The 51,277-nt window shown below is 40.4% G+C and carries 42 protein-coding genes, 3 pseudogenes and 1 riboswitch (1 of these 46 running past the window's edge); of the genes and pseudogenes, 24 read left to right on the top strand and 21 right to left on the bottom strand.

The features are described from left to right. Positions 1 to 20 precede the first annotated feature (20 nt). Positions 21 to 725 (bottom strand): DUF6920 family protein, encoded by a 705-nt coding sequence (locus ACM0OS_RS02040; RefSeq protein WP_414541481.1) that lies wholly within the window; start codon positions 723 to 725, stop codon positions 21 to 23. 896 nt (positions 726 to 1,621) lie between these two features. On the opposite strand from ACM0OS_RS02040, the gene ACM0OS_RS02035 reads away from it, so the two are divergent. Continuing rightward, positions 1,622 to 3,574 carry an ATP-binding cassette domain-containing protein gene (locus ACM0OS_RS02035; RefSeq protein WP_414541480.1) on the top strand — a complete coding sequence of 651 codons (1,953 nt, stop codon included), beginning with the start codon at positions 1,622 to 1,624 and terminating at the stop codon, positions 3,572 to 3,574. Next, entirely contained in the window at positions 3,571 to 4,806 is a 1,236-nt protein-coding gene (locus ACM0OS_RS02030; protein ID WP_414541479.1) for an ABC transporter permease, read from the top strand. Before ACM0OS_RS02035 ends, ACM0OS_RS02030 begins: the two co-directional genes overlap by 4 nt. Here the strand turns inward: ACM0OS_RS02030 and ACM0OS_RS02025 are convergent. Further along, positions 4,756 to 5,088 carry a XisI protein gene (locus ACM0OS_RS02025; RefSeq protein WP_414541478.1) on the bottom strand — a complete coding sequence of 111 codons (333 nt, stop codon included), beginning with the start codon at positions 5,086 to 5,088 and terminating at the stop codon, positions 4,756 to 4,758. The two genes, ACM0OS_RS02030 and ACM0OS_RS02025, sit on opposite strands and share 51 nt — an antisense overlap. Next, positions 5,076 to 5,489 (bottom strand): XisH family protein, encoded by a 414-nt coding sequence (locus tag ACM0OS_RS02020; RefSeq protein WP_323310474.1) that lies wholly within the window; start codon positions 5,487 to 5,489, stop codon positions 5,076 to 5,078. Before ACM0OS_RS02020 ends, ACM0OS_RS02025 begins: the two co-directional genes overlap by 13 nt. Before the next feature lie 258 nt (positions 5,490 to 5,747). Between ACM0OS_RS02020 and ACM0OS_RS02015 the strand changes: the two genes are divergently transcribed. The 6 genes and pseudogenes from ACM0OS_RS02015 to ACM0OS_RS01990 form a co-directional block, all read left to right on the top strand. Beyond that, positions 5,748 to 6,494: an ABC transporter permease gene (locus ACM0OS_RS02015; protein ID WP_414541477.1), complete on the top strand. Its 747-nt coding sequence runs from the start codon at positions 5,748 to 5,750 to the stop codon at positions 6,492 to 6,494. A gap of 17 nt (positions 6,495 to 6,511) precedes the next feature. Continuing rightward, a complete protein-coding gene (locus ACM0OS_RS02010) occupies positions 6,512 to 7,282 on the top strand; it encodes a TIGR04255 family protein (RefSeq protein WP_414541476.1) in 771 nt (256 codons plus the stop codon). Between the two features lie 4 nt (positions 7,283 to 7,286). Then, positions 7,287 to 7,913, top strand: a complete 627-nt coding sequence (locus ACM0OS_RS02005) for a hypothetical protein (RefSeq protein WP_414541475.1) — start codon at positions 7,287 to 7,289, stop codon at positions 7,911 to 7,913. Positions 7,914 to 7,921: 8 nt separating this feature from the next. Then, the gene (locus ACM0OS_RS02000; RefSeq protein WP_414541474.1) at positions 7,922 to 8,719 is read left to right on the top strand and encodes a hypothetical protein; all 798 of its coding nucleotides are present in this window, start codon (positions 7,922 to 7,924) and stop codon (positions 8,717 to 8,719) included. Positions 8,720 to 8,940: 221 nt separating this feature from the next. Further along, the gene (locus tag ACM0OS_RS01995) at positions 8,941 to 9,189 is read left to right on the top strand and encodes a hypothetical protein (RefSeq protein WP_414541473.1); all 249 of its coding nucleotides are present in this window, start codon (positions 8,941 to 8,943) and stop codon (positions 9,187 to 9,189) included. Positions 9,190 to 9,278: 89 nt separating this feature from the next. Next, positions 9,279 to 9,527: pseudogene (locus tag ACM0OS_RS01990) on the top strand (type II toxin-antitoxin system RelE/ParE family toxin); the annotation flags it as partial. A gap of 134 nt (positions 9,528 to 9,661) precedes the next feature. On the opposite strand, the gene ACM0OS_RS01985 reads toward ACM0OS_RS01990, so the two are convergent. From ACM0OS_RS01985 to ACM0OS_RS01975, 3 genes are all read right to left on the bottom strand, one after another. Beyond that, positions 9,662 to 10,051, bottom strand: coding sequence for a type II toxin-antitoxin system VapC family toxin (locus ACM0OS_RS01985; protein ID WP_323342134.1), 390 nt, complete (start codon positions 10,049 to 10,051; stop codon positions 9,662 to 9,664). Beyond that, entirely contained in the window at positions 10,041 to 10,250 is a 210-nt protein-coding gene (locus ACM0OS_RS01980; RefSeq protein ID WP_010995666.1) for a hypothetical protein, read from the bottom strand. Before ACM0OS_RS01980 ends, ACM0OS_RS01985 begins: the two co-directional genes overlap by 11 nt. Positions 10,251 to 10,512: 262 nt before the next feature. Next, a complete protein-coding gene (locus ACM0OS_RS01975) occupies positions 10,513 to 10,707 on the bottom strand; it encodes a hypothetical protein (protein ID WP_414541472.1) in 195 nt (64 codons plus the stop codon). A 25-nt stretch (positions 10,708 to 10,732) separates the two neighbouring features. Between ACM0OS_RS01975 and ACM0OS_RS01970 the strand changes: the two genes are divergently transcribed. From ACM0OS_RS01970 to ACM0OS_RS01920, 11 genes are all read left to right on the top strand, one after another. Next, on the top strand, positions 10,733 to 11,002 hold the full coding sequence (locus ACM0OS_RS01970; protein WP_414541471.1) for a hypothetical protein: 270 nt from the start codon (positions 10,733 to 10,735) through the stop codon (positions 11,000 to 11,002). Between the two features lie 8 nt (positions 11,003 to 11,010). Next, positions 11,011 to 11,628 carry a hypothetical protein gene (locus ACM0OS_RS01965; protein WP_414541470.1) on the top strand — a complete coding sequence of 206 codons (618 nt, stop codon included), beginning with the start codon at positions 11,011 to 11,013 and terminating at the stop codon, positions 11,626 to 11,628. A 173-nt stretch (positions 11,629 to 11,801) separates the two neighbouring features. Further along, positions 11,802 to 12,404, top strand: coding sequence for a PspC domain-containing protein (locus ACM0OS_RS01960; protein WP_414541469.1), 603 nt, complete (start codon positions 11,802 to 11,804; stop codon positions 12,402 to 12,404). Further along, positions 12,401 to 12,655 carry a hypothetical protein gene (locus ACM0OS_RS01955; RefSeq protein WP_414541468.1) on the top strand — a complete coding sequence of 85 codons (255 nt, stop codon included), beginning with the start codon at positions 12,401 to 12,403 and terminating at the stop codon, positions 12,653 to 12,655. Before ACM0OS_RS01960 ends, ACM0OS_RS01955 begins: the two co-directional genes overlap by 4 nt. A gap of 283 nt (positions 12,656 to 12,938) precedes the next feature. Next, the gene (locus ACM0OS_RS01950; RefSeq protein WP_414541467.1) at positions 12,939 to 13,562 is read left to right on the top strand and encodes a DUF998 domain-containing protein; all 624 of its coding nucleotides are present in this window, start codon (positions 12,939 to 12,941) and stop codon (positions 13,560 to 13,562) included. 85 nt (positions 13,563 to 13,647) lie between these two features. Then, positions 13,648 to 14,451, top strand: a complete 804-nt coding sequence (locus ACM0OS_RS01945) for a lysostaphin resistance A-like protein (RefSeq protein WP_414541466.1) — start codon at positions 13,648 to 13,650, stop codon at positions 14,449 to 14,451. Further along, a complete protein-coding gene (locus tag ACM0OS_RS01940; RefSeq protein ID WP_414541465.1) occupies positions 14,445 to 15,341 on the top strand; it encodes a CPBP family intramembrane glutamic endopeptidase in 897 nt (298 codons plus the stop codon). Before ACM0OS_RS01945 ends, ACM0OS_RS01940 begins: the two co-directional genes overlap by 7 nt. Beyond that, the gene (locus tag ACM0OS_RS01935; protein WP_414541464.1) at positions 15,338 to 16,495 is read left to right on the top strand and encodes a serine hydrolase domain-containing protein; all 1,158 of its coding nucleotides are present in this window, start codon (positions 15,338 to 15,340) and stop codon (positions 16,493 to 16,495) included. The genes ACM0OS_RS01940 and ACM0OS_RS01935 overlap by 4 nt, the downstream gene beginning before the upstream one ends. 152 nt (positions 16,496 to 16,647) lie before the next feature. Further along, complete coding sequence (locus ACM0OS_RS01930; RefSeq protein WP_414541463.1) at positions 16,648 to 17,406, top strand: CPBP family intramembrane glutamic endopeptidase; 759 nt, start codon at positions 16,648 to 16,650, stop codon at positions 17,404 to 17,406. 78 nt (positions 17,407 to 17,484) lie between these two features. Next, positions 17,485 to 17,670, top strand: a complete 186-nt coding sequence (locus tag ACM0OS_RS01925) for a DUF6064 family protein (protein ID WP_414541485.1) — start codon at positions 17,485 to 17,487, stop codon at positions 17,668 to 17,670. Positions 17,671 to 17,956: 286 nt separating this feature from the next. Continuing rightward, a complete protein-coding gene (locus tag ACM0OS_RS01920) occupies positions 17,957 to 18,148 on the top strand; it encodes a hypothetical protein (RefSeq protein ID WP_414541462.1) in 192 nt (63 codons plus the stop codon). A 110-nt stretch (positions 18,149 to 18,258) separates the two neighbouring features. Here ACM0OS_RS01920 and ACM0OS_RS01915 read toward each other — a convergent pair whose 3' ends face one another. The 15 genes and pseudogenes from ACM0OS_RS01915 to ACM0OS_RS01845 form a co-directional block, all read right to left on the bottom strand. After that, positions 18,259 to 18,663, bottom strand: a complete 405-nt coding sequence (locus ACM0OS_RS01915) for a ScyD/ScyE family protein (protein WP_414541484.1) — start codon at positions 18,661 to 18,663, stop codon at positions 18,259 to 18,261. Between the two features lie 95 nt (positions 18,664 to 18,758). Further along, positions 18,759 to 19,253 carry a DUF3122 domain-containing protein gene (locus tag ACM0OS_RS01910; RefSeq protein WP_414541461.1) on the bottom strand — a complete coding sequence of 165 codons (495 nt, stop codon included), beginning with the start codon at positions 19,251 to 19,253 and terminating at the stop codon, positions 18,759 to 18,761. A gap of 78 nt (positions 19,254 to 19,331) precedes the next feature. Further along, positions 19,332 to 19,979, bottom strand: coding sequence for a DUF3365 domain-containing protein (locus ACM0OS_RS01905; protein WP_414541460.1), 648 nt, complete (start codon positions 19,977 to 19,979; stop codon positions 19,332 to 19,334). A 103-nt stretch (positions 19,980 to 20,082) separates the two neighbouring features. Further along, positions 20,083 to 20,281: pseudogene (locus ACM0OS_RS01900) on the bottom strand (alpha/beta fold hydrolase); the annotation flags it as partial. Between the two features lie 84 nt (positions 20,282 to 20,365). Beyond that, entirely contained in the window at positions 20,366 to 20,722 is a 357-nt protein-coding gene (locus tag ACM0OS_RS01895; RefSeq protein ID WP_414541459.1) for a hypothetical protein, read from the bottom strand. A gap of 754 nt (positions 20,723 to 21,476) precedes the next feature. Next, complete coding sequence (gene cydB, locus ACM0OS_RS01890) at positions 21,477 to 22,490, bottom strand: cytochrome d ubiquinol oxidase subunit II (RefSeq protein WP_414541458.1); 1,014 nt, start codon at positions 22,488 to 22,490, stop codon at positions 21,477 to 21,479. 30 nt (positions 22,491 to 22,520) lie between these two features. Next, entirely contained in the window at positions 22,521 to 23,963 is a 1,443-nt protein-coding gene (locus tag ACM0OS_RS01885; RefSeq protein WP_414541457.1) for a cytochrome ubiquinol oxidase subunit I, read from the bottom strand. A 249-nt stretch (positions 23,964 to 24,212) separates the two neighbouring features. Beyond that, positions 24,213 to 24,408, bottom strand: a pseudogene (locus ACM0OS_RS01880) (DUF2231 domain-containing protein); the annotation flags it as partial. A 342-nt stretch (positions 24,409 to 24,750) separates the two neighbouring features. After that, complete coding sequence (locus tag ACM0OS_RS01875; protein ID WP_414541456.1) at positions 24,751 to 28,977, bottom strand: amino acid adenylation domain-containing protein; 4,227 nt, start codon at positions 28,975 to 28,977, stop codon at positions 24,751 to 24,753. A 199-nt stretch (positions 28,978 to 29,176) separates the two neighbouring features. Beyond that, on the bottom strand, positions 29,177 to 36,523 hold the full coding sequence (locus tag ACM0OS_RS01870; protein WP_414541455.1) for an amino acid adenylation domain-containing protein: 7,347 nt from the start codon (positions 36,521 to 36,523) through the stop codon (positions 29,177 to 29,179). Then, positions 36,520 to 36,813 carry an acyl carrier protein gene (locus tag ACM0OS_RS01865; RefSeq protein ID WP_414541454.1) on the bottom strand — a complete coding sequence of 98 codons (294 nt, stop codon included), beginning with the start codon at positions 36,811 to 36,813 and terminating at the stop codon, positions 36,520 to 36,522. The genes ACM0OS_RS01870 and ACM0OS_RS01865 overlap by 4 nt, the downstream gene beginning before the upstream one ends. 70 nt (positions 36,814 to 36,883) lie before the next feature. Further along, a complete protein-coding gene (locus ACM0OS_RS01860) occupies positions 36,884 to 37,441 on the bottom strand; it encodes an FcoT family thioesterase (RefSeq protein WP_414541453.1) in 558 nt (185 codons plus the stop codon). Positions 37,442 to 37,621: 180 nt separating this feature from the next. Beyond that, positions 37,622 to 38,500, bottom strand: a complete 879-nt coding sequence (locus ACM0OS_RS01855; RefSeq protein WP_414541452.1) for a TauD/TfdA dioxygenase family protein — start codon at positions 38,498 to 38,500, stop codon at positions 37,622 to 37,624. Between the two features lie 54 nt (positions 38,501 to 38,554). After that, complete coding sequence (locus tag ACM0OS_RS01850; protein WP_414541451.1) at positions 38,555 to 39,811, bottom strand: MFS transporter; 1,257 nt, start codon at positions 39,809 to 39,811, stop codon at positions 38,555 to 38,557. A 118-nt stretch (positions 39,812 to 39,929) separates the two neighbouring features. Continuing rightward, positions 39,930 to 41,507, bottom strand: a complete 1,578-nt coding sequence (locus ACM0OS_RS01845; protein ID WP_414541450.1) for a long-chain-fatty-acid--CoA ligase — start codon at positions 41,505 to 41,507, stop codon at positions 39,930 to 39,932. Positions 41,508 to 42,484: 977 nt separating this feature from the next. On the opposite strand from ACM0OS_RS01845, the gene ACM0OS_RS01840 reads away from it, so the two are divergent. The 5 genes from ACM0OS_RS01840 to ACM0OS_RS01820 form a co-directional block, all read left to right on the top strand. Further along, the gene (locus ACM0OS_RS01840; RefSeq protein ID WP_414541449.1) at positions 42,485 to 44,998 is read left to right on the top strand and encodes a TonB-dependent receptor domain-containing protein; all 2,514 of its coding nucleotides are present in this window, start codon (positions 42,485 to 42,487) and stop codon (positions 44,996 to 44,998) included. A gap of 74 nt (positions 44,999 to 45,072) precedes the next feature. Next, positions 45,073 to 46,254: an MFS transporter gene (locus tag ACM0OS_RS01835; protein ID WP_414541448.1), complete on the top strand. Its 1,182-nt coding sequence runs from the start codon at positions 45,073 to 45,075 to the stop codon at positions 46,252 to 46,254. 375 nt (positions 46,255 to 46,629) lie between these two features. Next, positions 46,630 to 46,767, top strand: a riboswitch (cobalamin riboswitch). 542 nt (positions 46,768 to 47,309) lie between these two features. Continuing rightward, positions 47,310 to 49,334: a TonB-dependent receptor plug domain-containing protein gene (locus tag ACM0OS_RS01830; RefSeq protein WP_414541447.1), complete on the top strand. Its 2,025-nt coding sequence runs from the start codon at positions 47,310 to 47,312 to the stop codon at positions 49,332 to 49,334. Between the two features lie 46 nt (positions 49,335 to 49,380). Then, on the top strand, positions 49,381 to 50,256 hold the full coding sequence (locus tag ACM0OS_RS01825; protein ID WP_414541446.1) for a (2Fe-2S) ferredoxin domain-containing protein: 876 nt from the start codon (positions 49,381 to 49,383) through the stop codon (positions 50,254 to 50,256). 184 nt (positions 50,257 to 50,440) lie between these two features. Further along, on the top strand, positions 50,441 to 51,277 hold the 5' portion of the coding sequence (locus tag ACM0OS_RS01820; protein ID WP_414541445.1) for an ABC transporter substrate-binding protein. Its footprint extends 366 nt past the window's final position; only the first 837 of its 1,203 coding nucleotides appear in the window; the start codon lies at positions 50,441 to 50,443; the stop codon falls past the right edge of the window.

Genomic DNA, 51,277 nt, shown 5'->3' with positions numbered 1-51,277 from the left:
AAAAATATTTATATTTTGATCTAGTGTACCTCATTACAGACGGAAGTGCTGTAACGAGCCTCAGCTCGACAAGTAGCGATCGCCCCTTCAGCATTAAACTGAAATACGAGGGAGACAGTTGTTGCGCCATCCGTCAAAGTAGCGCGAGCGGAGGTGTCATTAATTGCGTCCCATAGCACACCCTGACTGGGTAATAGGGCAGTAGGATACCAAGTTGCCTCAGCAAAGTACCGTAACAATTCACCTTGATTGTTTTCAGGCGCACCGTGCATTTTTGCAACTGTAAAAAGACCTAGCAATGATGCGTGTAAGCTGCCTTCTCCTAAGAGATAAGTATCATGAACAAAGGCATTAACTCCTGGAGCCATCTGGATGCGTGCATCCCAATCAAAACCGAGGCGTTGAGTCATCACAAGTTGAGTGGCAGTAAACGGACTCCACTTAGTTTCCTTTTCATTCAGATTGAACTGTCCTTGCTGAGAGAGCTTGACCACAGCCACTATCGCTTGTCCATCCTTGAGTACTGTCCGAAAAAATCGCTGTACGGGATCTGGTAAGCCTTCAATTTCTTTTTGCTCATAGATTTGGGGCTTAATTGTTTGCCGTCCATTTATTAATTTGGCTCGTAAGTTATCAGTGTTTAACTGCCAGCGATAGCTACCATAGATCGCAGCAAGTCCGAGGCAGACTATGATTAAAACACCAATCATTGCAATCCATTTCATCCACATGATACTTACCTATATTTGTTAATTCAGAAGTTGATAGATTGTGATGATAAAAATGATTATGAAAATAGATGTATAGATTGACTTAGTATATTTGGCTAGCCAACTTGGAAGATAAATATCAAAATTGTCTTTTGTAGAGTTTGAGTATTTTCGGGCAAGCAGATTAAATGGGCAATGTAATTTAAAGGTTAGTAGGGTTAGACCTTCTAGGAATACAAATCCATAACCAATCCAGAGCCAGCGATTGAGTTTATTTGCGATTGCGGCATAAAGCATATAGAAAATCACAAAATTGAAGAATACCCATATCAATGTGTGAACAATTTTAATCAGCGTTAATTTGGTTTCACTTTCCATATTGTCTCAGTATGCTTTCTCTATCTTTGGTATTAAAATGCGACAAAGACATATAAGCTATTACGAGTGTCCCCCAGTTTAAACAAAGAAATTTGGTATTTACATTGCTTCTTCATATCCCCCTATGTTGACAATTACATCAGATTGAACCTAAGTTTTCACTAAAGCATAAAACATCAAATACTTCTTGTATCTGAATAGGTAAATAAAATTAATTTCATCTATTTCTTTGGAAGTATTTATCAGAATACGTATAATTTATACATGATTGAATCATTCAAATAAACATGATATTTAATTGAAAATTTTATACTTATTTTTGTAAAAATAAGAGAAAATAGATGGGTATATAGAAGTCTTATCTGCAAAGTGAGAATTCGCTGTGTCCAGATACCCGACTTCATAAAAGTTGTCGGATATATTATTTGTCATGTTGCCATATACTGCCCGAAGGTCTTATGATTTAGGGCTGCTGTATAAAGAAGTATTTTGATTGGTTATTTGTCTTCATTCCTTTAGCAAGGTTTTAGCCTATGAAACTTTCCCATGAGTTAATTCCTGCTGCTTCTCTAAACTTAAATGAGGTGACAATCGAGGTTCGGGGACTCTACAAACACTATGGTAAAACCATTGCAATTCGCGGACTTGATCTGCAAATCCGCCGTGGCGAATTGTTTGGATTGATTGGGCCTGACGGTGCAGGTAAGACAAGCACATTCAATATTTTGGGTGGCGTGATGGAGGCTACCGCAGGCGATGCTAAAATTCTGGGATTACCTGCCCGTGATGCGCGAAATTACGCTGGATATTTAACTCAACAATTTTCTCTTTATCCCGATCTGAGTGTGGATGAAAATATCTATTACAGTGCAGGATTGCGACTTGTCCCCGAAAATCAACTTGAAGCGCGACGCACTAAGTATCTGAAGTTGATGCAACTCGATTCATTTCGCGATCGCCTTGCCGGTCGTCTTTCTAATGGGATGAAGCAAAAGTTAGCCTTGTGCTGTGCATTAATTGCTGAACCGCAAGTATTATTACTGGATGAGCCAACAACTGGAGTAGATACCATTGCTAGGCGTGAGTTTTGGGACATTCTGGCTGGATTAACTGCCCAAAATATTACCGTACTAGTTGCGACTCCCGATCTAGATGAAGCCGAACGCTGCGATCGCGTGGCATTAATTTACAACGGACAAATTCAGCAAATGGGTTCTCCCACAGAACTCAAGGGTAATTTAGGCTTAAATCGCTTAATTATCCGCACTTCGCAGCTAATTCAAGCAGAAAAAGCCCTGATTGTCACAGGTGAAATTGTAGAGGTGTCAACATTAGGCGATCGCTTGGAAGTTTTGGTGAAAGATGTGAAATCGGGAATTGCCTTTGTGCGCGATCGCTTGACTCAAAACAATGTACAGTTCGAGGAAATTCAACCAGAATCACCCACACTAGAGAACGTTTTCACCACACTGTTACGTCAGAAAGGTTCTGTACCAAAATCTCTGGCATTTCCGCGAGTCAAAAGCTTGGCAATATCTGAACCTGCAAAGGCGAAAATAGCGATTTCTGCACATAATCTCAATCGCGTTTTTGGTGACTTTCACGCCGTTGTGGATTTGAATCTTGATATCCGCTATGGCGATGTTTATGGACTTCTGGGGGCAAATGGAGCCGGAAAAACCACCGCCATCAAAATGCTATGTGGACTATTACCAATTAGTTCTGGCGAAATTTCCCTGGCTGGAGAAACAGGTAATCTTCGCAGTGCAGAATTGCGGCAACGCATCGGCTATATGAGTCAGAAGTTCACCCTCTACGATGATTTAACAATTCTGGAAAATTTGCAGTTTTATAGTGGTGTGTATGGCATTCCACCCCGTCAGCAGCGAGAAAAAATTAGTTGGGTGTTATCCATTTCGGGATTAGAAGGACAAGAACATTTACTGACAAGACAACTCCCAGGTGGATGGAAGCAACGGGTAGCATTTGGCGCATCCGTCATCCATGAACCAGAAATTTTGTTTTTAGATGAACCAACTTCTGGCGTAGATGTTTTAGCACGTCAGCAATTTTGGCAATTGATTAATGATTTTGCTCGTCATGGGACGGCAATTTTGGTGACAACCCATTATATGAACGAAGCAGAACAATGTAGCCGGATGTGTTTTATGGTTGCAGGGCGGAAAGTTGCCGAAGGTTCTGCCAGTGAGATTAAAGCTGCACAACCTGGTCAATTATTTGAGTTAAAAATTGGCGAACTCCAAGGAAGTTACGATCGCTTACGGCAATTTCTCGAACCGTGGCGTGTCTCCATTTTTGGCGATCGCCTCCACGTTGTTCTCGATCATCCTACCGCAGAACTGCCCCAAGTGCGGTCATATCTGCAATCGGCAAATCTCTCTCTTACAGATATTCAACCCATGCCATTTTCCTTAGAAGATGCGTTTATTGGGGAAGTGCAACGAGCCGGAGGTGCGCCGCCATGATAATTCGCCGCATTCGCAATCAATTATTCAAAGAATTAGAGCAGTTTGTGCGCGATCGCTTAGGTGTTGCCCTCGCCTTCATTTTACCTGTAATTGCCCTGCTAATTATTGGGTATGCAATTCGCCTGGAAGCGAAAAACATTGCCCTGGCGGTGCGCGATTTCGACCAGACAAGCTTCAGCCGGAGTTATATTGAACGACTATACGCCACCAATTTATTTGTCCCCGCACAATGGCAAGGCGAACGCTTTCCCGATGCGATCGACCGGGGAACGGCTCAAGTGCAAGTCACCATTCCACCAGACTTTACTGCTGAGGTACAAGCGGGTAAAACTGGAAATCTTCAAGTTGTGATTGATGGCAGTGATGTGATCAACGCACGGGTAACAAGATTGGCGATTCAGGGAACAACTTTGTCAGTTGTACAAGCTCAACTCGGTAAACTTGCTGACTCTGTTGGTGTAATTTCTCAGGTGCGACTCTGGTTTAATCCCGGACGACAGGAATCATTATTTATTGTACCTGGAAGTTACGGGGTAATTTTAGCAATCTTTCCGCCGTTGTTGATAGCGTTAGCCAAAGGCTTTGGCGAAGCCATCGCATTAGTGCGAGAAAAAGAACAAGGGACAATTCTACAGCTTTACGCCTCTAGTCTCAGCGCCTCGGAACTATTGCTAGGTAAATCCTTAGCCTATACCCTCGTGGGATTGGGAGAAGCTTTAATTCTGTTTATTGTCGGTTTTTTGTTGTTTCAAGTCCGCGTGATTGGTGATCCCACCCCCTTAATTATTGGCACTCCCATATTCATCTGGGTAAGTGTACAACTCGGATTAATCATCGGCATTTTCACTACCACCCAAAGCGCAGCTGTACAGGCGATCGGCACAATTAAAGTGCTGACTGCCTTTTTGCTGGCAGGATTTTTGTTTCCCCTCAATACAGTGCCGTTTCCATTTTCTATTGCTTCCTACTTAGTCCCCGTGCGGTATTACATCGAACTGTGTCGGGATGTATTTGTGCGGGGTTCAGGCTGGTTTGGAACTTGGCATCTCATCGGTGCTTTGCTGCTTTTGGGAATTGTCGAGTTTGCGATGGCTCTGCCGGTTCGCTTGCGACCATCGCTTGGTGGGGAATGCGACGAATGCAACTATGAGTTATTACCCACATTCCGCAGATGTGACTCAGAAAGCAACGCCGTAATTAGTGTAAGGGCGTTTGTACGGGGGATGTAAACCTAAAATAATATCTGACGCGGGAACTCCTTTATCCACTAATTCTTGACCAATATCAGCTTCAGTCATATTATATTGAATCCAGATTTTGCCGTCTTTAATATCTAAATGAATATAACAGGCATAAATACGATTTAGTCCTTGCCAGCCAAGATCGAGAATTTGATAATGATCATGTTCTGTATCAAAAATGAGTTGACATTCAATATTTGGCTCGTTTGTTGTGGCATGAGAAATTAGTAATTCCCGCACAATTTGGCGATATTTAGCTAGTTTTTCCATGCGATAATCTCCTCTTTATTTGGTTCATAAGCTAAAATTTTTAGGTCATACTGTAAAATTGCCGCTTGAGTAAAACGTTCCTGAAAAAAGGTGTTAAAAATATCAATAGGTACAGCCAAATAAAGAATTCTATTAGATTCTGTCATCTGCAAAGCCAGACGATAACTAAGAAATTGACCTAAAGCATTATGAAAGTCGCTAATATTGGAAGGATTGATAAAACTCTTAACTTCTACAGCAATTTTCTGTCCATCTTTTTCGGCGGCAAATACTTTCTCTGCACCAAGGTCAATTTCTAGTTTAACGCGGTCAATACGAATAGTTAATGGATCATTAGTGATTGTCCACCCGTCTTTGATTAAGGCTTGTTTAACAGCTTGATGAAATAGGTCTTTAGCCATAGCTTATAACAGAATATGGTTTCATCAGGTGGCAGTAATTCGTTTCGGTAGGACTCAAAGGTAATACTGTCTGCAAAATCTTGACGTTGCAAAATTAGATTTGACCAAGTTCTAAAGAACTTTATATTAATAATAGTAGGCGATCGCACTTTTCAATCACAAATGGATCACACTTTCTCACAAATTCCGTAGCGACTGTCTTAAAAGTCAAGCGATCGCACTATACGCCGCCAATTTGTTTGTACCAACACACCGCCGTTGTTGATAGCGTTAGCCAAAGGCTTTGGCGAAGCCATCACATTAGTCCGAGAAAAAGAACAAGGGACAATTCTACAGCTTTACGCCTCTAGCCTCAGCGCCTGGGAACTATTGCTAGGTAAATCCTTGGCATATACCCTCGTGGGATTGGGAGAAGCTTTAATTCTATTCATTGTTGGTTTTTTGTTGTTTCAAGTGCGCGTGATTGGCGATCCCACGCCCTTAATTATTGGCACTCCCATATTCATCTGGGTAAGTGTACAACTCGGATTAATCATTGGCATTTTCACTACCACCCAAAGCGCGGCTGTACAGGCGATCGGCACAATTAAAGTGCTGACTGCCTTTTTGCTGGCAGGATTTTTGTTTCCCCTCAATACAGTGCCGTTTCCATTTTCCATTGCTTCCTATTTAGTCCCCGTGCGGTATTACATCGAACTTTGTCGGGATGTATTTGTGAGGGGTTCAGGCTGGTTTGGAACTTGGCATCTCATCGGTGCTTTGCTGCTTTTGGGAATTGTCGAGTTTGCGATGGCTCTGCCGGTTCGCTTGCGACCATCGCTTGGTGGGGAATGCGACGAATGCAACTATAGAGATATTTTCTACTTGTACTTGCATCGGCGGTGTCTCCTGCTCAATTACATTGAAGTCGCGCTAGGCTATTTGCTTGTAGTGTGTAGGAAACCTTTACAGAAGTGTAAAGTGAGATGTAAAATGGAATCTCTAGGGCATCCTTTTGATATATGAAAACAGCAGCGCCGAAAATGAGTCTTGCGCCCGTGTTCTACACACTGGCTCAGGTGCAATTCAACCCAATTGCCCAAATGTCGGATTATGTTGCCCGTTTGCAGGAGCGCCTGCGCCGAAGTGGGTTCCCCGACTTCCAAGCCGAAAATCAATTAGAACTCACAATTCGCCGACTAGATGAATCACAACCTGATGTTCAGCCTCAGCAGCATATGCGTTGGAGCTTCATGAATACTCAGCGTACTGAAGGATATCTACTGCTCTCGAATGCCTTGGTTTTTCACACTACTACATACGATACCTTTGCAGATTTCTTGCAGAAGACTATCTTTGGCTTAAACTTGGTTCATGAGATTGTTGAACTGGCTTACGTTGAACGAATTGGACTTCGTTATCTTGATGCTGTTGTACCGATCAATAATGACACACTGCAACAATACTTGAATCCATCTCTGCTCGGTTTTTCTGCAAATCTAGAGGGTCGTCTAAGCCATAGCTTTACTGAGACTGTCACAGTTGTTGATGACGGCAATTTAGTTGCTAGAGCGGTTATTACCGATGGGGCATTAGCTTTGTCACCTGACTTGATTTCGTTACAGCTCAAACTACAAACCCGATTCACAGAGGTTAATTGTCGAAATGCTGTGTTAGATACTGATTATTTCGTTATTAACCGAAATAGTTTTGATCTCAAAGAAATTGAAGATCAACTTTTGAAGGCGCATGAAATCATTACAAATGCTTTCAATGTTTCGGTAACTGACTACGCTAGAGCAAGTTGGGCTTAAGACTATGAACACAACAAGGCAAATCTATCCACCCTTTTCTATCAAACCTAAAAACATCTCCACGCCTCAATCAGCTATCACAATCGTGGTTCCGCTATTGATTTGGACAGCCGGTACTGGTGGAGTTATGACACCACATAGTACGGCTGAGGTACTAAACCGATTTCATTATCCACGTATACATATCGAACCTTCTAGGGCAAAGCAGGTTGATGTGCGATCCCCTGCGGAGCATGTGGCAAACATCCGTGATGTATTTGCTATTAATATGTCTGATCTGGCTTCTGTTCTTGGGGTCACTCGTCCTACTGTCTATGCTTGGCTGGCAGGACAAGAGCCAAAGGGAGAAGCAGTAATACGTATTCAGCAGTTGTCTTGCGCCGCCGACAAATTTAATCAAGCAAACATCATCCGTCTAGATAAACTGGTGCATCGTCCAATTTTCAATGGGCGTTCCTTGCTCGATATACTCAAGACAGATGAAGACCCTATAGCAGCTTTAGCCACTCTCAAAGTAATGGCTGATAAAGAAGCACAGACCCGTCGTGAACCGAAGGGTGCTGGAAAACATTTGAGATCGCTCGATGATGTGTTGGGTGAATCCTCTGTGGCTATTGATAAGAGGAGTTAGTACAAGAAATGCCTTGGTCTCGAAACACCACATGGCGACAGGGTAGCGTACTTGCTCAGAAAGACTTTCAGGCTTTGGACTTAACCAATGTACCTGGTACTGATCTGGCTGTAGCAATATCTCACGATTGTGATATCGCCAATGACAATCTGGATGCTGAACCTGCTGTAGAATTCATCTTTGCTCGCATTCTAGAGCAGCACAATGGAAACTACACTCACGGGAAAAATCCGCGCACTTTACATCTGGATTACACACACGATGAAAAACTTATTTACCTTGAACTACTTGCCTCAAAAAGAGTGATAGTACAGAAAGATAAGCTTGAGGCAGTTCAGCCTGATGAGACTTATAAACTTACTCATTCTCGGCAGATTCTTCAGAGTTGGTTGGCTGCTAGATATCGTCGCCATGCTCTGCCAAACAGCCTTGTTGATCGGCTTCGTGAAGTTTTTGCATACATTGAGAACAAAGGCAAGAAAAATTCTTCTGGAATATTGTCTTTCCGTCTATCTTATGACCCCGAAGATGAACTTCTTACCGAAGAACCGTATGAACTTTGGCTCAACATTGTTTACATCACTGATAAGGATGAATACCGCATAATGTCTGAACAGATCGCACAAAACTTGAGGACAGAATTTCCTAAGCTTTTAGAAAAGACAACGGATTACGGTAAGGTGATTTTACGCAAGTGCGAAGCGATCTCTGAAATGGAATTCACACTTCGCGATATGCGTGAAACAGTTGAGTACCATCTTGAACACTTGAGCTATCGCACTGAGCCTTCGGGACCGATAATTTAGATAACTATAGAGGATGGCACGTGCGATAGCGAAGCGCTGCTGCAAGCAGTTCGCCGATCTTTTAGGATACGTTAATGAAATGTAACGCACCATCTAGATGCTGATTTCTACTAAAACCGTAGACTGGGATCTATGTGATTTCCTCAACCTCCTCAAAAGGCTTATTTTCCGCCTTCTGTTAAAATAGTGGGTACTGACTGACTGCCATAGGAGATCAACTTATGACGATCGTGATTAACCTGACCCCAGAGTTAGAGGAGCAGCTACGCAAAAAAGCTACTCATCAAGGGCAAGATATCAGCCTTGTTGCTGCTGAACTTTTGGCAAGTGTCCTTGAGTGGGAAGCACAGGATTCAGAGGATGCTATAAAAGGCATTCAGCAGGGATTAGATGATTTTGAAGCAGGAAATTTCCGCTCTTTCAATGAATTTGCTGATGAACAACGTCGTAAATATAACCTGCCAGCATGACCTATCGTGTTGAAATTTCAAGCATAGCGGAAGCAGAAGCAGATAGCGCATTTCTGTGACTAGCGCAGGTTACATCTCTTTCTCAAGCGAGTCAATGGCACAGTGGACTGCTCAAAGCAATTGAGTCTTTATCGACAATGCCGAAACGATGTCCGCTTGCGAAAGAAAACGAATATTTTAGTCAGGAGATTCGACAACTTCTTTACGGACAAAGACGTAATTCGTATCGCATCCTGTTCACTGTTTTAGAAGAAGTGTTTACAGTTCGCATCCTTCACATTCGCCATTCCTCACAACCAGTAATTGGTGAAGCGCCAGAAGATCCAGATGCAACCTAACAACCCCAATGCAGAGGACGTACAGACTCTTCGCGCTTCGTTTCAGTCGTATCTGTGTCCGTTGCATTTTGCCGTTAGACATCGCTGTTGAATATTGCAGACTTATAGGCGATCGCCAAACATAATAGCCATCATTACCAATGCTCTATAACCAATCCATCCACATAATCAAAATCTGAATCATCGGTCACAAGCACCCAACCATGTTCCAGACAATGCGCTGCAATCCAAACATCATTCATCGGAATTGGTCGTCCTTTGCGCTTTAAAGCAGAACGAGTTTGAGCATAGATAACTGCTGTTCTCTTTTCCACAGGCACAACCGTACAAACTTCCATAAACTCCAGATATCGAGGAAGATTTTTCAACGGTCGAGTCGAGTTCTCAGCCCCAAACAGTAACTCTCCAACTACTACCACCGACAAAAATATTTCCGGTAACGCCAACACCCTTGAAACAACATCAGGATCACCATTCAAAAAACGTATTGCAACAGAAGTATCTAATGCAATCTCACCACTCATTTAAATCAACCTGACGACAATCAGCTTGAATTGCTTCCTGTAAATCGGCCGCCTCATTATCACTCAAAATACCAGCAAATTTCGCTAGAGGATGATGACTGCGCGTTGTCTGAAGACGATGTAAAAAATCTAACATTACTTTAACTAACTCATCTGGAACCTCTGCAAGTTCTTGGATAAGCTGCTCGCGGCTAGTCATACATTTGCCCTCTTTAGCAAAGTTTATCGTCTAATATTATAACGAATCAGTGAATCAGCTTCCGTAACCTCCACCAATCCCTCACGTCCATCAGTATACTTGGCTTTCTGTTGGACTAGAGGCTACGTCAACAATTCCATTATCCAAAATTTAAAATCTAAAATTCGGTAAGGAGTATGGTTGTTTGGCTAGTGTTTATCCTCAACGAGAGCCTGAATGGAACTGTTGGGATATTTTGGTTGGTTCAATCCCTGGGGTAGATTCAGGTAGAACGAATTTCATTTAATATTAGGTCGGAACGAGTATTAGCGATGTCCTTGGCAAGCACTTTGTGATATCGCCGATTTTTAAATATATCTAATTCCTGAAGACTAATGCTAAATCGTCTTTGCTTTGCTGCTTTTGGGGATGGCTGAGTTTGCGGCAATGCAACTATCCAATGAAGCGAATTCATCATGATGTAATTCACGAGGATAAAATCTATGAAATGGCAACAATTAATTCTGGGTTTTATCGTCACTATTTGCTTAATATTTGCAGGTAATGCCCTAGCGCAGACTGACATCAATATCAACAATACCAACCTGATTCGCTTTGGTGGTAGCGTCACCGTACCAGAGAATCAAGTTGTGGAAAATGCCCTGGCTTTTGGGGGGAATGTTACAGTATCCCCTAATGCCAGAGTCTTAAATACTGCGATGGCTCTGCCGGTTCGCTTGCGACCATCGCATTTGGCGGGGATGTCATTCTGAAAAAAGGAGTGCAGGTAGAGGGTGATGTTTACTCCTTTGGCGGCAAAATCGTCAAAGAAGAAGGTGCGAATATTGGTAGTAGGTATACCACCGATGATCGACCAGGGATGATGGATAGTTCCAATCGAGGTAGAGGTAGCTTCTTCTACACTATTTCTCTTGGTCCCATTTTTAGAATTGGTAACGCCATATTAGCAGCGATTCTTGGACTAATTATTTTGCATACCAATCCACAGTTCCTGCCTTCTTTGGCTACAAAATTGCGTCAACACCCCAGTTTGGCTGTTTTATGGGGAATGGGGGCGATAGTCGGCATTATCTTTGTGATTGTGTTTCTAGCGATTACGCTGATTGGTATTCCCTTGATTCCACTACTAAGTCTGACAGTGATTATCACTTCTCTAGTCGGATCATTAGCCGTGGCACTTTTTGTTGGTCAAAGTCTAGCCAGTAATCGTAATTGGTCGTTACAGCAGCAGTTTTTGGTAGGTTTGACAATCCTCACAGTTCTGACACTAATTCCATTTTTCGGAAGTTTAATAATTTTCCTAGTCAATATGTTCGGCTTGGGTGTCATCTTGCTGTGGAAACTTGGTAGAGAAAAACCTCAAATAGCGCCTGAGTGAGCGCATTCTCCTGACTTTACTCATGACTACAGATCAGGAGATTGAGTTGCAAATCCCATCTACAACGCTCCAAGAGTGGCAAAGGATTTCGGCTCGTTGATTGACCCTAAAAACCAGCCATCAAATCTAAATCAAAAACCTTCATTTGACCTTATTTAAGTTTAAGAAATTACATGATTTACTTGCCTTTGATTTCAATCCTGTTGCTTGTTGGACCAGCACTTGCAGCAATCTCCATAACGCGATCGCTCACCACCCGTGGACATTTATTTTTGTTGAGTATATGTATCCTCTACGGAATTTTTCCATTCCTAGTCACTTGGGGAGGGATGGGTTTAGCTGAACGCTTTGGTTGTTCAGCAGAAGCAGTTCGCTTTATTTGTCCGTCCTCATCTTGGCTTGGAGACGTGATTTCGGGAATGTTCATGGCTCACTGGCTGGCGATTTTCGCTATTCCATCAGCCATTTTCGGTGCGATCGGACTCCTGATTTCTTTGATTCTCAAGGTCAAGCGATGCCTACGGCGGGCGGAGCCATCGCATACCAATACTCCCATCATCCCAAAAATTGTATTTCATCGCAGTCGTCATAAAGTTTTCGCAGGCGTGTGTTATGCCCTTTCTCAGCGATGGAATTTACCAGTCATGGGTGTCCGAATTGTTACCGTTATTTTAGCGATCGTCATCCCTGGATTTATTTTTCTGTACTTTTGGTGTTGGTTGGCATTCCCAATCGAGCCGCGATCGCAACAACAACCTGTAGGAGAACAATCATGAGTCTACGCAAAGATCATCAAATATCTCACCACCCAAAAACCACCTTTGCGGGACAGTTAGTTTGTCCCCATTGCCAAACGGCTTTTCCCCTCACGTGGCGGCGATATTGGTCAGCCCCGTGGGGAAATTATCGCTGTCCCAAATGTCGGCAGATGTTCCATCCTATAACGATTTTTTTACCGTGGGTAATAATCGTCATCATTGTCGGCATGACGCTGGTTGGAATCGTTAGTGCTTTGTTTGGCGCTTAAGTCTTTTATAAGGGATGGATGGGCATTTAAGACGGCTTGAACCAAGGGAGGCAAAATAATGAGATCGAAGCTATACAGCCGAAATCTGAGTTGTTCGCCGAAACGGAAATTAAATTCATCAAAAACATTCAACAAAAGGTTACGGGATTAGTTTCACGGGAACGCGATAAGCGTACCACTCCGTGGAAGCAAGCTACGCGGAGCGTGTCCCTTTTGGACTCAGCTTAACGCCCTTGGCGTATCGCAATATATTTTTCAAAAAATTAAGTGAAATAAACTATTTATGAATAACCTCAAACTTTCCGGTGTATTACTCTTTCTTGCTGGTTCATTTGCTTTAATGGGCATCATTACCGCCGAAGCGTTGTATCCATCTGGCACTGACTACACAACTTTTAACAGCGAAATCAGCGATCTTGGTGCAACAAGACCGCCCAACAGCTTAATCTATCAGCCTTCTTCGAGCATTTTTAATACCACAATGCTGTTATCAGGGTTAATGACTTTGACAGCAACATTTTATCAGCATAGATATTTCAAAAAATTGCTTTTCAGCATTCCGCTCGGTCTATTTGGTTTGGGTTTAGTGGGCATTGGCATTTTTTCCGGTGACAAAGCTCCTTATCATGGAATGTTTGCAATGCTTACATTTTTATCTGGTGGATTGTCAGCGATCGCATCTGCCAAAATTGCTTCAGCACCTTTCAAATACATCGGGATTTTATTTGGTTCAATTGCATTATTTACATGGTTTGCCGCTATGTTTGTCTCCCACATTATTTTTCCTGTTATCGGCATCGGCGGAACAGAAAGATGGGTGGTTTATCCAATTGTGTTATGGATAACAGGATTTGGCGGTTATTTGATGAATACTACAACTAATAAATATCAAAACAATAAGAAATGAAAAATACATTTACAGTTCAAAAAATTAGATTTTTTAAAATTACAGAGATAACATTTTTTGCAAAGCGTTAAGGATAAATAAAAATATGAAACAAAAGAAGCGATCTTTAAAGCAAATTAGGCTTTTTCTACTTTACACTTTTTCCATAACATGGTTTTGTTGGCTAATTGTTATCATCGGCAACAAATATTTTAATACTCTTTGGTATGGTGAGCCTTTATTTTGGATACTGGACGTAATTGGCAGTTTGGGACCAGCAATAAGTTCTTATATTATTTATCGACAGTTTAATGAAGATTTTCGTGAACAATCATTTATTAGGTTTGTCTTTGGCAAAAAAATAGACATAAAAGTATGGCTAATATTTGGATTATTCTCACTCTGGCGTTTGTTTATGATTTGGATTGCTTTTGGAATTAATAAGCCTATATCAATTCTATCTATAATTATTAATTTGCCGCTAGCTATCCTTTTCGGTGGATTAGAGGAATTAGGCTGGCGGGGGATTTTGCAACCTAAATTAGAAAAGTTGGTTAATTATTTACCTTCTGTCCTTATTGTCGGAATTATATGGGGTATATGGCATTTACCATTATGGCTTATTAAAGGGACAGTCCAAAGTTCATTCCCATTTGGATTATATTTATTTTCAGGCATAATTTTAACTTCAAGCTTTACAACTCTGTATAAATACACAAAGAATTTATTTCTCTGTGTGTTAAGCCATGCTTGGTTTAATGGATGTATTGGATTAGCTTTATATATGGGTAATAATGGATCCTTGCAGCTAAATTTGAATTGGAAAGTAATTGTAGTTTTCTCCTTTGAGCTAATAGTGTCCGTCATTTTAGGAATAGCTTACCATCGTAAGAAACCCATTCTGTGTTAGCAATACTTTCAAAGCATGGAAAGAAACTTCATTTAACAACAATTATGAATAACAGCAAATCAGAAAACCACTCACCATTAAAATTCTTTCTACTTGTTTATGGACTTTCTATTCCTTTATGGATACTTGAAACAAGGATTGACATTAAAAGGCTACCATTAGATTTTTCTATAACAGACATATTAGCTGCGTTTATGCCATTGATTGCAGCCAGCATTCTCGTTTACAAAGAAGAAGGGAAAATCGGTATTAACAAACTGTTTAAGAGGATTTTAGATTTTTCAAGAATCACAAAAAAGATATGGTATGTGCCTATTATTTTGCTGCCATTTTTAATGTATTTGTTGATATACATAATAATCCATCTCTTTGGATTACCGATTCCAATCAATTTTCATATTCCTTTTCTTTCTATCCCTTTCCTTTTTTGTCTATTTTTTCTCGGAGCTGTGGCGGAAGAAACTGGCTATATGGGTTATGCCATTGATCCTATGCAAGAACGGTTTGGCGCATTATCAGCAAGTATTTTTATGGGTATACCTTGGGCAGTATGGCATTACCCGTCAATTATTCAACAGGGACACAATCTAACTTGGATAGCCTGGGCAACTCTAGGTACAGTTGCGGTAAGAGTTCTGATTGTTTGGATTTACAATAACACAGGAAAAAGTTTATTTGCTTGCATCCTATTTCATACTTTATTGAATGTCGGAAGACCTTTATTTCCAAAGGATGACATACACAATCCGTTGGTTGATTATCCTTATATTCACTATTCATTAATTGCAATTATCGCAGTTATTGTAATCTTTCTATGGGGATCAAAAACATTAGCTCGATATAAATATCCGCAAGGCTCTCAACAAGTTAATTTGGATGATCTGTCATGAATAAACTAAGGCTTTCTGGGCTATTACTCTTTTTTGCTGGTTCAACTGCTTTAATGGGCATCGTCACTGCCGAAGCACTGCCAACCTCATCAGCGACGATGCCTACGGCGGGCGAAGCCATCGCTAGCCCGCTAACGCAGATACCTCAGCTTGAAACTGCCCCCTCCTCTTTCCCATCAGATCAGCACATCATTTTCAAAGCTGATACATACTTGAGCAAGCTGACCAAAGCGAGACTTTTTAGCGGATCAGTTTTGATTGCGCGAAATGGCAAAGTTTTGGTCAGAAAAGGTTATGGCGAGGCAGACCGCAAAAAGCACTTGGTGAACACAGCGCAAACGAAATTTCGGCTCGGCTCACTGACGAAGCAGTTCACGGCGATGGCGACCCTCATATTGCAGGCACAGGGCAAACTCAATGTACGCGATCCCATCTGCACTTACCTTGCGGACTGCCCTACCAGATGGCAGAAGATTACCCTTCATCATCTCTTGACCCATACCTCTGGTATCCCAGATTTTGCCGGGTTCCCAGACTACCAGACCACCCAAGGATCGCCATCGTCTCCCACCCAAACAATCGCCCGGTTCAAAGACAAACCGTTAGATTTCCAGCCAGGAGAAAAGTTTAGCTACAGCAACTCCGGCTACGTTGTGCTAGGTGCCATCATCGAACAGGCATCAGGTAAAAGATATGAGACATTCTTACAGGAGAATATCTTTGTCCCGTTGCAGATGGTGAACTCAGGCTACGACCACAACAACGGCGATCTCGCGATCGGGTATCAGAATCAAACAAACTTGGCTGATTTCATTGATATGTCTATCCCCTACGCTGCTGGCGGCTTGTACTCCACCGTGGAAGACCTCTACCGTTGGGATCGGGCATTGTACACGGAAAAACTGATTTCAAAAAGCCTGCGAGACAAGATGTTCACTGCTTTCGGCGGCTTCGGTTATGGCTATGGTTGGGGTATCGGCAAGGAAGGCGATCGCCCAGTGGCTAACCACACCGGCGGAGTTAAAGGCTTCAGTAGTTATATTGCTCGCTACCCCAATGACAAGGTTGTCATCATCGTCCTGGGCAATCGGGAAGATGTAAATTCTGGAGATATCGGCGTTCAGCTAGCCAAGATCGTCTTTGGGGAGAAGTAAGCCAAATTCGTAGATGTGATGGTGAACAAGATTCTGCCGTTCGCTAAGCGTCTGCCTCAGCAGAAGACAACTGCCAAAAATATTGGAGGTAAAGTTCAAGAATGAGAAACCCCCAGAAACCTTTCTCGCTAAAAACATATCTATTGATTGTTATGGCGATATCTTGGCCATTTCAAATCGCCTATGTGCTTTGGGTAGAGACACCATTTATGCGCTATGCCTTAAGCTCGTTACCAATGATTATGGTCGCAGTTGGTACATACATTGCAGGTCGCTATATATTCCGTGATGGTTTCTCTAAGGCTGGCTGGAGTTGGAGTAAGCCAAAACATTATATAGCAGTCTTTTCACTAGCAATCTTTGTCTGGGTTGTCCCTAGCATCCTCGAATTAGTCTTAGGAATGCGGAGTATTCCTAAAGGAGTTATGGTTCCAGACATCCTCGGAAATTTTCTACTTCGTTTTGTCGGCACCTTAATCCCAGCATTTGGTGAAGAGTTTGGTTGGCGAGGCTATCTGCTACCGCACCTGGTCAAACAATACAGACTAAGAACAGCACTGCTACTTCATTCCTTTATTTGGTGGGCATGGCATTTGCCTGTACTTATTGGAATGGGCATGACTGAAAAACTTACTGATAATATGGGGACTTCAATCGGCATTACGCTTGCAGTCAGTCTAATTCCTAGCATGATGCACGCGATCGCTTATGCCTATATTTGGACTATTTCGCAGAGCCTTGCCGTTGTAACTGTCTATCACGCCGCATTTGATGAAATTCGGGATGCCATCGAAACTTCAATTGGGTTTGGTTCTCTGGTGCAGATCTGGCAGATGCTGACATTGACAGTATTAGGCGGACTGCTGCTGTGGAAGGGGAATTGGAAGCAGTTAACGGTGAAGAAAACATGAGAAATCGTTTGAGTTTTCGCGCCATTCGGAGACTTAACGGCATTCTCAGCGCGATTTTGATTGTTTATGCCCTAGCTAATTTATCCGTTAATCGGCTATGCGCTGGGGCGAATTTTTCCGACATCACCGACATTCGGCGTACCTTGTCCGACAACCATTTTCACGGTCTGCGATCGGTCGCCTCCAATCAGAGTCAATGTGGCTACCGTCTGTACTCTGCGGCGATGGCGTTTAGATGGCAAGGCTCGAATTAAAAGATCATAATGTTAGAACTGGAGTGAGATAAATGCGGTTAGAAACGCAATGCCTTATCTTACGAGAATTTCAGCCAGAAGATTCATGTAAACTTGCACCAAAAGTTAAGCCATCCAAAAGTTCGCTCAAAACCCCAACATTGGGGTAAATGGACAATATTTTTACGTATTTTTGCTAAAAATAGCTCATAATTTAATTAAATCATTTCACTTTAAACTTAATACTCAATATTTTATTCTATCAGCCTTTCAGCGTTAGGATAAGTCTACACATATTCTGTTGAGGAAATATTGGTATGAGCCAAGAATATATGCATACTTTAGAGGCATTAATCGATAACTTGTCATTAGCTGCGATTTTAGAGATGCAAGAGCGAATCTGTCACAAAAAGGCAGAAGATTTGCGAAATAATTGGCAAGATGAGGCATCAGCTAAACTCTGGGAGAAAGCTGCTAGACAAATAGAACAAATCAATGTTGATGTCTGATGAAATAGTTACAATCCTTAACTGCAATATCTAAAGATTTACTAATCTCTTGGTAAGTTTTCCCATTATTCATCCATCCGTATTGGTGAGAAAAACAAAAGAGCGATGGGCTACACCTCGTGAGATCGCTGGCGTTGGGAAAAGGAATTAATACCTAAAGCAGCAAAAGTTAGTATGCCTAATATAAAAGTTGGTTCGGGAACTGTTTTTTTGATGTCAATCCTTAAGACTTGTCCTTGTCCTGGGAGATCGCCTCTGTTAGAGACATAAATTGCACCATCCAGACCAACGCTCAAGGCAGTAGCTGCCTCTAATCCATTACCACTAATAACAGTTGTACGAGTTCCATCAGGAGCTATTTGAATCAGAGATCCATCCCTTACACCCTGCCACTCTGGTTGATTAGCATATTGTAAAGCGTACAAATTGCCTACACTATCAAAAGCCACGTCAGTTAATTGGGTAAAACCGTCAGCATAGACTGTTGTCGTTCCATCAGGTTCAACGCGAAAGATCCGCTAAAGTTTCTGAACTCATGATGCTTATCTCCAAAGTATTTGTATATATTAAAATCGATGTATTGCTTTATAGCTATCTAGTTGCAAAAAGATTACTTTTGAACAGTCAGCGATCGCCATTCTTCAACCACATTAGGAGAAACATTCAGGGTGATCTCTGATTGGTCGAGGGTTGGAAGGACGAGCCGCAAAGGGATCGCCGATTCTAACTGCATCAAGATCGGCTGTAAATCATACTCTCCGGCATCCGCCCCCACCTGGGCTTGATCCATGAACATATCTTGGGAGACATCTGCGGCAGTGAAGGTTTTGCCCATTGAGTCGATGAGGGTGAGTGGCTGCGAATGATCGAGGTTTGCGGTTCCTGGAAACCCAACGAGACGCAAGTACATCGTGGCTGTTCGATCGGGATGAGTCCGTTTGAAGGCGATCGCTTGCCAACTATTGCCCTGTTGATCCTTGAGCGTTTGGCGAGACTGGTAAACCTCCGACTGGTAGACCGTCTGCCCTGGTGCTTCTTCTAACTGGCGAATGGCAGCCTGAACTGGAGCGATCGCCAGATTAATCGTTAGCGCCCAAACTAGCATTCCGAGTATGAATGTTGATCCGATAAAATGTAAAACAGTTTTCATTTGCACTACTCTTTGACTTAATTGGGATTATCACTAATTGACAGCTTTTTGAATTGCTTTTTGGATATCATCGGGAATGAAAACGGCATACATGCCCCGCAAATCGCCAACGTTGAAGTTATACGCTAAATCTTGAGGGTAGCCATCTTTAACAAACTGCGGGCGACGATCTTTTAAACCATGACAGGCAAGGCAACTGGCTTCCACATTAATGCGGCGGTAGTAGCGTGTTCCTGTCTGCTTATTCAGGGTTTCTCGATCCCAAAAACCAATCAGTTCTGGCTCTTGGTTGAATTTTGCCAACGCAATTTGGTCGTGCAAGTTGCCTGGGGCGTGGTCTGGATTGCGATATTTTTTAGCAATCTGTTTGACCTGCCAGTCATTCTCTTGGCTGAGTTGGATAGCTCGCATTCCGACCGGACGACAGACTTCTTTCATGGTTTGCATCGTGGGTGCTTCGGTACTCCCTTCCAGGGAAGAAGCCAGCCCAGTACGCATGGCATCCAGAGATTCAATCTCTTGGACAGCCTGTGCCAACTCGTTAGGATGAGGAATGACTGGAGCGGCTGAGGCGATTCCCCAAAGGGGAGGCTGCGCCAACGCTGGACTCCAACTGAGCAGCAGCAGACTGACACTGATCATCAGTACAAGGCTCAGAACATTCTGAGATAACTTGTGCATCGGTTCTTGCTCCTGAATTGAATGGAATACGTCATGTCAGGTCTAGTTCGGGATCTATCTATCGTGACCTCCGGCTAGTTAAACCTCTACTCCAGTGAGGGCAATAATATCTGGCGAATAAGCCCGATCGCCCCCAGCCAATCAAATCAGGTGCCACGATTTGATACTTTGCGACGAAAACTGGATAAACTTTTGACCATTTGTAAGCGGAGGAACCCCCACCAAAGCCGTGCAGAAAGACTAATATTTCTTTTGATCTACCATTCATCCCACAGTTCTCCTTGAGCCGTGTAATAAACCATTCTGCCTAGTTTAGTTGTTATCGAGCATTCACCCCGCGAGGTATAAACATCAGTTCCCTATCCTGGTTGAATTTCTTGCGTGCGCTAAATCAAGCCTGGACCTTTGTGCCGCCAATCATGTTCTGTGGTCAGTTTACCGTCCTCATCCTCAGACAATTCCTGCAACTGGTGGGCATATTCTGCTTTTTCCTGTGCTGCTTGCTCTTGCCTATCGCCAGGAACATTGACGTACATTTCTGGCTCGATCGCGTAGTTATTGAGCAATCCCTCTTTATCTACCGTGTAACCCTCTGTTGCTTGGCTCAATGTGCCGTCAGCTTCTTCATGAGAGGTATGACCAAAGTCCTTACCTTCCCGATGCTGACGTGCGACAGATTCAGCCGGAATGATGTGCGTATCATATTGCGGGATAGAATCTTGGGAATCATCTTGGGTACTCATTTCAATAGCCCTCTGTAGTTTTTTCTTCAATATTTTTGGCGACTGCTATTAGCCTGACAACCTATTGGTTTATTTCTTGTATGAATTGAACGAATTGATTAACTTCGATGTAAAACGTAATAAAAATAGGTCACTCATAAATCGTTCAGCTTTTTTCTAACTTAATTTAAAGTAGCCAAACCGAGAGTGTTAAAACATCCTCCTAAAGACATTATCAACTTGTGCTAAATCAGATGCGGTAAAAGAATGAAGTTTAGTAGCGATGGCGCAAGCGCCCGCCGTAGGCGATCGCATATGCAAGTTTGACAGAACCACGAATAACGAGGGATGAGCGGGCAACCTCAGGGCGAACGCATCTTAATTGCTAATAAGAATTGAGAAGTAAATTCAAATATCTAGAATAAAGCCAATTCACTTAGATAAATAGTGAATGCAAATCAAAGGATAAACTTAGATGTTAAAACCTTATTGTTTGCTATGAAGATATGATTTTAAATCAAAAATTAGCAGAAAGTGGACAACATGAATTAATGCTAATTTTTATAGTTTACTTCCTAATCTTCATGGCTATAGCTATAAAATATAGAGGTACATACATACCTGCATACCTTCTATAAAGTGAAGAGATACAAATTTCTTTGTATCCCTTATTTATTAATATTGGTGATCTAATTAGGGTTTGTGTGCAGATGGGAAGAAACTACCATCGGGACTTTAGACAAAAACCAACAATTATTTCTCAAATTAGTATCACCTATTCTCCATAATTTGTACCTACCACTTTTCCTCGAAAGACAATGTAATTGTAGATGTTGTAGAACAACATAATGGGAATCAGAAATCCAATGAAGATAATCATGAACACTAACGCGCTAGGTGCGGCGGCTGCTTGATAAATGGTGATACTTGGAGGAATAATATAGGGAAAAACAACTAATCCTAAGCCCACAAAGGTAAGTAGAAAAAGCAGCACTGTCCAAACGAGGGGAGTAGTTTCTGCTTTGCGGTTCAGACTTTGAATCAATAACCAAATCAGCACCACGCCTAGCACGGGAATGAGTGAAAATAGATATACTTCTGGTTGGTGAAATAACTTTGCCCTGGCATTTTCATACACAACAGGGGTGGCGATGGTGATTAAGATTGCACCTAAGAGCGTTGTCCAAGCAGCAATTTTTGCTGTGCGGTAATGGGATGTTTGCAGTTCTCCCTCAGTTTTCAAGATGAGATAGGTGGAGCCAATCAATACATAACCCTGGATCAATGTTAAGGCAACTAAGAGCGATCGCCAATCGAGCCAGTCCCACATACTGCCGATAAAGTGACCCGATTGATCCACTGTAATGCCTTCTAAAATGCTCCCCAAGGCAAATCCTTGAAATAGCGCCGCCATGAAACTCCCAACTCCAAAGGCCACATTCCAAAACACTTTGTTGGTAGAATGCTCTCGAAATTCAAAGGCCACAGCCCGAAAAATCAAGCCAAAGATCATCCCAAAAATGGGAATGTAGAGCGCATTTAAAATGGTGCCATAAGCAAGAGGAAATGCCCCAAATAACGCACCCCCCATCAACACCAACCATGTTTCATTTGCATCCCAAACATTACCCAAACTCGTCATTAAGATGTCGCGTCGATCGTCATTGGAACTGGTTAGCGATAAGATGCCTACACCTAGATCAAACCCGTCTAACATGACGTAGAGAAATAAAAACAGAGCCAAAATGACAAACCAAACTTGTGCTAGAAAGTGTTCTAAATTCTCCATACGATTACTGAATTGTTTTACCTATTTGATTTACTGCTGTGCTTCGACAGGACGTTGATCTGGAACAAATTCAACCGGAGTAGTTTCTACGGCAGCTTGGGTGTCAATACCTGGAACCGGAAGCTCTAGGTTGGGGCCTTGACGAATGATCCGACTACCAAAGAATAAGGCACAAATAAACAGGGCTGTATAAATTCCCGCAAAAATTAGCAACGATGTTAAAACCTCACTAGCCGGTAGGTGGGAAACGCCATCTGCTGTGCGAATTTTCCCATAAACTACCCAGGGTTGCCGCCCGACACAGCGGACAATCCAGCCTGATTCCACAGCAATGTAGCCCAGTGGAGCCGCTAACATCCAGATTCGCAGTAGCCATTTCTGCTGGGCGATCGCTTCTGGTGATAGTTTCCCCCGCAACCATTGAATCACACTGATACCCATTAAGCCAGCCAAGAAAAAGCCGATACCGCTCATGACGCGGAAGGCGTAATAAATCAAACCCACCATCCGGGGGCGATCTTCAGGTTTCCACTCTTTCAATCCCAGAACGGGTTTAGACAGATTTTTTTTGAATTCCAAAATGTAGCCTAAGCCGTTAGGAATTGAGATTTCCCAGTCATTTTTCTCCGTCTTATTATTGGGTAATGCCACTACACTCCAGGACGCAGGCTGTCCAGCTGGACTAGTGTCCCACTTAGCTTCCATCGCCGCCAGTTTGGTAGGCTGATAATCAGCTACCTGTTCGGCGCTGAGGTGTCCGACATAGATTTGCAATGGGGTGACAGCGATCGCAGTTGCTAAGACAATTTTAAGTGATCGCGCAAAGAAAGCCTGATGACGATTGTTAAGAATGTACCAGGCGCTAATTCCCCCAATTACAAACAGAGAAGTTTCCAGCGTTGCCAAAAACATATGCGAGACACTGTTGAGCATGAAGGGATTTAAAATTGCCTGAAAGTAATCATCGACAATAAATTTTCCGTTCACTATTTCCCCGCCTGCTGGGGTCTGCAACCAAGAGTTTGCCGCTAAAATCCAGAAGGTAGATAGGTTTGCACCAAAGGCAACCATAATGGTGGCAAAATAGTGAATCACTGGGTTTACTCTTTCCCAGCCAAACAGCATAATGCCCAGAAATCCGGCTTCTAACATGAATGCCATCGAAGCCTCAAAACCTAAAATGCTGCCAAAAAAGTCGCCTACCGCTTCGGAAAACGGGGCCCAGTTCGTGCCAAATTGAAACTCCATTGGTAAGCCAGATGCTACACCAATACCGAAATTCAACACATATAGCTTTGCCCAGAAACGAGCATGGTGGTAGTAATCAGGATTGCGTGTTTTTAGCCACATTCCTTCAACAATGACCAAATAAATCCCCATCCCAGTGGTAAGAACAGGCCATAGCATATGAAAAATCGCCGTCAGTGCAAACTGCATCCGCGATAGAGCAACGGTGTCCGATAGAAAATCCATGAACTAACCTCTGAATTTGTTTAAATCTTGATTTGCATAGCATCTTTGGGTCATAGCCGAATGGCACGAAGATAAGCTGAAACCTCTTCAGGGCTGGGTGTGGGAGGTGTGGGGAGTGTAGGGAGAACGTTCTCCTCTTCTTCCCCCTCTTCCCACACTCAAAAAGTCAGTTATATCAGGGCTTTGCGATTAACTTAGTGCCATTCGGGTCATAGCCGAGGTGATGATTGCTGAAGCCAGCATATTCTACCAACCAACATCAAAAACCGGCACGAGTCGCGGGTATTGCCAAAAATTTGAAGACTGGTTTTTCCAGGGGGAATAGTACACTAATAATATCAAAGGCAAAGGCGATGATAAATAAACCCAAGGTGATATGGACTAAGTTGGGATGAACGGGAATGGTGTAAGGTAGTCCATTTGCGCCTAGTTGCGACCTTTTCATTCCATGTTCTCTCTGCAAAAAGTTTATTCGGCATAATATCCCAGCTAATTTTCGTTTTTCATGGCATACGTCGTCAAATGACAGGCTGTCAAACTTTATGACTTATACCGAGTTGCAGTCAAAGATAGTAACTGGGGCTGGGAGTAGGAGGAATATTATGTTTGAGCGCAATTTAGTATTACTCCCTTCTCGTGTGTGTGTATGCTGAAAAACTCTAGAACGGCAAAACTAACTGGAGAGGTGAGACTAAAGGCTTAATTACGTATGCGTCTTAGAAAATATCAAACGAGTTGACTCTGCTTCCAGCCTACCTCTAGCAAGTTTTACCGCTCTAGGAAAAACTCAATGATCTTTTGGCCTGTAAGTTCCTGAAATGTACTCTTGTAATTGCTGGGCGAGTGTTTTATTGTAGGGGGGAAGCATGATGCTAAAATGGTTGCCATCTAAGATTTTTGTGTGAGTTGCATTGATAGTATATTGACTCCAGTTAGTACGGGGTAACTTAGGTGTGAGTTGCTGTGCAGCCCACCAGATGAAGATTTGAGCTTGAATTTGGGGAGGTTGGTGTTTTTTTAAGAGTTTTTGGTGAATTTCGGTTAGTTCTAGTTGTTTCTGTAATATTTCAATTGATACTTCTGATAGTTCTTTTGAAAGTAAATTTTGTGATTTTCCCCAATTCATCATTAATTGCAGACGTTCAACAGATGTTAAACTTATGAGTTGCTCTCGTAGTTGCTGTTGTTGAACAGTATCTAGCGTCATCAAAGCATCAACAAAAGTACCACCAAACACTAATGCTAATTCATATAAAGGATCGGGTGTCAGAGTTGGTATACTATCTGGAAATAAAAACGCATCTACAAGTCCAAGAAAATCAACTTCACATCCTTGCTGTTCTAATTCTTTGGTAACACTAACAGCAATGACTCCACCCATAGACCAACCCATGAGATGATAAGCACCATGAGGTTGATGTTGGCGAATGATTTTGGCGTATTCCACAGCCATATTTTCAATGCTATTATGCTCATCCAGTGAGTTGTTGAGAGCGCGAGACTGGAGAGCGTATACAGGTTGATCTGTTCCTAAACAGGTGGCAAGATGTTGATACACCATTACTTGTCCCCCTGTGGGATGAATACAGAATAATGGTGGTTGAGTTCCCTGTGGTTGAATGGGGACTAAAGATACAGATGTTGGGGAAGCGTGATTATTTTGGATGAGAAAATTTCCTAATTCGGCTACAGTTGGATAGTGAAAAAGTGTACTAAGAGGTATACTTGTGTGAAATTTATGATTAATTTTTGAGATTAATTGTAGTGCTAAAAAGGAATGTCCACCTAATGCAAAAAAGTTTTCATGGATGCTGATTTGCGGAAGTTGAAATAATTCTGTCCAAGTTGTAATTAAGAGTTCTTCTACTTGGTTACGAGGCGGGGTAAAAGTTTGTGTTAATTCCGGTTGCGTACTTTCAGGAATAGGTAATGCTTGACGATGTACTTTACCATTTGCTGTGAGCGGTAAAGATGCTAACAACACAAAAGTAGAGGGAATCATGTATGCCGGTAATTTGGTTTGGAGAAAAGAACGTATTGCTTGATTGGTGACGTTTGACTCTGGTTGGGGAACAATGTAAGCAATTAGTTGTTGTGTTTTTGGAATTGTTGTAACTATGACTTCTTTAACGGTGGGATGCTGTTTTAGTGTTGCTTCAATTTCACCTAGTTCAATACGATAACCATTGATTTTAACTTGAAAATCTTCTCTTCCTAAAAACTCAATATTCCCGTCGGGTAAATAATGTCCCAAGTCACCTGTTTTATATAATTTTTCTTTGGTAACTGGATGAATAATAAAACTAGCGTTTGTCTTTTCTTCGTCTTGCCAATAACCTTTTGCTAATCCCATTCCGCCAATATATAATTCTCCTGTCACCCAAATAGGACATTTATTCAGAGATGTATTTAAAACATAAATATATTGATTTTTAAGTGGTTTTCCGTAAGGAATACTTTTCCAGTTGGGGTCAACTTGGGTAATTGGATAGTAAATTGACCAGATGGCGGCTTCTGTTGCTCCTCCTAAACTAATAATTTCGGCTTGTGGAGATAATGCTTGGATTTGAGTGGGTAAATTCAGGGGTATCCAATCACCACTCAATAAAACTAACCTGAGAGTATTAAATATAACTTGAGTATTATTTAAGTTATACTCAATTAACATCTGCATGAAAGCCGGAACTGAGTTCCAAATTGTGATTTGGTGTTTGGCAATTAATTCACTCCAATGAGATGGATCTTTACTGTTTGCAGCATCAGGAATTACTATTGTTCCTCCTGCTGCTAAAGTGCCGAAGATGTCGTAAACTGAGAGGTCGAAGCTGAAAGCAGAAATAGCTAAGATGCGATTCCTACGGAGCGCTAGTTCCCTCCGGGACGCTTTGCGAACGCTATCGCCTGAATCGATGCGAAAGCGTTCGTTAATATCTAAAATAGTGTTGACTGCACTTTCATGAGTAATCATCACACCTTTGGGTGTTCCTGTAGAACCAGAGGTGTAGATGATATAGGCTAAGTCTGTGGGTTTTGGGATTGGCTGGAATGGCTGGTGAGACGGTGGAGTTGGTAATGAATCTATACACAAAATTGGGATGTTCTCTGGATATTCCAGACTATGAACAAGGGTAGTTTCAGTCAGTATGAGTTTAACTTCTGCCTGTTGTAAACAATACCATATACGCTCCTGTGGTAATCCTGGATCGATGGGGACATAGATACCAGCAGCAGCAAGGATAGCCAAAGCAGCAACAACCTGTTTCCAACCTTTTTCCATAATGATAGCGATCGCTACCTGAGAACGATCGCCTAATTGTCGTGCTAATTCAGTGACGCGATCGCTTAACTCTTGATAGGTGAGAATGCGATCGCTGCTAATGATAGCTTGTTGTTGTGGACGTTGAGATACTTGTGCAAAAAATAAAGTGTGGAGTAAAGCTGTTTGCGGGATTGGTGGATGAGGATGAATTGGGATTGATGGTAATAATTCTATGGGTTCTGTCCACAATTCATCTTCTTGGGCTAAACGCTCCAGCAAATTGCAGTAAACTGTAAACATTTCATCCAACATCCCTATAGGGAAGAGTGCTTCTACTGCATCCCAGTTAAAAATTAAGCTTCCGTTGTGTTCTGCAACTTGATGTTCTAAGGAAACTTGCGGGGTTTGGCTAATACCATACACCACCTCTCCTAAAAAGTTATATTCTAAATCTGCTTGAGAAAAATTACCCAAACCTAACACACTACTAAATACTATAGGCATAGCTGCGGTCAATTCTGTTTGCTTTTGATTAAGCAATTTCCGCAATACTTCTACTCCACTAATATAAATATGGTCTAAATCTTGGAGTAATTGTTGTTGTATTTTTAGAGCTAAATTTGTAAATGTATTTGGGGATGAATTGTCTATTGCTAAGAGATTTGTATTAGTAAAGTCTCCAATAATTTGATTGATTTGCGGATGGAGTGGTAGACGTTCTAGGACAGTTAAGTTGAGAGTAAAGTAAGGATTTTTACTCCACAAAGTTAAAACTTCTGCAAAAGCAGTTAGCAAGATGATAGAAGGAGTTAAACCAGCTTTTTGACCTCGCTGTTTTAATTTTTGCCATATATGGGGTTCTAGTTTTGCAGCATAGCGTTTGAATGTATACTCTTTTAATTCACTAGGAAAACAAGCTAGGGGTAGTTCTGGTGCTGGTGGGAGAGTATCTAACCGATTGAACCAGTAAGTTTGCGATCGCTTGAATAATTCTGAGTCTTGGAGAGAATTTTTAGCGATGACATAATCTCGAAATGATAGTTCTAATGGTGGTAATGATAATTCGAGATTTTGATAAAGTTGATTCCATTCGTGAAATACAATCCGAATACTTGCAGCATCTATCAACAATAAATCCATGCTCAGATGCAGCCGAATTTGCTGTTTATTAAAATAAGTGGCTCGAATATCAAACCAAGGCCATTGGTGCGAAGGTAAGTTTTGCTGAGATAATTTTTCGCGGATTGCTATTAACTCAGTTTCGATTTGTGGTGGTTCTAATTCTCGCAAGTCTAGGATGGAAATTTGATAATCGGGAACTTTATCTAAGATTTTTTGCTCTCCTGTAGGTAATACTATCGCCCTGAGCATATCATGACGTTGAATGAGTTTTTGCCAACCTGCTGTAAGGCGTGATATGTCTAAATTATTAGTTTCAAATTCTATGTAAACATGATTGCTGACATGGCTTAATTCAAATACTTGATTGCGTCCCAACCAATGTGCTTGTTGGATATCGGTGAGGGGAAATGGTTGATGAAGTTGCTGAGGATTTGGTGTGATACTTGGTAAAGAGATTGTTTTTGTATTGCTGAGATTTAGAAGTTTGATAAGTTCTGGTTTATGTTCTTTGAGTGAATCTCGTAGTTCTGTTGTTAACGTTCCTTTTGGTGCTTCGATGTTTAATAAGTCATTTTCTAACCAGAGTTTGATTCCTCGTTTTTCGAGTTCGATTAAAAGTTGGTTTTTGTTCATAATGTTTTTCTTCATTTTTGATTAATTAACACCAATGACACAGATAATAATATAGATGTATTTTGATTTTTAGCCTTTCTTAGTCTGCTAAAGTACAAATTTCTGCGTACCTCTGCGTTTCAAAATACTATCTTGCCGATTACTTTACTTCACTGCGTTCCGCTCGTAATAACATTTCACGTTAAACTACTTAATACATTCAAATTTGAATTATTTCTTTCTCATCCTCTTGTCCTTTAGATAAAGGCTTTTGCGTAATTTTAGCGATAATTAATTGCTCATCAATGGCTAATGCCAATTGTTGAATATTTGTTGTTTCGATTAATAACTGGCGCATGGAAATATTGACTTGAAGTTGAGTTTGTAAGTGATTCTTCAACTGCACAAGTTTGAGTGAATCTATTCCTAATTCAAAGAAATTATTCTGTATCCCCACAGCTTCGATTTGCAGAAGTTGTTGGATAAATTCAGCAATTATTTTTTCGGTTTCGGTTTGCGGAAGGACTAAGATTGCTGATTTGGCTGTTGCGAGATTGGGGGTTGGTAAAGCTTTTCTATCTATTTTTCCGTTGGGAGTTAGGGGTAAGGTGTCAATGAAAATATATTCAGCAGGTATCATGTATTGCGGAAGTTTCTGCTGTAGATATTCTCGGAATTGGCTAGAATTTGATTTGGCAGTTTGAGGATTTTTAAGTATTGACCATTGCTGAAAATCTGTTGGATCTATCTTTCCGCCAACAAAGCTATAAAGAAGAATTTGATTTGCTTCTAATTGAAATAAGTTTTGAATTGGTGAAAATTCTAAATAACCAAGGGGACAAAGGCCAATTTCTTGAGTCGGTGCGCTGTTCATGAGTAATTGTCCGATGTGTCCTGCTTCTAAAAGACAGAAGTCTCTGGCGAGTTCTCCATACATCGGTGCGATCGCACTTAGTTTCCCAATCAAATATATGGCAAAAGCGGATTGTTGAAAAAGTGGTTGATTCTCCAGGTAACCGCTGCTGTCTATTTCGTTGGTGCTGTGGAGTAAAATTAAATTGTGGTTGCTGGGATGATAATAATATATTCCTCCTAAAAGGGTTTCGATAAAGTTGGGTTTGATGAATAAGTAAGTTTGTACGGGATAAAGACTTCCAGCAGAAGGATAGCGATATTTAGGGAGGGGATAATCACCAAATTGCTTTTGCTGGAGACAGTTGAGAAATTTGCTAAATTGTTCTAAGGATATCTGTTGCGGTAGAAATTGTCTGTAACTTTGGCGTTGGAGATAAGCTGTTGGCTCAAGTTCAGATTTGGGTAAATGAATAGTAATTGGCGATGATTCTGATTTGCGGATTCCTGGTTGTTGGAGTTTAAATTTGATGCGTTCTCCAACATCGCTTAATACTCCTGGTTGTTGAGTTGCTTGGTAAGCTTCTCCTAGATTGGGAGTTGGTGTATCGCTCACAAGATAAGCAACTAATTGTTGTGTTTGTTCTATTGTGGTGACTACTGCTTGTTTAACGGTGGGATGCTGTTTTAATATGGCTTCAATTTCACCGAGTTCAATTCTATAACCATTGATTTTGACTTGAAAATCTTCTCTTCCTAAAAATTCTATATTCCCGTCGGGTAAATAGCGTCCCAAGTCGCCTGTTTTATACAATTTTTCTTTGGTAACTGGATGAGTAATAAAGCTGGCGTTTGTCTTTTCTGCGTCTTTCCAGTAACCTTTTGCTAAACCGATACCGCCAATATATAGTTGTCCCGTCACCCAAACAGGAGTTTGCTGCAAATTGTGATTGAATACATATACTTGTTGATTATCGAGTGGTTTGCCGTAGGGAATACTTTTCCAGTTAGGATCTACTTGGGTAATTGGATAGTAAATTGACCAAATGGAGGCTTCTGTTGCTCCTCCCAAACTCACAACTTGGATATTTGACCACAATTTTTGGATTTGATTTGGTAAATTTAGAGGTAGCCAATCTCCACTCAACAAAGCTAAACGCAGAGATGAAGGTTGTTGTGGTTGGTTGGTAAGATATTCTACCAACATTTGCATCAAAGCTGGAACTGAGTTCCACAGGGTAATTTGCTGAGATACTATTAACTCTAACCAGTGTGCGGGATCTTTGGTTTTATCTGCTGAGGGAATAACTATCGTTCCTCCCGCCGTTAACATACCGAAGATGTCGTAAACTGAGAGGTCGAAGTTTAATGCTGATAAAGCTAAGATGCGATCGCCTGATTTAATTCCAAAGCGTCGATTGATATCTAAAATGGTATTTACCGCACCCCGATGATCGATCATCACGCCTTTGGGTAAACCTGTCGAACCGGAAGTGTAGATGATGTAAGCTAAAGCTGATGGATCTTGAGGGTGTAGGGGTATACTTCTCTGCGAGACGCTCCGCGAACGACTTCCCTCAGTAACCGGGGTGTAGGGGTGTAGGGGTGTGAGAGAATCAATATAAATACGAGTCAGATTTTCTGAGCGTTCTAAAGAATTATCTAACCAAGATTGAGTCAGAACGATTTTTGCTTGGCTTTGTTCGAGTAAGTATGCTTGTCGTTCTGTTGGTAATTCGGAATCGATGGGGAGATAAGCCGCACCAGAGATTAAAATTCCTAGTACAGCAACAATTTGTTCCCAACCTTTTTCCATGACAATAGCGATTGCATTGTTGCTAGTTGCTCCCAATTCTCGCAGTTGAGATGCCAATTGCAGAGCGTGTTGGTACAATTCCTGATAAGTTAGGGTACGCTCTGGGGTGATAACTGCTGGAGAACCAGCTTGGATTTGCACTTGCTTAATAAACAAACTGTGCAAAGTTTCCTCAGAAATGGGTGCGGTGGGATAATTTGCAATTGTAAGTTGTTGTAATTCTCCCTGAATCTTGCTCCAAATAGAATCTGAGGTAATTAGTCGCTGGAGCAAATCGCAGTAAGCAGCAAACATCTCATCCAGCAAACCTGGGGGGAAAAGTTCTTCCACCGCATCCCAGTTAAATATTAAAGTTCCGTTCTGCTCTCTGAGTTGATTATCTAACCAAACTTGCGGGGTTTGACTGATACTGTAAACAAGCTCGCCTAACTGACTTAATATTGATGTATCCTGGCCAAGTGATTCTAAACCTAGTGTACTAGTAAATATCACTGGCATAAATTGGTAACTTTGACGTTGACGGCTAAGTTCTCGCTGTACCTGCAAACCACTGATATAACCGTGATCTAAATCTTGCCACAGTTGTTGCTGTAATTTTTGAGCGTGGTTGCTAAAGCTTTGAGGAATTGAGCGATCGACTTCCAAAAGTGTCAAAGATGTAAAGTCTCCGACAATCTCATTCACTTGGGGATGTAAAGGTAAACGCTTAAACAGGGTGAGATTAATCGTAAATTTAGGATTTTTGCTCCATTGACTGAGGACTTCTGCAAAAGCAGCTAATAAAACTCCCGAAGGAGTTAAGTTAAATTGTTGAGCGCGGTTTTGTAATTTGCGCCATTGTTCTGGAGACAGTTGAGAACTGCGACGTTGAAACCGAGGATTGGCGATCGCATTGGGATTTTTCGCTAGGGGTAATTCTGGTGCTGGTGGTAAGGTATCTAGTCGGTTAAACCAATATTCTTGAGAACGTTGATATTGGGGTGTATTTTTTAAAGTTGATTCCCCAAGCACATAATCGCGGAAGGAAAGTTCTAAGGGTGGTAATACAAACTCAGAATTATTATATAAATGTAACCACTCCCGCATCAGCATAAACACACTCCAAGCATCAGCAATCAAAGCATCAAAACTCAGGTGGAGTCTGGTACGCTGTTCATCTATAGGTGTAGCTCGAATTCTAAATAGAGGCCATTGATCCGCAGGTAAGACTTCATGGGACATCTGCTCGCGCATCACCTCTAAATCTTGCAAATCCAAAACTTCGATTTCATAAGCCGGTACTGTTGAGAGAATTTGCTGTTGACCATCTGGTAAAATAACAGCACGCAGCATATCGTGACGCAAAATGAGTTTTTGCCAAGCTTGATTTAATCTTGTTAAATTTAAGTGATCGCAATCTAATTCTAAATAACCATGAGCAGCAATATTCCCCAATTCAAAAGCTTCATTGCGTCCTAACCAATAAGCTTGTTGAATGTCTGTGAGGGGAAAAGGTTGATATAGCTGTTGTGGATTTGGGACAATTGTTGGTAAATCAACGAAAGATTCTGTCTTTGTGAAAGATGTCAGTGCTTCACTCAATCCAGCAACAGTGGGAGATGCTAACAAAGAGCGTAACGGTAACTCAATATTTAAGGTTTGTTGTAATCGCGCCATAACTTGAGTCGCAAGTAGGGAATGTCCCCCCAATTCAAAAAAGTTATCGTGAATCCCTACTTGTGTGAGTCCCAAAACAGCAGCGATAATATTAGCGATCGCTTCTTCCGTTGCTGTGCGCGGTGGAACAAAATCTATTTCTCGATTCTGTTCTATATCTGGAATTGGTAAAGCACGCCGATCTACTTTCCCGTTGGGTGTTAAAGGTAAAGTTTCCAGAATGGCGATCGCACTGGGAATCATATAATCAGGTAACTTCTGTTTGAGAAAGTTACGCAATTCACTAGTTGTTAATGACTGTTGTCCAGAAACAATATATGCAACTATAGATTTATTGTCGGTTTGCAGTTCTCGAAGCATCACCACTGCTGCTTGTACTTGCGGATGACTACTCAAAACAGCTTCAATTTCCCCTAGTTCAATTCGGAAACCCCGAATCTTCACTTGATCGTCAATTCGACCGAGTAATTCAATATTACCGTCAGGAAGATAACGCGCTAAATCTCCCGTTTTGTACAAAATAAAGTTGTGGGGAGAATAGGGGATAAATTTCTCTTTAGTTAAATCAGGACGATTTAAATAACCTTGAGCTAAACCAGCACCACCAATATATAATTCACCCGCAACCCCAATGGGAACTAATTGCAGATATCGATCTAAAATATAAACTTGCGTGTTCGCAAATGGACGACCAATAGGAACTAACCCACTTCCTAATTTCCCCATCCCCAATTCAAAATAAGTGCTATCAATACACGCTTCCGTTACCCCATAGGAATTAATCAAACGTGTCTGTTTGCCACAAAAACGCTGAAATTCTTGATATTCTTGCACATATAAACTATCTGAACCGACTACCAACAATTTCATAAAGTGGAGATTTTGCTGAGTTCTTTGTAAATACTCAACCAAGTTTCTCAACACAGCTGGAACAAACTCCGCGCTATCAATTTTCTCCACAAGCATCAGTTTATACATCTTGTCTGGTTCTAACAGCCACTCACGCGGACATAAAACCAACTTAGCACCACTACAAAGAGCGCGAATTACATCCCCTGAAAACACATCAAAAGCAAAACTCGCCATTTGTAAATGACTAGTCAAAAACTGGAGTTGATAAGCTTTTTCCCAAGCATAAAACGCATTTACTAAACTACAATGAGCGATCGCCACTCCCTTAGATTTACCTGTAGAACCTGATGTGTAAATCACGTAGGCTAAATCTTGAGATGTAGTATTAATTACTAAATTCTCTTCACTTTCCTGGAAAATATCTTCCCAATCTCGATCTAAACAAACTACAGCTAATTCCTCAATTGCTAAACTAGCTACTAATCTTTGTTGTGTCAGCAATATCGATACTTGAGAATCACGCAGCATGAAGCTCAAACGTTCTTCGGGATACGCAGGATCTAAAGGTAGATAAGCTCCACCTGCTTTCAGAACTGCCAATAATGCAATAATCATTTCTAGGGAACGTTCCACACAAATTCCCACAAGCTGATTTTTACCTATTCCCAAAGAACGCAGGTAGTGTGCGAGTTGATTGGCTTTGCTGTTTAATTGTTGATAAGTTAGTTGCTGTTCTCCAAATACCACCGCAATAGCGTTTGGTTGCTGCTTCACACAGTTCTCAAACAACTGATGAATGACTTGATTTTGGGGATAATCAACTTGGTTGTTGTTCCACTTCCACAACAAATGATTTTCTTCAGCTTCCGTTAGCAGAGATAAGGAAGCAATTTGCTGTTGTGGATTAGCAATAATCCCTGCGAGTAAAGTTTGAAAATGATTCGCTATCCTGCTAATTGTCGTGGCATCAAATAAATCGCTGTTGTATCGTAAAATACCAATTAATGATTCAGCCGTCTCCATCATATCGAAGACTAAATCATTCTGTCCTTCCTGCTGGGGAATCACAAAAGGTTCGAGAGTTAACCCACCCCAATTTTCTCTGGTTTTAGTTTTATCAGATACAGACAATTCATAATCTTGAGCAATTTCACTGAGCTTTAACAAATTAAAGGAAACGCGAAACAAACCAGGAAGACTTGGATCGCGGTTAAGTTGCGATCGCTCAATTAGTAAAGTAGAGGGATAATCCTGATGAGCGATCGCATCCAATACAGTTTGGCGGACTTGAGTTAAAAGCTGAGAAAATGTCGGATTACCAGCCAGATTTACCCGCAAAGCCAGCATATTCACGAAAAAGCCGACAGTTTCCGCAAATTCCGGCTGACTTCTCCCCTCAATAGGCGCACCCACAATGATATCTTCCTGACCTGACAAGCGGTAAAGTAACACTTGAAAGGCGGTTAACAAAGTCATGTAAAGGGTTGCTCCTTGAGCTTTCGCCATTTCTCGTAGCTGAGAAGTCAACTCTTGATTTAACTCAAAAGTATGGGAAGCTCCCCGATAGCTTTGAATTGGTGGTCGTGGTCGATCTGTTGGTAATTTTAAGATGGGTAACTCACCCGCTAATTTTTCGCGCCAGTAATTCCATAATTCATCGCCCACAGAACTTGCTAAAATATTCCTCTGCCACTGTACAAAGTCTTGATATTGGTACTTAATAGCAGGTAAAGATATAACTCGACCTGTATTTTCCGCTTCGTAGAGCGATCGCAACTCATCAAGAATAATTCCCAAGGAAAAACCATCAATAACAATGTGATGTATTGTTAGTAATATTACATAATTATCTTTAGAACAAGTAAATAAATTTACCCGTAATAAATTACCTTTTTCTAAATCAAAGGGACGCTGATATGCTGCTATAACTTGGCTTATCAACTCATCTTCATTCTTAGCTGAAGCGTCAATATTTTCAAAATCGACTTTTTGGTATTCATGAACCTGTTGAACAGGTTCGCCATCCTTTTGTGCAAATGTTGTGCGGAGAGTTGGATGACGATTTATTAACTTCTGAAATGCTTGTTGTAAAGCCGAAATATTTAAATAAGAGCGGATGCGAGCTGTAAAAGCAACATTATAAGCTGCACTTGTGGGTGCAAGTTTATACAAAAACCATAAACCTTGCTGACCATGAGTCAGAGGGTAGGATTTAGAAGTATGAAAACCTTGGCGCAGCAAATCAATAATTTCTGTTTTATGCTGCTTAATTTGATTTAAAACTGTGGAAGTTAATACTTCTTTGCGACCACGATAACGCAGTTTAGTATCTTCCATCCACAATTCTATATTCTGTTGCGACAGTTGTGTGAGGAACTCAACTAAATTCATAATTCTCCTTCCAACCACTCATCATCATTTTCTATTTTTGAGTCAGCATTTACACTCAATTCATCGACTAATATTGCTAAACTTACAACATTAGTATCCTCTAAAAACTTGACTGCTGGAACATCTACTTCCAACTCTTTTCTAAACTTATTTCTAAGTTTCACAGCAATTAATGAATCAAGCCCCAAATAATTTAAAGACATTTCCACATCTAACTCAGATGTTTCTATCCCAATTACTTTAGCTATTTCTTCTTGAATATAAGTTGTAAAAAATGCAATTTTAGACATATTACTTCAGCAAATAAACTCTCTCTTTGCCTCATCTTCTCTGCGCCTGGTGCGCCTCGGCGTGAAAAATCTATCCCGGAGAATTTACAATCACCAACTTCACACTACCACTGCAATTACCACCTTTATCATCCCAATAACGACAGTTAGTAAATATATACATCATCCCAGACCTAATACGAATATTAGTAAACTCAATTTCACCACAAAAATGAGAAGACTTCATAGCACGGCGAAAAGAACTTTCAAAATTCACAATATAAATATCTGGTAATTGTTTATTCCAATAATCTGCCATAGTCCAGGACTGAAATGATGCCATCAGTCTTTCTTTCACGGATTTAGCTATGATATAATACATCATTTGGTTATAGCAAATATTAAACTCGACTGAATTAAAATGACCAGTGTCATCGATATAGCATGATTCTGGAATCGAAAATTCACATCGTCCGATTACGCGTCCTCCATGCTGAGGATCGCCGTCTTTAATTATTTCAGCAGATTTAAGATACTGACAATGAGCTTTATAAGGTTTGAGGACTTGTGTTAGTAAGATATCATCATTATTGAAGTGGATATGATTTTCTTTGACGCTTTGTTGACTTGAATCCTGAAATTTTAACATGATATTTTATCCTGATTAAATGACTGTTTTGGTTGGTGTTGCTGGTTGAGAATATGGATTTAACTCACGCAGAGACGCAGAGTCGCAGAGAGTAAGAGTTGAGAAGAGTGAAGTTTTAAATCTCAAATTCAGCAACGCCTTTTGGTGAGATGTTTTAAACGCAGTGAGAATACAATTGCTCTATATTTGATAAAATGGATAGCTATCGTGCAAGGTCAATCGGAATGTAATTGCTGGTTCTGAATTTGCCGCATAGTGAGCGCAATGTACTAGAGAGCGATTATCCCAAATCCGCACATCCCCTAATTCAAATTCATGGTGTTCGATTAATGGATATTTAAAACTTTTGTCTAACTGACCGGAATGAGTCAACAACCTTTGGAGAATATTTATATCTTGCGATTTTCCCTCTAAATCATCTATGCGATAAGTAAACCCCTCGGTAACGTAGAGGATAGTTTCTCCTGTAACGGGATGAATAAAGGTCGTTGGATGCTTTGCGGGAGGTGTGACTCGTTCAATCTCGTCCAATATTTCCGAAATCGGACGATAAACATCTTCAGGACGAATTTTAAAAAAACGTCTTACACTGTGATAACAACTCGACTCATTGGCGATCGCTTTCAGGTCATCTGGTAAACTTTGATATACTTTCGACATATTAATAAAGTAAGTCCCACGCTCCTTACTAGGAAGGATCTGAGGATATACCATTGAAAATGCAAATGGCCTCGGCATAAATGCATAATCAGCGTGCCAAAATTTCCCAGTCTTGGGAACTCCCACTTGCTGACCATTGTCAGAAACATTGGAGGAAACAAAAATCTCTTCCCTTTCTGGATGGTGATACATTGGCTGATAGTATTTTTCTACCTCCCCAAGACGATACCCAAAATCGCAATACTCATCAGGTGATAAATCTTGCTCCTTGAGTACCACAATTTTGTATTCATATATCAGTTGCTTAAGATCCTCAATATCTCCATCTGAAGCAGTTTTGTAATTAAAGTCATAAACAACAACTCCCATTCGCTGATTGTCTTGATATTGAACTTTCATAGTTTTCTCACTCGCTTCACGGGAAAATTAATAAATCAAACTGGATTTATATAGTTAACTAATCTTACGTACTGATGAATTTGCTGCCAAACAAAGACTTGTAAGTAGCATGATACTACCTGCAACAGTAAACATAATTGTCAGATTTAAATTAACTAAAAAACCAGCTAAAGCAAAGGAAACAGGAGCAACACCAAAAGCAGAAAACATTCCCAAACTCATAACTCTTCCTAACATTTCAGGTTGGGTTTGTTTCTGAATCCAAGTAATTCCTACCACAGTAAAAATACAACTGCAAAATCCCAGCACTGCAATTGTGATACTAGCTAGTGCTATATTGCCAATAAAGCCAAGTAAAAACAAACCAAAGCCTTGAACACTCGCAATAGTCAGCAGTAAAACTCCGATGTTGGGAAGATTTTTGACAAATTGAGGTGTGAGTGTCCCAATTAACCCACCACCACCCCAAGCTGATTGCAATATTCCTAAAGCTACTGCACCACCTGGGAAGCGACTATGAGCTAGTGAAGTCATCCCAACTTGTAATGGCCCAATAAATAGAAAATTTAGGATTACCATTACCAGCAAAAAGATTCTTAGAGGTTGATTGCGCCATGCGTAGTAAAATCCCTCACGCATACCAGCAATCAAATTCATAGTTTTTTTAGTTGAAGCAGAATTTTGATTTAATTCTCCATTCAATACTGTTACTTTTGCTGTGGTTTCCTTCATCAGCAAAAGCGTGATAGTTGTAATAACAAAAGTGATTCCATCAATGACAAATGCTACTTCAATCCCCGCAGTTGCAATCAGCAAACCACCCAAAGCCGGCCCAATCAGCAAAATCAGTTGAGAAGTTCCTTGGCTTAATGTATTACTTGCTATTAACTGTTCTTTTGATACCAGACTGGGAATAATTGATTTAGATGCAGGTATAAACAAGCCATCAAATATGCCGAAGCTAGCAGCAAAAAAGTAAATATGCCATAGTTGAGTCATTTTAAGCGCAACGATGGTTGCAAATAAAACGACTAGTAACCCACGTAAAGCATTGGAAACTAACATAACTAATCGTGGTGAAAAGCGATCGCTCACCACACCACCAAATAGCATCAAAACAGCACGGGGAATTGCTGCACTCATTAACACTGTACCTAACGCGATCCCAGAGTTAGTTAACTGTATTGTTAACCAAGGCAATGCAACGATATAAAATTGATCGCCTAGAAGCGAAACAGTCTCACCAATGTACAAAAGTAAGAAGTTGCGTACAGTTAGCGGTTTCCAAAGAGGAACTTGAGAATTGGTCATTAGAACGATTTAAAAAAAACAAACTATGTGAAGTAATGTAAAATTATTGGAATCTAGTTCGTAGTAAGGACTTTAGTCCTCTCTGCGAGACGCTGCGCGAACAATACAAACCAAACCTTTAATTCACACGACGTTCATAGCCTTGCCAATATTTCTCCCGAATCTTGGCCTTTTGCAATTTACCACTAGGCGTTCTTGGCAGAGATTCAGTAAATTCAATACTTCTCGGTAACTTAAAATCAGCAATTTTACCCCGGACAAAATTAATAATATCTAGTGCGGTTGCTTTCATTCCTGTTTTTAAAACCACAATCGCTTTGATTGCTTCTCCAAAATCTTCATCTGGAACACCGATGACTGCTACCTCTCTGATTGCTGGATGTTCGTACAAAATATTCTCAATTTCTGCTGGATAGACATTTTCACCACCATAAAGAATCATGTCTTTAAAGCGATCGCAAATGTAAATGTGACCTTCTTCGTCAAAGTAACCAGCATCACCAGTATGAATCCAGCCATCTACTAAGGTTTTTGCTGTAGCTTCAGGTAATTTCCAATAACCAATCATATTTGCAGGAGATTTGATACAAACTTCACCCACTTCAAAACAAGATAGTTCTTTACCTTCACTGTTGATGATGGCTATCGATACACCAGGAAAGGGTTTACCCGCAGCTTTGAGGATGTTTTTATTTGTAGATGTATGAGCTTGTGCAGGTAAAGAGACAGCACAATTGCCAGTTTCCGTCATTCCATATATCTGCACAAAATTACAACCAAATGTGGCGATCGCACTTTTGAGTGATGATTCAGCTATGGGAGAACCGCCATAAATAATGTATTCTAGTGATGAAAAATCTGTTTTTTGGCATAATGGTTCGTTCAACAGAACTTGAATCATTGCTGGAACCATAAATGTCTTAGTAATGCGGTACTTTTCAATTGCTTGGAGAACCTCATCACCGATAAAATTTTCTAAGACAATATTTTCTGCTCCTGATGCTAAACCACGAATAGCCCACCAGAGACTCCCGATATGGAATAAAGATAAGGTAAGCAAACTTTTGTCAGTTTTGTTCCAATTTATCCAGGTTTCACCTCGTTGAGCAAATTCTTTAGCGATCGCAAAAAAACTGTAATGTCCTAGTTGGACACCTTTAGGTCTTCCAGTAGTTCCACTAGTATACATTTGTACGGCTACATCATTGGCTTCAACAGCAACATTTGGTGGATCATCACTATGTTCCTGAGACCAGATATCGTAACTCAGGCAATTGCCGTCAATTTCTTCTAAGGGAATAATGGTTTTAACACCATCAATCTCATTTCTAATCGATTCTATTAACTGATAAAATTCCGCCCCAACAAAAAGAATTTCAACATTAGCATCCCTGATAATATAACTGATTTCAGTAGCAGCTAAACGCCAATTAATCGGTACAAAAACAACTTTTATTTTGCAACAAGCAAATAAAATCTCATACGTCTTAAGTGAATCTTTAGCTAAAAATGCTATTCGCGCACCTGGTTGAATTCCTTGGGTTAATAGTGAATTTGCGACTTGAGTACTTCGCCGATCTAATTGTATATAGGTAAGTGACTTATCCTTGAATATCAATGCCCTAGCGTCTGGAAGTTGACGTGCTTGCACGCGCGGTAAATCTGCCAACGTTGTTATTTCACTGTTATACATCATCGACATTTTTCAGAAAATTGCTCAGGTTTTTTTGTGCAGTCGGAACAAGCTATATGAATCTATTACTAGCAGCCGTATAAAGTAAAGATTTTGCTTTTTTTATTCAGATATTCAACTAAATTCCGTAAATCGACTTAAATAAATTCTGCAATTTCAACTTTTTTGATCCATTATTTTATACACGTTTTTTACTTTTAAAGCTACTCCCGTGTACATAATATCAACTATTTTTTACTAAAAAATACCGAATTTATAACACTAAAAATTTCTAATAATTTCACCGCTTTCATTTCATTTTTAAAATACTAGAACTTAAGCTAATACAGATTTTAGAGTATTGTCAATCTAAAACCTGCCTGTTATGATAAGTATAAAATACTACATATTAGCTTTAGCTATTTGATTTTTTTCTTAAAATTCATTAGAAGTTAAAAAATATACTTTTAATAAGTATCAATTCCAACGCATCTAAAGTATAATAATCCCTTAATAATAAGGGTTTGGGCGGTTTAAAAGTTAGATTGTTTTTTCATCAATATCCTTATCCAGCAAAAGTTTTAGGGATTAAGTGCGTTGTTTATAATCTGTTTTCAAGCTTTAATACGTATAACAAAACTATAGTATTAAATAATACTATTTATTTTTAGCGTATTTATTGATAATTAATCTCATATATTTTTATTTTACTATAGAAGAATTTTGATATTTGACAATAAGTCAAATTAATCTTAAATGCTTGTTTATTAAGAGTTCTGAAGGTATATCAATCAACTGGTTTAGATCATAAGAATAATTAATCAATAGGTAATTTTTAAGCTAGAACGTGATTTAGAAGTTTGACAGCTTGTCATTTGACACATTGACCACAAAGCCAAACAATTTAGTACATAAACGCTTTAGTCTATTTGCTACTAATAGCTTTAAACTTGTCAACTTTTATTGACAATTTGAGATTACTTTTTTGGTGTGAGGATTAAATGAGGAAACTGTATCTATTGGGAAATTTAGGACTAGCTATTATACTTGCCATATTTATCAATCAACAAGCTTTAGCTGCAACAAAAGAAGATCATCAAATTCCCCAACTTTCAGATATTCAGCTTCCTCATACAAGTGTTAAGGAGTGGCTAGCTCAACAAGAGCAGTCTACTATTCTAGTAACAGGGATAAAGTTGAATCAGATAGCTAGTGGGTTGGAAGTTGTTTTAGAAACATCTGCATCTGACAAGCTGCAAGTCACAACTAAAGTAGAAGGTAATAGCTTTATTGCAAATATTCCCAATGCACAACTGCGTTTCGCAAGTGGTAATACCTTCCGTCAAGAAAAGCCAATTGCGGGAATTACGGAAGTATTGGCGGCAAACCAGGATGCAAATAGTATCCAGATTACTGTAGTGGGGACAACACAACCTCCAAAAGTCGAACTATTTGACAGTGATGAAGGTTTAGTTTTAGGGGTGACACCAACAACACCTGAAACTCAACCATCAGCCGATAGCCAAAAACCTAATCAACAAGATATTGAACTGCTCGTAACCGCTCAAAAACGACCGGAAAACGCACAGGATGTACCCATAAGTGTTACGGTAATACCCCGTCAGGAAATAGAAGATGCTCAAATCGATTCTTTGATTGATATTGCCAACCAAACGCCTAACTTTAACTTTCTTCCCACATCTTCCGGCGGTACAGAGTTTAGTAATTACAGTTTGCGGGGTTTGAACAATCAAAATTTCCTTACCGCTCAGGATAGCGTAGCCTTTTACATCGATGATATTCCAGTTGACTATAACGGCTTTTTAGACTTGGCTTTACTCGATCTAGAACAAATAGAAGTGCTAAGAGGCCCCCAAAGTACGCTATACGGCCGAAATAGTTCTGGTGGGGTCGTCAATATCACTTCCAGACAAGCAACGCCAGAGCCAGAAACACGAATTAGTGCAAGTTATGGTAGATATAACAGCCGCGAATTGCAATTCTCTCTCAACGATGCTTTGGTGGACGATAAATTATCACTGAGAATTGCGGGAGCTTACAGAGGACAGGATGGATTTATTAACAACCTCGCCACAGGTAATGAAATAGGTGAAAGATCGCGCCTAGCTGCAAGAGCGCAACTCCTGTGGACACCTACACCGGATTGGACAGTATCTTTTAATAGCTATAACAGCTTTACAGATGACGGTAATCCAACCTACAACAAGTTAAATCCTGCTGACCCATTTGAGGTTAATTTACAAACTGAAGGATACAGTAAGCTCAGTACAAATACTCAAGCTCTCAAAGTTGGTTATAACGGCGAGGGTTTTCGAGCCACATCCATCACCGCACGTCGTTTTACCCGTCAAGAAAACGTTGTTCCAGGAAGCACAGGAGCAATACAAATTATTGATGGTATTGACTCCACATTATTGACGCAAGAATTACGTTTCCAATCTCCAGAAACAGCAGAGCGTTTTCAATGGTTGTTAGGTGGTTACTACGAATCTCGTGACTTTAACGTTGATGATTCTCAAATCGACTTTCCTGGATTTGGAAGATTTCGACGTACTGGAGACGATAATCGGCAAACCTACGCGGTATTTGGACAAGTAGATTATCAGCTTATAGAACCATTAACTGTATTTGCTGGTTTGCGTTACGAATCTAGTGATGCTTCTTCAGATAGTACTTATGAGTCAGTAAACCCTGACGGAACTCTCACCCCACTGCGTCCGGCATTTAACAATGAAAAAGTTAGCAACAGTGAATTGATTCCTCGCTTCGGTTTGAAATATCAATTCAATCCTAGTTTAATGGGATACGCGACTGTTGCCAAAGGTTACAGACCGGGTGGATTGAACTACCGCGCCAATAGTGAAGCAGAACTGCGATTTGGAGAAGAAAAAACCTGGAGTTATGAAGTCGGTTTGAAATCTTCTTGGCTGGATAATCGTTTAATTGCTAACCTATCCATCTTTCAGAACGATGTAAATGACTATCAAGTTTTGCAATTTGATGAGAGTGGGTTTTTTGGCAGAGTTAACAATGTTGATCTCAAAGCCACTGGAGTAGAATTTGAACTGAAAGCAAAACCAGCTACAGGATTCGATTTAACTGCATCAGTTGGTTATGTAGATAGTATATATAAAAACTACTTTAATTCCGATACAGGTGTAGACCTAAGCAATAATCAAGTTCCCCTAGCACCACAATTTACCTACAATTTAGCGGCTCAATATCGCACTCAGTCCGGCTTATTTGCTCGTGCAGAATTGCGTGGTTATGGTATTACTTATTTCGATGATGAGAACCAAATCAAGCAAGAACCGTATGCCTTAGTAAATGCTCGCATCGGTTACGAGGCTGAGAAATATGGCATTTACCTGTATGCAAATAACTTGTTTGATACTCGCTATATCACCTCTGGATTTTTATTCCCAGTACCGGATGGAACCGCAGGATTTGGCGATCCCGTGACCTATGGCGTGCAAATTAAAGCTAATTTCTAATTTAATTGTTGTAGCGATGGGAAAGATTATTTTTCCTGTCGCTATTTTTGATTTGTTATCCTCTGCATATTGCTATGCTTGCTAAATTAATCCTGCTCGCCGCACTTTATACTACTCAATTCATTCCGACAACCTTTTTTATCCAAACCGTACCTATTTTTATGCGACAACAAAATATGTCGCTGGATGCTATCGGGTTGTTAAGTTTTCTCATTCTTCCTTCAGCGTTAAAATTTTTGTGGTCGCCTTTTATTGACCGCTACAGTTTACCAAAGTTAGGACATTATCGCGGTTGGATTATCTGTTTTCAACTTTTGTTAGCACTTGTAACATTTGGATGTGCATTTATTGATATTCAAGAGAATTTCAATATCTTAGTTTTTTGTATGTTTCTCGCTTTTTTATTCTCCTCCAGCCAAGACATTGCAACTGATGCGTTAGCAGTAAATTTACTCGAACCGCGAGAAAGAGGATTAGGAAATGCTATTCAAGCTGGGGGAAATGTTTTTGGCGCTATTATTGGTGGGGGCGGAGTGCTGATTCTACTAGATAGAATCGGCTGGCGGTATAGCTTGATAATTATGTCAGTTGTAATTTTATTGAATTTAATTCCAGTAATATTGTATAAAGAACAAGTTAGTAATAAATCTCAGAAATCAAACTTTTTTAAATCTTATTTTCAACCTTTTATCAACTTTCTCTCGCGTCCCAAAGCATTACCGTGGCTTTTTATAGTCTTGCTATATATGGCTGGCGAAATGATGTCAGGTACAATGCTCCGTCCACTTTTTGTTGATAGAGGTTTGTCGCTTTCAGATATTGGCTTAATGTTGGGTATTGTCAGTTACAGTGTCCGTATTATTAGTGCTTTCATTGCAGGAGTTTTGATTACCAACTTGGGAAGATTACGTTCTCTAACTCTATTTGGTTTTGCTGCCAGCATGATGACGCTGTTGTATATCATACCTGCAATTGGTATCAGTGGTTTACCTGTCCTGTATGCTGTTAGTATCACAGTCAATGCAGCCCAAAGCATGGCATATACTGCATTACTAAGTGCCATGATGGATAAATGCGAACCAGATACAGCAGCTACTGATTATACACTTCAAGTATCAGTAGTATACCTGGGCGGAATTGCTGCTTCAGTTCTGAGTGGTGCGATCGCCAGTGCTACGGGATATACGTTTATGTTTATCATTAGTGCAGCCTTGAGTTTAGTGAGCGTATTACTAATAACCAACTTGCGGGCATAGAAGCAACACATTCACCAGGTATACAGCCATCTCGCTACATCGGATTGATTAAAAACCCTGACCAAAGGTTTATGTAGATCAAACCCTAAAACTTCTATCAATTATTAGTAACTGTGCATTTAGCGGGACTTAAACATTTTTGAGGGAAAAACAAGCCTCAAACTCATGCAGGGTAAGAGAAATACACCGAATGCTCAAAAATAGCCCAAACCTCAGATATATTAAGAAACTAAGCCAAATGATATTAAAGTCCTTCTGTATATGGATTTGAGGTTCTTTTTTAGTTGTTTTTGTCTCAGATATATTAAAAAATGGTAGCTATTGCAACTAGTCCGTTTAAGTATGATTAAATTCATAATCATGCTATTATCAGGCCAATATCAACTCGGTTCTGGTGGGTGTCAGCCATCAGACGCAAGGGGGAAAGTCCGGTGTAAATCCGGCGCTGTCCCGCAGCTGTAATGAAGTTCCGGCTTCAAAGTCAGAATGCCCGCCGCAAGTAACAAAAAAACTTACATCCATCTGCGAGGTACAGGTGAATACAACTATGAATATTGACACAAAGAAATATAACTACTGTCTCGTAGTGTTGGAGATTTACGACACGCTACAAGTTTTTATGAGATTGTAGATATCTGTCTACTCATCAGCTTTTAGACATTTAACTTGCATATCACACAGATAAAGTTGTCATGGCAAATTAAAGTTCTATTAGCCTACCAGTTTTGCCATAGAACTAAAGACTCACATTGCATCTAGTAATCTTCATTACTTAAGCGTTAGCTTTACCGCAGGCTATGACAATATCTGCGCTTCAGACTTCATACCTTTTAAGCATTGAAAATCAATGAACAACAAACAGCATAATATATTGGTCTGCACGACCTGTGCCAGTTCATGGCAAGAGGTAACGTAAATTACCGAATTATGTGATAATCATAATCATTATCAAAGTGTTGTCCAACAGCATTCCTTCTGGCCTAGAGTTTTTTGCTAAAAAGCTCAAATTTTTGCTGGCGACCAAGTTTTAGTTATACAGGTGGCTTAAATTACCGATGCGTACTCAATTTATTACCAGACAAGGAATTTTACTAATCATTTTGAGTTTGACTGTGGGGATGTTATGGGAATATCAAGCCATCGCCTCAGAAGTTGATATTGAACTCACAGTCATTGACAAGTTACTGAATGAACCTGTATTTTCACCTTTTCGTCGTGAAGGAACAGTACAAGATTCCACCCGTCCGGTTTACGTCATTACCGGCGAAGAAATGGAAGCGCAAGGCGCAAGAACTGTCAGAGAAGCATTGCGGTTTTTACCGGGAATATTGGGTGATGGGACAGTGGGGACGGAAGTAAACGCCTTAAGCGGTCAATTTATCCGGGGTTCTAATACGAGTCAGGTCTTAATCTTACTGGATGGTAGACCTATAAATAACCTTGGTGGTGGTGGTTTCGACCTTTCCGAATTTACTACTAACAATATTGAAAGAGTAGAAGTATTACCTGGAGGCGGTTCAACTCTTTATGGTTCCGATGCCATAGGAGGGGTAATTAACATTGTCACTCGTCGTCCCACCGAGACAATTACCACAGATACCAGAGTCAACCTTGGTTCGTATGGACTCAACCAACAAAGTATTCAAAATAGTGGCACAACAGGCGATTTTTCCTGGGTGGTAGGTTACAACCGCACTCAAGCGCAAAATAATTATCCGTTTACAATCCCTGAAGCTAATTTTGAGGGTGTGAGAAGTAATAATGATGCTCTCTACAATAACTTTAATGTCAAACTAGAAGCGAATTTAGGCACACGTAACACTTTAACTTTATCAAACCTCTATTTAAGTAAAGTGCAAGGAGTACCAGGCGGAGTATCCATTCCTGAACCGGAATTTGGTCAGGGATTTTTTAATAATCTTACGGAAAATAATCGTAAATACACAGACCAATTCCTCACAGATTTAACTTGGAATTCCCAACTCGGAGAGGGGAATGATTCTTTATTAACGGCTAGAGTTTACGCTGATTTTCTCAATACTCGTTCTGATAATCGTAGTGGCGCACTAGCATCACAAAATAGATTTGATACCAGACAAAGGTCTTATGGACTGCAAGCTACACATAGTTGGAATATTACTAACAATCAAACTTTAGTCTATGGGTTTGATTATCGGACTGTGAATGTACAAAATACGACTTTTAATTTTGGGACCAATCTTACGAGAGAAAATTATGATAATGGCATCAATCAAGGAGCAATTTTTGCCAGATATGACACTGATTTATCACCTAATTTCAATATGAATTTTGGCATCAGGCAAGATTTTAGTAGTTTGGTGAATGGTTCTTTTACATCACCCTCGGTAGGTGCCAAGTTAGCAGTTGCAGATTCAACGACACTACGAGCTAACTATATCAGAAATTTCCGCGCCCCGACGATTGCAAATTTATTTAACAATAATCCGACAAATATTGGTAATCCTGAACTAAGACCAGAAAGAGGTGATAGTTTTGATGTGGGTATTGACCAAAGGTTAGGTAATTTTGGTTTATTACGTTTGACTTATTTTAATAACAGAGTATCTGACACTATTGCTTTTACAAGGTTGATTCCGCCTGTGAATGGGAATACAGGTACATTTGAAAATATTGGGTTGGTCAGAACTACGGGACTGGAAGCTTCTTTAAATTTACAATTGGCGAGGAATTTCTATGGTTTTGTTAATTATACGTTGAATGATCCACGGATTTTAGAAAGTGGAAATCCCGAAGAAGTAGGTCAAGAATTAAGGTTTGCGGGTGCGAATAAGTTAAATTTGGGTGTTTCTTATGAAAATCCTATGGGTTTATATTTGGGGGTGTTGATGAATTCGTTGAGTGGATATCCTACTAATAATATCAATACGGAGTTTTTGTCTGGTTATACTACTTTTGATTTGAAAATGCGTATACCTCTTACGGATGGTTTGGTAGTGACTGGTGGTGTAGATAATATATTTAATCAGCGTTATCAGTTGTTTCCGGGGTTTCCTGATGGGGGGAGGGGTTTTCAGGTGGGGTTGAGTTCTCGGTTTTAAGTTTCACGCAAAGACGCAAAGGTGCAAAGGTAGAAAGGAGTTTTTTATGACTGAGCTTAATTGTTGGGTGAAATCGATGGATGAGGTGGTGACTGAGGAGTTATCTACAGGGGGGTATATTGAGTATGAATATTTTGATTGTGGTAGTGATGTTTTGGCATCGCTGGTTTACACTTTATTTGAGCAAAATTGGCAGCAGGTAGGGGTGGCTCATATTGTTCAAGGGAGTGTTTTAGAATTAGAGTTTAATGCCCCACCAAAGCTTTGTATTCTCTATGATGGATATTTGACAGTAGCGACTGAAGGTTGGCATTTACATTTATGTATTGAGGCTAATTTAGGTGGGCCGCTTTGTAAAACGCCTGAAGAATTAAGAAAGCAGCGTCAAGTTAGTCGTGCGGCTTTTTATCGGCGATTTAATTCAGAAGGAAATCCTAGAAGTTGGGGAATTCAATTTTGGAATGGTGCAGATGAAAAACTAATGACGATTTTATTACCTAATCCTTTAGTTGATGGAGAAAATTTATTACCAGAGGGTAAACCTGATTTATCAAAATTAGCTCTTTATCAAGAACTCAGAGAAATTTATGTGTTAGGTAATAAACCGATTCCATTTACCAAAAATCCTCTGAAACATTCTTATATCTCAGTTTGTACTTCTACCCGTTGTCTTCCATCCCGTAAATGGCAACCTACATTTGATGCTTTAAAATCAGCAGTAGAAACAGCAGGTGTAGATGTAGAAGTAAGAACATCCGGCTGTTTAGAAGTTTGCCAACAAGGGCCAGTTGTCTTTTATTCCGATGATAGAACTTGGTACACCCGCGTTAACCCAAACGTAGCTGAAATTATCGTCAACGAACACCTAGTCCAAGGTAAAAAAGTCAGCGAAAACCTATATCCGCCAGGAAATAATTCGTAATTTGTAATTTACCAAAAGATAAGGTTTAAAGCCGAGTAGAATTGTGGGTGGTTTTTCTCCCCTGCTTTCTCCCCTGCGCCCTGCTTTTTCACTCCTCACACACTCTGCGTCTTTGCACGGCAGTCGCTACAAGTCGGGGAACCCGCCCAATGCGCTGCCTTATCTTTGCCTGAGACAAAATCCCATGAAACTGGTAAAAATCCCACACTCAAAATTAATTTCTTTCCTCTTACTCTTAATCACAACACTCATCATCGCTTGCAACCATACCCCAACAATCACTCATAACCCCGCCTGTATTCAAAACTATGACCCCAATACCGATTACTTCCCCCATAAAATCCAAATCACCCATGCTACAGGGTTAGCAGTAGAGTATCATCACAACTACAAAATAGTCACTGTTAAAAATCCCTGGCAAAATGCTAAAACTAACTTTCAATATGTTTTAGTCCAATGTGGAACCCCACCACCAACAGGATTTAATTCAGCACAAATAATTACAGTCCCTGTTAATTCCATAGTCACTCTTTCTACGACTCATTTACCTCACTTAGCCAAATTAGGTGTAGTTGATAAATTAATTGGTGTTAGTAATAGTAAACAAGTCAATACGCCGGAGGTGGTAGAGAGAATCCAAGCAGGTGAAGTTGTAGAAGTGGGCAATAATGCCAATATTGATATTGAACGATTATTAGAATTAAATCCCGATTTGGTCACAACTTTCGGTACAGGTAATTCCCAAACTGATAGCTATTCTAAACTTACCGAAGTTGGGTTAAAAGTAGGAATTAATGCCGAATATATGGAAGACACTCCCTTGGGGAGAAGTGAATGGTTAAAGTTTACAGCTTTGTTTTTTAATCAAGAAGAACAAGCAGAAAAAATCTTCCAAGAAATTGCTGAGAAATATGCACAAATAGCACAAACAGCAAAATCTGTAACCAATCGTCCAACTGTATTTGTTGGCTTTAACTTTAAAGGTACTTGGTATATGCCAGGGGGTAATAGTTATGTAGCC

This window comes from Nostoc sp. CCY0012, assembly GCF_963920855.1.
Classification (GTDB): Bacteria; Cyanobacteriota; Cyanobacteriia; order Cyanobacteriales; family Nostocaceae; genus Cyanocohniella.
Note: the sequence above shows the minus strand (reverse complement) of the source record. Positions and strands in the feature narration are given on the sequence as shown.

Coding starts and splice junctions, on each gene's coding strand:
- ACM0OS_RS02040 (WP_414541481.1), bottom strand. CDS start 725: ATGAAATGGATTGCAATGATTGGTGTTTTAATCATAGTCTGCCTCGGA.
- ACM0OS_RS02035 (WP_414541480.1), top strand. CDS start 1,622: ATGAAACTTTCCCATGAGTTAATTCCTGCTGCTTCTCTAAACTTAAAT.
- ACM0OS_RS02030 (WP_414541479.1), top strand. CDS start 3,571: ATGATAATTCGCCGCATTCGCAATCAATTATTCAAAGAATTAGAGCAG.
- ACM0OS_RS02025 (WP_414541478.1), bottom strand. CDS start 5,088: ATGGAAAAACTAGCTAAATATCGCCAAATTGTGCGGGAATTACTAATT.
- ACM0OS_RS02020 (WP_323310474.1), bottom strand. CDS start 5,489: ATGGCTAAAGACCTATTTCATCAAGCTGTTAAACAAGCCTTAATCAAA.
- ACM0OS_RS02010 (WP_414541476.1), top strand. CDS start 6,512: ATGAGTCTTGCGCCCGTGTTCTACACACTGGCTCAGGTGCAATTCAAC.
- ACM0OS_RS02005 (WP_414541475.1), top strand. CDS start 7,287: ATGAACACAACAAGGCAAATCTATCCACCCTTTTCTATCAAACCTAAA.
- ACM0OS_RS02000 (WP_414541474.1), top strand. CDS start 7,922: ATGCCTTGGTCTCGAAACACCACATGGCGACAGGGTAGCGTACTTGCT.
- ACM0OS_RS01995 (WP_414541473.1), top strand. CDS start 8,941: ATGACGATCGTGATTAACCTGACCCCAGAGTTAGAGGAGCAGCTACGC.
- ACM0OS_RS01985 (WP_323342134.1), bottom strand. CDS start 10,051: ATGAGTGGTGAGATTGCATTAGATACTTCTGTTGCAATACGTTTTTTG.
- ACM0OS_RS01980 (WP_010995666.1), bottom strand. CDS start 10,250: ATGACTAGCCGCGAGCAGCTTATCCAAGAACTTGCAGAGGTTCCAGAT.
- ACM0OS_RS01975 (WP_414541472.1), bottom strand. CDS start 10,707: ATGATGAATTCGCTTCATTGGATAGTTGCATTGCCGCAAACTCAGCCA.
- ACM0OS_RS01970 (WP_414541471.1), top strand. CDS start 10,733: ATGAAATGGCAACAATTAATTCTGGGTTTTATCGTCACTATTTGCTTA.
- ACM0OS_RS01960 (WP_414541469.1), top strand. CDS start 11,802: ATGATTTACTTGCCTTTGATTTCAATCCTGTTGCTTGTTGGACCAGCA.
- ACM0OS_RS01955 (WP_414541468.1), top strand. CDS start 12,401: ATGAGTCTACGCAAAGATCATCAAATATCTCACCACCCAAAAACCACC.
- ACM0OS_RS01950 (WP_414541467.1), top strand. CDS start 12,939: ATGAATAACCTCAAACTTTCCGGTGTATTACTCTTTCTTGCTGGTTCA.
- ACM0OS_RS01945 (WP_414541466.1), top strand. CDS start 13,648: ATGAAACAAAAGAAGCGATCTTTAAAGCAAATTAGGCTTTTTCTACTT.
- ACM0OS_RS01935 (WP_414541464.1), top strand. CDS start 15,338: ATGAATAAACTAAGGCTTTCTGGGCTATTACTCTTTTTTGCTGGTTCA.
- ACM0OS_RS01930 (WP_414541463.1), top strand. CDS start 16,648: ATGGCGATATCTTGGCCATTTCAAATCGCCTATGTGCTTTGGGTAGAG.
- ACM0OS_RS01920 (WP_414541462.1), top strand. CDS start 17,957: ATGAGCCAAGAATATATGCATACTTTAGAGGCATTAATCGATAACTTG.
- ACM0OS_RS01910 (WP_414541461.1), bottom strand. CDS start 19,253: ATGCTAGTTTGGGCGCTAACGATTAATCTGGCGATCGCTCCAGTTCAG.
- ACM0OS_RS01905 (WP_414541460.1), bottom strand. CDS start 19,979: ATGCACAAGTTATCTCAGAATGTTCTGAGCCTTGTACTGATGATCAGT.
- ACM0OS_RS01895 (WP_414541459.1), bottom strand. CDS start 20,722: ATGAGTACCCAAGATGATTCCCAAGATTCTATCCCGCAATATGATACG.
- cydB (WP_414541458.1), bottom strand. CDS start 22,490: ATGGAGAATTTAGAACACTTTCTAGCACAAGTTTGGTTTGTCATTTTG.
- ACM0OS_RS01885 (WP_414541457.1), bottom strand. CDS start 23,963: ATGGATTTTCTATCGGACACCGTTGCTCTATCGCGGATGCAGTTTGCA.
- ACM0OS_RS01875 (WP_414541456.1), bottom strand. CDS start 28,977: ATGAACAAAAACCAACTTTTAATCGAACTCGAAAAACGAGGAATCAAA.
- ACM0OS_RS01870 (WP_414541455.1), bottom strand. CDS start 36,523: ATGAATTTAGTTGAGTTCCTCACACAACTGTCGCAACAGAATATAGAA.
- ACM0OS_RS01865 (WP_414541454.1), bottom strand. CDS start 36,813: ATGTCTAAAATTGCATTTTTTACAACTTATATTCAAGAAGAAATAGCT.
- ACM0OS_RS01860 (WP_414541453.1), bottom strand. CDS start 37,441: ATGTTAAAATTTCAGGATTCAAGTCAACAAAGCGTCAAAGAAAATCAT.
- ACM0OS_RS01855 (WP_414541452.1), bottom strand. CDS start 38,500: ATGAAAGTTCAATATCAAGACAATCAGCGAATGGGAGTTGTTGTTTAT.
- ACM0OS_RS01850 (WP_414541451.1), bottom strand. CDS start 39,811: ATGACCAATTCTCAAGTTCCTCTTTGGAAACCGCTAACTGTACGCAAC.
- ACM0OS_RS01845 (WP_414541450.1), bottom strand. CDS start 41,507: ATGATGTATAACAGTGAAATAACAACGTTGGCAGATTTACCGCGCGTG.
- ACM0OS_RS01840 (WP_414541449.1), top strand. CDS start 42,485: ATGAGGAAACTGTATCTATTGGGAAATTTAGGACTAGCTATTATACTT.
- ACM0OS_RS01835 (WP_414541448.1), top strand. CDS start 45,073: ATGCTTGCTAAATTAATCCTGCTCGCCGCACTTTATACTACTCAATTC.
- ACM0OS_RS01830 (WP_414541447.1), top strand. CDS start 47,310: ATGCGTACTCAATTTATTACCAGACAAGGAATTTTACTAATCATTTTG.
- ACM0OS_RS01825 (WP_414541446.1), top strand. CDS start 49,381: ATGACTGAGCTTAATTGTTGGGTGAAATCGATGGATGAGGTGGTGACT.